Genomic DNA, 57,671 nt, shown 5'->3' with positions numbered 1-57,671 from the left:
ACGTAATGCCACATTGTGAATCAATTCGCGGTCAAGACGTTCACGAATATTACGTGAAGTCACGAATTTACCTTCTTTACCCGCAAATGGTGAGTTGTTCACTTGGAACGTCATCGAAACTGTAGGTTCATCTACAGACAATGGCGGTAACGCTTCAACATTTTTCGGGTCGCAAATCGTGTCAGAAATATTGAGTGCATCAATACCTGTAATACAGATGATATCGCCTGCTGATGCAGATTCAACATCAACACGCTCTAAGCCGTGGTAACCCATAATTTTAAGGATACGACCGTTACGTGTCTTACCTTCTTTATCAATTACAGTCACTTGGGTGTTTAACTTTACAGAACCACGTTGAATACGACCAACGCCGATCACACCTACGAAACTGTTATAGTCAAGTGAAGAAATCTGCATTTGGAACGGACCATCAACATCAACTGCTGGTGGTTCTACGATATCTACAATTGTTTGGAACAATGGTGTCATATCATCAGCAAGTTCCTCTGGTGATGGACCTGCAACACCACGAAGACCTGAAGCATAAACGATTGGGAAATCCAATTGCTCATCAGTTGCACCCAAGTTATCAAATAAATCAAATACCTGATCAATAACCCAATCACAACGAGCACTTGGCTTGTCAACTTTGTTAATAATTACGATTGGCTTCAAACCACGTGCGAACGCTTTTTGCGTTACGAAACGAGTTTGTGGCATTGGACCTTCCTGAGAGTCAACCAGAAGCAATACGCAGTCAACCATCGACATTACACGTTCAACTTCACCACCGAAGTCGGCGTGTCCTGGGGTGTCAACGATGTTGATGCGATATTCAGTGTTGGTACGTGCATCTAACCATTTGATTGCAGTGTTTTTTGCAAGAATGGTAATACCACGTTCAGACTCAAGCGCGTTAGAATCCATAACACGTTCAATCTCGCCTGCGCGATCACCAAGAGCACCTGATTGTTGTAAAAGTTTGTCTACAAGAGTCGTTTTACCATGATCGACGTGCGCAATAATGGCAATGTTACGGAGAGTTTTAATATCTGACATGTAAAATTCGATACGCTTTAAATTTGAGGGCAAATTATACAGAAGAATCCTAAACTTTAGTAGTGACAGTTTATTGACAGAGTACTTTTTTTCTGACGAAACGTTACAGAATCGTTGGTAAAGTAGGCCAACTCTATTAGAATATTCCACTAATGCTTATCGCTTTTTTATACTCCCATGCCAAATTCCCAACCTCAACAACAGCTTGATCTGGTCTATGGACTCAATGATCAACCGAAACCTTTTGTTGCATTTTTAGCCGCGTTACAGCATCTTTTGGCAATCCTAGTGCCTATCGTAACCCCAGGATTATTGATCTGTCTGGCACTTGGCGTGTCCCGCGAAGACACCAACATGATCCTGTCCATGTCATTGATTATTTCAGGGATTGCGACCTTTTTACAGTGCAAAAAAGTTGGACCATTTGGTGCAGGATTGCTGATTGTGCAAGGGACCAGCTTCAATTTTATTGGTCCGATCATTGGGATTGGCAGTGCCATGGTTGCAGCAGGGACATCCGTTGAACAGGTGATGGCAGCTATTTTTGGGGTGGTAATTGCGGGTTCATTCATCGAAATGGGTGTCTCCAGAATTCTACCCTGGGTTAAAAAGCTGATTACTCCACTTGTGACAGGCATTGTGGTTTTGCTGATTGGCTTAACCTTGATTAAAGAGGGTTTGATCAGCATGGGTGGTGGTTATACTGCGATGCAGGACAATACCTTTGCCAATGCAGATAACCTGATCATGTCCTGTACTGTGCTGGGAATTATTATTCTACTCAATCGTATCCGTATAATTTGGGTGAAAAGTTCAGCAATTTTAATTGCTTTGGTGATTGGTTATATCCTTGCTGGATTTATGGGACATTTAAACTTTTCTGTGTTGCAGGATGCGCCACTGATCCAGATTCCCATCCCAATGCACTTTGGATTAAGCTTTTCATGGAGCCTGTTTATTCCAATGGCATTTATCTATTTGGTCACTTCACTGGAAGCGATTGGTGATGTGACCGCCACCAGTAAAATTTCCAATCAGCCTGTTGATGGTCCAATCTGGATGCAACGAATTAAGGGTGGTGTATTGGTCAATGGTGCGAACTCATTTCTGGCGGGTATTTTCAATACATTCCCAAGTTCTGTGTTTGCTCAAAATAATGGTGTCATCCAATTGACAGGTGTGGCAAGCCGTTATGTCGGGATCTGGATTGCCATCCTGCTGGTTATTTTGGGACTATTCCCTGCTGTTGCAGCGGTCATTCAGGCTGTACCCCAAGCTGTGCTCGGTGGTGCGGTAATGGTGATGTTCGGTGCTGTTGCTGCGTCTGGAATCAATATCCTTGCCAGCATCCAGTTAGACCGCCGCGCATTATTGATTGTTGCCATTTCCCTTGCACTGGGTTTAGGCGTGGCGCAGGTTCCCCAGATTCTGGAGCACCTACCTGAACTATTTAAAAACATCTTTAGTTCAGGCGTGGCAACAGGTGGTATTGCCGCTTTGATTTTAAATATTGTTTTACCTGAAACGCACAAATAACCATCTGGCAATCGCACTGCCCAGTTTTACCACTGGGCTTTGTTTTTGATGAGAGATCAAAATGGATCCACGTAGTGAAGTTGTTTTAAGACAACAAGATTATTTAAATGGGCAAGTTTTACTGATTAATGCGCCCAACGACCAACTCGCCAAAAATTTACCTAGTCAAGTACAAGCGTCTGTCTGGACTTGGAATTATGCTGATCATCAAGGTTTTCAAAGCGGTGGTATAAATTCATATTTTTCAGTTGAGTTGCCACAAGCAAGTTTTGATCAGGTTGTTATTTTCGTTCCAAAATCTAAAGAGTTATTGAATTATATTCTTCATGTCGTGGTTAGCCAGTTAACACTCGGTCAAAGCGTATTTTTAGTAGGTGAAAAAAAAGGCGGTGTTGAACGTGCTGCCAAACAATTGCAGCAATACGGTAAAACCCTGAAACTTGACAGCGCACGTCATTGTCAACTTTGGCAGATGATCATCGAAAAAACTGGGCAATTAAAGCCACTTGAACATTGGATTAAAAGCTATAGCATTCAGATTGGAGAAGAGCAGCTAGAAATCACCGCCCTACCTGGTGTATTTAGCCAGAACCATTTAGATGTCGGTACAGCCGTATTATTGCCTTACCTGAATCAAATAAAATCAGGCAAGATTGCCGACTTTGGTTGCGGTGCTGGAATTATTAGTGCCTATTTAGCCAAACTTAATCCAAACCAGCACATTTTTGCACTTGATGTTGATGCATTTGCATTACGCTCCACTGAACTGACATTTCAACGAAACGGTTTAAATTTAGCACAGCTACATCTACAGCCTGTCACAGGTTTTGTTGATGCACCTAAAGATCTAGATGCCATCGTCAGTAATCCACCTTTTCATCAGGGTATTCATACCAATTACCATGCAAGTGAAGAACTCTGCCAACTTGCCAAATCTCACCTGAATAGCTCAGGCGAGCTATGGATTGTCGCCAATCGTTTTCTAAATTATCCACCTCTGATTGAGCAGAGCTTTGGTCAATGTCTTGTGAAAGCAGATCAACAGGGATTCAAGGTGTTATATGCCTGTGCAAACAGGGTCAGCTGATACTTTATCTATGGTTGCGGCAGAGAATATTTTTTAGGCGGTATAAGGCATGGGTGATGAAATTTAGTGATTCTAAATGAATCAGCCATAACGCTATAGCGGCAAAAAATATTCCTGCCCCGAAGGGTTATGGTTGAAATTCCCTCACTCTTCGTTATAAAACTTAGTAATAGAGTCGCTATTACTTTCGTTTCATGCCTTGATTGATGAAATTTCAGCCTATAACGCAACCCATATATAAAGTGTCAACAGACCCTTATACAGTTTAAGGAATTTTTATGAGCGATACATCTGCTCCCCAGCATCTCCAGCGTAAGCTTGGGGCACGCCACCTAAATATGATTGCCATTGGCGGTTCAATTGGCACAGGCTTATTCCTTGCTTCGGGTTCTACCATTGCCACCGCAGGTCCAGGTGGTGCGTTATTGGCATATGCTTTAATTGGTATCATGATTTATTTTCTGATGACCAGTCTGGGAGAACTCGCCACCCATAACCCAAGCTCTGGTGCATTCTTTACCTATGGCAGCCGCTATGTCGAAGAGGGTTTTGGTTTCGCACTGGGTTGGAACTACTGGTATAACTGGGCAATTACTGTTGCTTTTGAATTGGTTGCGGTACAGTTCATTATGAAATTCTGGTTTCCTGAGATTGCAGGTTTTTACTGGAGTGCCATTTTCCTTGCCGTGATTTTTGGCATTAATGCCATGACCGTCAAAGGCTTTGGTGAAAGCGAATTCTGGTTTTCCATGATTAAAGTGGTTGCGATTATCGTCTTTATCATCATTGGGATTGCCATGATTGTAAAAATCATGCTTACACCTGATGTATCGGTATGGAGCAACTGGACCAAGGGGGATGCGCCTTTTGTGGGGGGGCTGCAAGCCCTGGTCGGGGTCGCCATGATTGCGGGATTCTCTTTTCAGGGCACTGAAATGGTGGGCGTTGCCGCAGGTGAATCCAAAGACCCAAAGAAAACCATTCCATTGGCGATTAAACAGATTTTCTGGCGGATTTTGCTGTTCTATATCCTGTGTATTTTTATCATTGGTACATTGGTCAGCTATGATAATCCACTGTTATTACATGCAGCCGAAAGTGAAAATATTGCCCTGTCACCCTTTACCTTACTGTACGAAAAAGCGGGCTTGGCCTTTGCCGCAGGCTTAATGAATGCGGTGATTCTGAGTGCGATTTTATCTGCGGGTAACTCTGGGATGTACTCCTCTACCCGCATGCTGTTTGATATGGCAAAAGAGGGGCGTGCGCCAAAATGGTTTTCCAAACTGGATACTCGTGGCGTTCCCATGAATGCCTTGTATGCAACCACAGCCGTTGCGGCGCTCTGTTTCCTGACCACTTTTATTGGCGAGCAACAGGTTTTTAACTGGTTGTTGAATATGTCAGGCATGTGCGGATTTATCGTCTGGCTCGGCATTGCCATTTAACACTACCGTTTCCGCAAAGGCTATACAGCACAGGGCTATAAAATCATAGACCTTGCCTACCGTGCCAAGTTCTTCCCATTCGCACCTTGGTTTGCATTTATTCTTTGTTCAGTCATTATTTTAGGTCAAAATTATCAGGCAGTTCTGGGTGGCAAAATTGACTGGTTAGGCTTACTTTCAACCTATATCAGCATTCCATTATTCCTGATCATTTGGTTAGGCTATAAATGGAAACATAAAACCAAACTGATTGCCTACAAAGACATGAATGTGAAAGAGGGCGAATAAAAAACCATTTTTTACTTGACCATTATGAAAATTTGAGTAAAATTCACGCTCATATTTTCAACGGCACTATTTTATAGGAGGACAACATCATGCCATTACTACAAGGAATAACTTACTAAGGTTTGGCACGTTGTCGTCTCACGGACAAGTGACAAATCTGCTGATCACTTGTCCGAATGCTTTATTAGACCTGGCATTCGCTAGGTTTTTTTACGCCTATTCGGACAGAAAAATTAAAATGACCGAGATAAGAAAATGGGCATACAAAAAATTCTCAATGCAGAAGCGCATTATGGCGTTCCAGTGAAAATATTCACCAACGACATTGATAGCGACAGTATTGAACAACTCAAGAAAATGGCCCAACTGCAATTTATTTATTCACATATTGCTGTCATGCCAGACGTGCATGTGGGTAAGGGTGCAACCGTTGGCAGCGTGATTCCAACCAAAAACGCGATTATTCCTGCGGCGGTAGGTGTGGATATTGGTTGTGGCATGAATGCAGTTCGACTCAACCTCAAGGCATCCCAATTACCAGACAATCTTGCACCGTTACGGCATGCAATTGAACGCAAGGTGCCTGTCGGCTTTGAATCGCACAAGCAAATCAAAGCCAAGGCTTCCAGCATTATTCCATTGGAAAAACGCTTGCAGCCGATCATTCAAAAACATCCAGGCTTGGTTCGGATGCTGCGAAAGTTTGATGCAACCTGGCAAAAACAACTCGGTACTTTAGGTGGTGGCAACCATTTTATTGAGCTATGTCTGGATGAAAATCAGGATGTCTGGATCATGCTGCATTCAGGTAGTCGCGGCTTGGGTAATGTGATTGGCACCTATTTTATCGAACTGGCAAAGAAAGAAGCACAGCACCGTTTTGGTCATGTCCCTGACAAGGATTTAAGCTACTTTGCTGAGGGTTCAGCCAGTTTCAATGACTATGTGGAAGCAGTGGAATGGGCACAAAACTATGCTTTTGAGAATCGTCGGGAAATGATGCGACTAATTCTGGAAGCCATTCGCCCACTTCTCCCCCCCTTTCAAATGACTAAAGAAGCGATTAATTGCCACCATAACTATGTCAGTCGGGAGAATCACTTTGGCGAAGATTTATTAATTACCCGTAAAGGCGCTATTCGGGCAGGTCAGGATGAACTCGGTATCATCCCAGGTTCAATGGGTGCTCGCTCTTATATTGTTAAGGGCAAGGCAAATCCTGAATCATTCTGTTCATGCTCACATGGTGCGGGACGGAAAATGAGTCGCAACAAGGCAAAACTCTTGTTTAGTCAAGATGATTTGATTCAACAAACCCAAGGGATTGAATGCCGTAAAGATGCAGGGGTGATTGATGAAATTCCAAGTGCATACAAAGACATTGATCAAGTCATGGCAAACCAGTCTGACTTGATTGAAATTGTACATACACTCAAACAAATTTTATGTATTAAAGGCTAATACGATGAAACTTAAAGATATGCCAAAAATTAAGGCTCGCAATCCTGTTGCACTCTCTCCCTTACTTCACAAGGGAGGCATTCATGAAAGCGAAAAACCGAAAGCCCAACATCGTAAGGAACGTAAAGATACCAAAAAGTTCCTGAACAAAACTGCTTGGCTCTAGTAAAAAAGCGGCTCAATTGAGCCGCCCTTTCATATCATCAAGACTCAATTACTGAGCTTGTTGACCTGGTTGTACAACAACAGTACGGCTACCAGTGATCGCAGCGAATACGCGACGGTTCATAGCACGACCTTCTTTAGTCTTGTTGTCTGCAATCGGTTGATCCCAAGCGAAGCCCTGAGTTGTCAAGCGAGTTGCGTTAACATTGTATTCATTCACAAGTGCAGACTTAACAGAGTTGGCACGAGCTAAAGATAAACGTTCGTTCAACTTACGTGGACCCGTGTTGTCTGTGTGACCTTCAATGCGAGCAGTCGCATTCGGATACTCAGACAATTTCTCTGCCACTTTCGCAATTTCAGACTTGTACTGCGGCTTGATGTCTGACTTGTTGGTATCAAAGAAGACACGAAGTTCCATGTTAAGGTCTTCAGTCATCTCTTGTGGCTGCGGCTGAACTGGTACTGGTACTGGTACTGGTACTGGAACAACTTCAACTACTGGTGCAGCAGGCTTCAAATGGCCACCAAGAACAACGTTTAAACCAGCAAGCGCGGTGTAGTTCCAGAAGTCTTCGTCGATATTATAAGTACCACGAGCTTCAGTACGAAGAGATAAAGCATCGTTTAAGCGCCAGAAAGCACCGATACCAGCATTACCTAGAGTACCTTCTTCTTTCAAACCACGACCAACACGACCTAACTCTGCTTCATTAGCATCAGTAAAAGAGTATTTGTAATGACCAGCACCTAACAATACATATGGCTTGATTTTGCTGTCATAGTTTTTAGTGATCAAATCAGAAGTAACATAGAAGTTACCGTTGATTTGTTGTTGCTTATATTCAGAGTTAGCAGCAAGGCTGTCAACATCACCTTTAACTTGGTTATATTCAACTTCGAAACCTAACCAAGGTGTTAATTCAACACCAATAGCAGCACCAACGAATAAATCGTCTTGTAGTTCGCCACCGTTAGTTAAGTGCTTATCACCATTGTTGTGTTTAGTGTCTTGGAATGTGTAACCAAGCAATAATGGAGTGATTGTTACGCCCGCGTTAGCAGCAGCTAAAGGAGCAGCAACAAGCATAGCAAGTGCAATACGACTCAATTTCATGGATATCCTCCAAAGATAAAAATTATTTAAGCTTGCTCTAGTAATTTTTTGAACACTGATGACTTATTCTATCTGTCTCAGTCATTCATTTCACGTTGAATCATACAAACACTTGAGAAATTTTCCAAGCATTTAGCAATATTTAGCCCTCGACTCTCGAAAGATATTATCCCCCACTCAAGATAGCAGCTAAGTAAATTTTCATGCAACGTTGTTCTAGCGCATGAAGTCTATCATTTTTTAATCAAAAATCAAAAACTTTTCAATAAGACTAAACAATTCCAACATTTCTTTCAAATATAGAACAAGACTTTTTCTGCTCGTTTTATTAATGATTCACTTATGTAACGTGAATTCGGTTTAAGCAGATTTTAATTCAATCGGTTTTTTAAAATCTGCTGAATCCCAGACTTATATCCATTTACAAACATCAAAGCATATAATGTTAAAGCAGCAAATATTGTAGTCAGTAGCCCTATTTTTGATCTGTGGCGAGTATGTTCAAGATCAAACTGGCTTTTCATCAGATGAGAGCTTCAATCATTCCTCGTTTTCTTAATACTGCACTATCAAAAGCATCCAGGGATTGGGGTTTCATATTTCTTTTTACTCGTGTGAGGAGTTGAACACCGACTTCCGCAAGACGAGATCTCCAATTCTTACCCACATAGCCACGATCACCAAACAATTTACCTGTGAGTTGTGAATGTTCAATTAGATCGGGCAATACTTTACGATCATCTACGTTACCCGTTGTAATACAATAAGAAATTAAGCGTCCGATATGATCACAAATCAAATGAATCTTAAAACCATAAAACCAGCCGACAGAAGTTTTCCCCCGAGTTGCACTATCGGCAAATACACGATTAATCTTGCCACAAGTGAGCATGTATTGCTCAACCTGCTCTGAAATATCAGTGCAGAAATCATCAATTAGGCAGAAAAGTGTTGTAAGCGGTGTGTCGATAGGCATTTTGAGATCATTGTTTTTTGTCATGGTTAAATTTTGACTTAAATGCCTATCCTTTTACAACTTCCTTATCCCGAATTCACGTTTTTTTAGAAAGTGTGTTGAAGAAACTGGTCCGCTTCAACCACAAAAGTTAATCGACGACTCACTTCAGATTTCAGTATCTAAGCAAGCTAAGCTGCTGAAAGTCTCCCGTGGTTGTTATTACTATCGCCCAAAACCTGCGAGTGCATCAGATCTGAAGCTGATGCGCTGTATGGATGAATTACATATGCAATATCCTTTTGCAGGTAGCCGTATGATGCGTGATTGGTTGAATCGTCAAGGACATCCTATAGGACGACGTCATACACGTACTTTAATGAAGAAAATGGGCATTAATGCGTTATATCGTAAACCAAATCCAAGTCAGGCCAATCAAGCTCAGCGTAAATATCCACATCTGCTCAAAGGATTGAGTATTCAGCGGAGTAATCAAGTGTGGTCTACGGATATAACGTATATCCCTATGGCAAAAGGTTTTGTTTATTTATGTGCTGTGATTGATTGGCATAGCCGCAAGGTACTTGCGCATAGGGTATCGATGAGTATGGAGGTGGATTTTTGTATTTCGGCTTTAAATGAAGCGATTAAAAAATATGGCCGACCTGAAATCTTTAATACAGACCAAGGCAGTTAGTTCACCAGTGATGCATTTATTGAAGCATTGAAATCAAATGACATCCAAATCAGCATGGATGGTAAACTTGCGCAGTATACTGCTCATGGATTGATAATGTGATGGTTGAACGGTTATGGAAAAGCGTTAAATATGAAGAGGTGTATCTCAAAGCCTACAGCAATGTTTTGGATGCGAAGAAGCAATTAAACGCATATTTTGAATTTTATAATTTGAAACGACCTCATTCGAGTCTGGACAAAATGACTCCAGATGAGTTTTCCTATGACCAGCTACCACAACAAAATAAGGTAGCTTAACTAGAGCAAAATATCACTTATAAATAAGCTTTTAGTTGTTCAAACAAGTGGGACCACCTCTGTCTGGTTATTTGTAGTCATAAATTTAAGTCCCCACTTGTTTTTAAGTGGGGACTAAATTAAGGCTTAAAGGACGAATTCATAAGGTGTGTTCAGCGGACGATTACTTTTATGTGCTCAATTTGAGTGTATTTCAAACAGAATTTACAAGAATATTTTGTTTTGAGACATAATCTTTGGAGCTTTAACCCTGATCTGATAACAAGGCCACTTGCTGTACATAGTTGACAAACTTGCGTTTAGAGGCTTCAAGCTCCTCCTCACTGACCTGCTGCTTGATATCCCGATGAATACGCAGTACATGCTGGCGTAGGGTATGACGTTCAGAGGCGTTAAACACCTTGCTGAACTCGTTAATAATTGGATCACCCTGGTCAATCATACGGTCTACCCAACGCATCAGTTGCATTTGTTTCTTCGCGCCCTGCTGCGGTGTTAAATAGGATAAAATGGTGCTTTCATCCTCATTGCGAAGTAACTTGCCCACACGCTGGAACTGGCGACGACGTGCCTCAAATGAGCTGATCTTCTGCACTTCAAGCAATGCGTCAATTAGGCGCTCATCGACAGGAAGTTTTTGAATCTGCTTTGGATTGAGTTGAGCCAGTTGCTCACCCAAGGCTGCCATACGCTGAACCGCCTTTTTTTGCTCGGTTCGACTCGCACGCCCTTCTAATGACTCAAAATCTTCATCGGTATAACGCTGGGGTCCACGTGCCACTATTATTCTGCCTCGTAAAATTTTGCTGCGAACAGCGTTTGAATTTCTTCCAGTGCCTTGTCTTCATCGGCACCGTCAATCACCAGTCTCAGTGTGGTGCCCTTACCCGCACCCAGCATCAACAATGACATAATATTCTTTGCATCAACCAGCTTGTCGCCCTTGCCAATTTGAATGGAGGAACGAAACCTGGTGGTTACCTCGATCAGTTTACCAGATGCACGTGCGTGTAAGCCGAGTTTATTAATTACATCAATTGTTGTGTCTATCATGACCAGTGCTTCATTTCTCTATGTAAGATTTGGACAGTCCATTTTGCCTCAAGGGCCTGCTTGAGTCTATCCACAATATAAACCGAACGGTGCTGCCCACCCGTACATCCCACTGAAATGGTCATGTAATGGCGATGCCCCTCTGCGAAAGCGGGCAACCACTTTTCCAGAAAGCGATTGATATCTTCAAACATCTCGTTGGTTTGCTGACTACCCTCTAAAAAGCGGCGCACAGGTTCATCCAAACCTGAAAAACGGCGCAGTTCCAAATCCCAGTGTGGATTAGGCAGATGACGTACATCAAACACATAATCCGCATCCAGCGGAATGCCATGCTTATAGCCAAATGATTGCAGTATCACGATCAACTTGTCCGACTGACCCAGTTTGGACAGTAGGATATGCTTTAAATCATGGACACTTTTATCGGTGGTATCAATATGCACGGTGGAACGGAACTGGATCGGAATCAGAAGCTGTTTTTCTTCCTTTATGCACTGCAACAGGCTGTTAAAACGGTTTGCCAGCGGATGCGGCCTACGTGAGGCGCTAAAGCGGGAAACCAGATCCTGATCCTGGGTAGTCAGGTAAATGATATCGACCGTACCGTGTTTTTGCAATTGTTCAAAAACATGGTCAAACTCCTGCATATCGGCACGGGTGCTACGGACATCAACGCCCAGAGCCAACTGCTCAAGATTATTCTCGTAATCCAGTTTTGACACAATTTCAGGCAACAACGCCAAAGGTAGGTTATCTATACAGTAATAGCCCAAGTCTTCAAGCACCTGTAATGCAGAGGATTTTCCTGAGCCTGATTGTCCTGTCACGATAAGAATACGCTTCATGACGTTTACCCTTTTTATTTTCTAGTTTTAAGTTTTAAAGTCGACCTGTAGGTTATCAATCAAACGTGTTGTACCCAGTTTTGCCGCAACAAATAAAACCACATTTCGATCAAACTGCGCAATTGGCTGTAAATTTGTTTGACGGGCCTCCACATAATCGACAACAAAGCCTGCCTGTGTCAATTGGTTAGAGATACTTTCCAGTACCTGCGCAAGTGCGTGCCCCTCATGCAGTTGCTGTTCGGCTTGCTTGAGTAGTTGGTAAATCGTGGGTGCAATCGCGCGTTGCTGTTCAGATAAATAACCATTACGGGAACTTAAAGCCAAGCCATCTTCTGCGCGGACAATAGGCACACCAATTACTTCCAGTGGCATGTTCAGGTCCTGCACCAACTGGCGAATGACCGCCAGCTGCTGGTAATCCTTCTGCCCAAAGAACGCGAAATTAGGCTGTACAATGTTGAACAGTTTGGTCACCACAACCGCCACACCGTCAAAATGGCCAGGACGTGACTTACCACACAAGTCATCGGTAATTTGACCGACACTGATATTGGTCAAGCGTGGCTGTGTGCCATACATCTGCTCTACAGAGGGTGCAAAAATAATGTCGCAATCCACATCCGCCAGTAAACGGCTATCCTGCTCCAAAGTACGTGGATAACTGTCGAAGTCTTCACCCGCGCCAAACTGGATCGGATTGACAAAAATGCTGACCACCACCACATCACAGATTTTCTTTGCGGCACGCACCAAGGTCAGGTGACCTTCATGCAGGTTGCCCATGGTTGGTACAAAACCAATCAGCTTTTTTGTGCTGCGTGCAGGAGCAAGTGATGCGGTCAAGCCTTGTATGGTTGTTTCTGTTTTCATGGATTACAGCTCAACTTGAAAAGTATGTTCTTTTGCAGGGAAAGACTGGTCCTGAACAGCGGCATGATAGGCCTTAAAGGAATCCAGAATTGCGGTTTCACCAGACTGTTCTTTCATGAAGTTACGCACAAAGCGTGCAACACGTCCAAAGGTTAAACCTAGCATATCCTGTACCACCAATACCTGACCATCGGTTTCATTGCCCGCGCCAATCCCAATCACAGGGGTATTTGGAAATAACTCGGCAATTTCCTTGCCGAGTTGTGCGGGAACACATTCAAGTAATAAAACAGCAGCACCAGCATCCACCACTGCCTGACAGTCTGCGATCAGTTGATCCGCAGCTTCACGTGTTCTGGCTTGGAGTTTATAGCCACCAAACACATGCACTGATTGAGGTGTTAGACCCAAATGTACACAGACAGGGATTCCGTTACGGGTCAGCACCTGCACCAGCTCGCCTAACCATGCGCCACCTTCGATCTTGACCATTTGTGCGCCAACCTGCATCACCGCCTTGGCGCTTTTCAGGCCATCTTCCAGCGTTGCATAGCTCATAAATGGCAGGTCTGTCATGATCAATGCATGTGAATTACCACGGCGCACAGCCGCTGTATGGTAAGCCATGTCTTCAACTGTCACAGGAAGTGTGGAATCTCTTCCTTGAATCGCCATTCCTAGAGAATCACCAATTAAAATTGTATCAATTTCAGCCAATTCCATCGCTTTAGCCATACTTGCATCGTAACAAGTAAGACATGAGAACTTACGTCCATCAGCTTTAAACTTTCTTAAGTCACTTAGACTAATCATGATGATATCCTCTGCAGGCATTTCCAGAACGAAACAGTCTTAAGCGTTTGCCCAAGATTGATCTGCGATTACAGTTAAGTTTGCTTGCTGCACTAGTTCTAAATCTTTTAATGGATGGCCATTTAACTGTAAATGAGCATCTAAATCTAATAAGGGAAGGATCACAAAATCACGTTCTAAAATACCAATGTGTGGTACAGTCAAACGTTCATTTTGAATCTGCTCTTGACCATAAATCAATAGATCCAAATCAAGCGTGCGCTCTCCCCATCGCCTTAAACGAATACGACCTGCTTCTTGCTCAAATTGTTGTAATTGGTCTAATAAGGCAAGTGCTTCAAGTGTCGTGTCCAATTGAACAACGGCATTTAGATAATTTGGCTGGTCCTGAGGACCCATCGGCGGACTTTGATAAAGTCGGGAAACCTGAACTGGTCCCAAACCTGCCAACCTGGCAACTGCTTCACGCAAAATCTGCTGCGAATCACCCAGATTACTTCCCAACCCAATATACGTACGAATGGTCATTGCGTTGGCCCAAAAACCACTTGGCTTAAATCACGTTTTACCCGTTTGCGCTTGAGAATTGGATGATCAGCACCAACCTGACTGGAATCACCTGAAGCCTTTTCCATAAAACGGGGGGTGGACTCATCCGACCTGACACGTTCTTTTCTGCCACGACGACTTTTCGGCTCAGGCACATTGACCAAAGGCTCAATTTCTGTCACTTTAGGCTCATCAACAACCTCAGTGGCCTTACGACGGCTTTTACTGCGTTGGCGGTTATACTGGCGAATCGCGATTTCTTTTTGGTCAGTGGTCATTTCCTGATAGGATTCCCACCACATGCCCATGCCCTCGGTACTGCTATCACCCGATTTTTCACGCAGCAGCAGGAAGTCAAAGCCTGCACGGAAACGCGCATGTCCAGCCAAGGCTTCGATCTGCTGTGGTTTTGGATTAAGCAAACGGGTTTGCATTTCCCATACTTCACGAATAAAGGTTTCAGCAAACCGCGGAATGATGGTACGGGTTGCCTGACGTTTCAACACATCAAGCCCAGCCTGTGCACGGGCCTCCGCTGGCACCACACCTTTATTTAGATAAAAATCGCAGCGCTCTAAAAATGGCTTCCATAGCAACACCGCATAGAAAAAAGCAGGGTTGATGGTTTTACCAATTTGAATCCGTTGGTCAGTATTTCGTGCCGCACGCTCAATAAAGGCAGTAAGGTTTGGTGGAATTTCAGCAAACAACTGTTTCCAAACACCAAACTCAATCAGCATTGGTAAAACCTGGGTCAGGTGTCCCATGGTAAATAATTTTTGTGACTCGTCATATAAACGGTGCGGTGAAACATCCCGCAGCAACTGCGTCATCTCAACACTGAAAGCATCAAGAATGGATTGATCAATCTGGAAATTCAGTTTTGCGGCAAAACGCAAGGCCCGCAGCATGCGTACAGGGTCTTCCTCAAAGCGCTGGGCAGGCTCCCCCAGAAAACGCAGGGTACGGGTTTTAATATCATCAACCGCATGGCAAAAATCGAGTACGATGCCTTTACGGGGCTGGTAATACAGGGTATTGATCGAAAAATCTCGACGAGCAAAATCCTGCTCAATCGTTCCCCAATTATTGTCACGAAGAATCATTCCAGATGCACTGGTCACCGCTTTTTTCGGAGGTGCACGGAAAGTCGCCACCTCAATCAGCTCACGGCCTGAGTAGACATGCGCCAACTCAAAACGCCGTCCAATAATTCGGCAACGTCGCCCAAAAACTTCTTTCACCTGAGCTGGGGTGGCATTGGTGACTGCGTCAAAATCCTTTGGATTAAGACCTAACATCATATCGCGAACACCGCCACCCACAATATATGCCTCATAGCCAGCTTTGTTCAGGCTATCAATCACATCGAGAATTGAGGGAGGAAGTTGAGCTGTGGACAGACCACATTTTGACGCGCGCAAGGTTTGCAAAAGACAGTGTCTCCTACGTCAGGACGTAAATAACAATTTGTCGCTAATCATAGCTCCAACCCACACAAAGGGCAATTTATTCTGTTGAAGTTTCAACAGATCATGCCTCTTTATTAGCGACACCATTTCAAAATCTCCCTTAAAGCATCAGCCGTGCCTTGTTTTTTTCCAGCAACTTTGGCCCAATCCCTTTCACATTCACCAATTCATCTATGGTTTTAAATCCGCCATTCTTTTGGCGATATTCCACAATGGCCTGAGCCTTTTTCTCGCCTACACCATTCAGGGTCTGTAACTGCTGTACATTCGCCTGATTTAAGCTAATTTTATCACCCTGCTGATTTACAGAAGATGAAACAGGCTTTGAGCTGGTTTGCTGTGTTGGACGTGATAGATAATAATTGTTGTTAGGCTGTTTCGCCAACTGCTGATCCCGTGCCTGCTGCTGGGCTTTCCATTGGCCATAAGACTGGTCAAACTGCTGCGCATGCAGATGAGAAAGGCACCCCACACATAAAAGAATCAATAAAACAGCGTTATATTTGCTGCACGGATGTGGCAAGGTCATTGGTTTTTTCCTCAGGTTTTAATTGTCGTTTTGCTTGCTCCCAGAGTTCATCCATTTCTGCCAAACTCATTTCCTGCAAGTCTTTGTGTTGTCGTTGTGCCTGTTGTTCAATAAAAGCAAAGCGGCTTCTAAATTTATGAATTGTCGCCAACAAGGCGGTCTCACTCGACAGCCCAAGTTTACGTCCTACATTGATTAAAGAAAATAGACAGTCGCCAAATTCTTCTTGTATTTTATCGACTTCCTGCGTTGCAATTACCTCCTGTAATTCTTCCAGTTCTTCATCCAGCTTTGCATAGGCATCTTTTACCGTTTCAAAATCGAATCCAAGCTGGGCTGCTTTGTTCTGAATCTCATGTGCCTGTACCAAGGCAGGTGCATGCTTGACTTCATCCAGAAGTGACTGTGGTTTACCCTGCTTTTCCTGCTGCTTGATCTGTTTCCATAATTCGCTGACCTGCTCAGGGTTTAGGTTATGATAGTGTTCCGACTGAAACACGTGCGGATGACGGCGGATCAGTTTTTCACTAATCGCATCGACCACATCATGAAAATTAAATGCACCCTGCTCAGTGTACATTTGCGACTGGAACACCACCTGTAGCAATAGGTCACCCAGCTCATTGCGGATTTGATCTACATCGCCCTCCCGAATGGCCGCCTCCACCTCATAGGCTTCCTCAATCGCATAACGGGTCAGGCTTTCAGGTGTTTGCTGCTGATCCCATGGACATTTTTGTCTTAACTCCTGCATGATTGCCAATAACTTTTCCATGATGATCTCCAAACTAGGTACAGCGAAATTGTTGCAGCAGCAAACTGCTTATGCGTAATATACACGGATTCAAAAAATATCAAGATAAAGTAAGGGAAAGCAATGCAACAGAGTGTGTTTATTAGTGGGGCTGCACAGGGAATTGGCGCTGAAATCGCGCGTTTATTTCACAACCACGGCTATAAAGTGGGCATATACGATATTAATGAGGTACAGGCACACGCTCTGGCCAAAGAACTGGGCGAAAATGCCAAAGCGGGCTATCTAAACGTCAGCAATTATCGCCAGTGGCAAATGGCACTACAGGAATTTAAAAACTGGGCGGGTGAACTGAATATTTTAGTGAATAATGCGGGAATTCTATATTCTGGTGCATTTGAAAACACCCCCATTCAATCCCATCACAATACCATCGACATTAATGTCAAAGGGGTTTTAAATGGCTGTCATGCTGCATTAAACCATCTACAAAAATCCAGTTTTGCCCGAGTGATTAACCTCTCATCAGCCTCGGCAATATATGGGCAGGCCGATTTAGCCTCCTACTCCGCCAGCAAGTTTGCGGTTCGTGGTTTAACCGAGGCACTAGATGTGGAATGGCAAAAATATAATATCCGTGTGCTGGATGTGATGCCGTTATTTGTACAGACCAATATGGTGAAGAATATGGATGCGGGCAGCATCCAGAACATTGGGGTGGACCTAACCCCTGCCGATGTAGCAAAACAGGTGCTGCACTTGGCCCAGCAGAAGAATCATGCGCTGATTCCAACCCATACGCCAGTGGGGATAAAAACCAAACTGATGTACCAGCTTTCCAGTATCAGCCCCCAGTTTTTAAATCGCCTCACGAATATTTTCCTATCTAAACGCTAATAAAAAGGGGCTTCAACCATGGTTAAAGCCCGTTGCCACCCTTTGATACCGAATTCATCAAATACATGATATGTCTGCTGATCAACCTCCATCACCGCATCTAAATATCACCCTGTGGTTGATATTAACTTTGCGCGGGGTATATCACAGATCATCCTGTCATGAATCTGCCGAAATTAGTTGCCTTGAACCAAACGTCTGGCACTGATAATGCCTGGCTGCTGCTCCAAACGCGCCAACAAACGGGACAATTGCGCCAACCCTTTGACTTCAATCAGCAGTTTCATGTTGGCAATGCCATCCGCCTCAGAAATGGTATTGACCTGACGGATATTGATCTGGTCTGAGAAAATCACCTGGGTTAGGTCCTTAAGCAAGCCACGACGATCATAGGCCTCCACCACGATCTGCACACTCTGACCACGGGTTGGTTGCATTTCCCAGTCCGCCTCAACCGCACGCTCAAGTTCCTGTGTGGTCATACGGATATAATCAGGACAGGCAATCTTGTGGATACTCACCCCACGGTTCAAGGTGATGTAACCACCAATTGACTCACCATGTACAGGCTGGCAACACTGTGCAATATGCAGCTCCACATTGTCCAGACCATCAATCAGGATGCCATGTGCAGACAAGGTATGGCTGGCACGTGGATTCAGGGCAGGTTTCAACACCAGCTCAGGCTCATCCTGATCCAGATGCATCTGACGATTCACTTGATTCATCAAGGCATGCAAACTGATATCACCACTGACTAAAGCAACTAAAATATCATCACCCGCTTTCAGGTTGAAATGAGATGAATAGTCTTTAAGATCGATACTTTTAGGGTGAATTGCTAAGCGTGCTAACTCTTTATTGAGTAACTCACGCCCCACCTCAATATTCTTACTACGATCTTGTTGTCTAAACCAATGCCGCAATTTGTCACGCGCACGAGCAGTTTTAATATAACCTAAAGAGTTCACCAACCAATCACGGTTCGGTTCACGATCTTTTTTGGTTAAAATCTCAACCTGTTCACCCGTTTTCAGCGTATAAGTTAATGGCACATAACGTTGATTGACACGTGCCGCATAACACTTATTACCTACCTCAGTATGTACATGGTAAGCAAAATCTAAAACCGTTGAACCTCGTGGTAATTCCTTAATATCACCATCACGACTAAATACATAAATCTTTTCAAAATTTTCAAAATCTTGAATTTGATCTATGTCATTTGACTCTTCATCTTCGCCATGTGGCGTTGTTTCAGTACGCTCTTGATAATGTTCCAATACCGCACGTAAAGAATGTAGACGATGATTAAATGAATGATCGGTATTTTTTGCACCTTCTTTATAATTAAAATGCGAACAAACGCCCAGTTCAGCTTCGTTATGCATTTCAAAGGTACGAATTTGTACTTCTAAAGATTTATTTTCAGCAATCACTGCTGTGTGTAATGAACGATAACCGTTGGCTTTTGGATTGGTGACATAGTCATCAAACTGGTTCGGGATATGACGCCACAGCTGATGGACAATACCTAAAGCGTGATAACAGTCTGGTACACTTTTTACCAATACACGCACTGCACGAATATCATAAAGCTGATCAAAACTCAGATTTTTACTTTTCATTTTTCGATAAATCGAATAAATGTGCTTCACTCGTCCAGTGATTTCGGCCTGAATATGATGCATACCCAGTTCAGTCTTTAGCTTATCAATCACAAACTGAATATATTGCTCTCGCTCTAAACGCTTTTCATTCAGCAACGACGCAATTTCTTTATAACGCTCAGGCGCCAAGTAACGGAAAGCGAGATCTTCTAATTCCCATTTTAGCTGTGCAATACCTAATCGATGTGCAAGCGGTGAATAGATCGTTAAAATCTCGCGTGCAACGCGTTCTTGACGTTCTTTACTTGCATTGGCTAATTCACGTAAAGCATAAGTACGTTCAGCCAATTTGATCAAAACGACACGTACATCTTCTGTCACCGAAATCAGCATTTTATAAATGCCGTTTAAGTGCTCACGCTGATTGTTATTAAAATGATCTTCTAAACGTTTATTTTTTTCAATCAATTCAGAGAGCTTACCCATCGCAAGCGTGCCTTGTACAAGACCAAGCACCTGTTCGCCAAATTGTTGTTGAATATCTTCTAAAGTAATTAAACCTTCGCGCACACTTCGATACAACACTGCCGCTGACAATGTATCTTCATCAACATGTAAATGCGCCAAAATATCAGCCATACCAATACCTGTACTAAAAGTATTGGTACGATGATGAACCGTGGTTTCTAATTCTTTTGCCAAGGTCAGCTCTGCAACTTTTTGAAGTTGCTTTAGCTCTGCCCCATCCAAAATATCACGCACTCGATCTAGCCAAGAGACCAGACCACTTTGCGCTTCAGCGGCATGTTCTACAGTCGTTTCCTCTGACAACTCATGGAGTCGTCCAGGTAACTGCTCACGTACTGTGACCATACCATTCTCCTCTGGATATGTAACTCATTCTCTAATCGTTTATTTCTTGGGTCTTTTCAAATTGCTCAATTTTTTCAAACAAGGCAATTGATTCAACATGCTCAGTATGGGTAAACATATCCATTACTGCCGCTTTTTTAAGTTGATAACCATATTGTGCCAGTACACCTGCATCCCTTGCCAGTGTTGATGGATTACAGGAAACATAAACGATTCTTTTTGCTCCAAAATTAGGTACATATTGCATAACCTCAAATGCACCTGATCGCGGAGGATCAATTAATAATGCATCAAATCCCTGTTTTGCCCAAGAATGATGCGAAAAGTCTTTTGTTAAATCTTGTGAAAAAAACAGCGCCTGAGACAATTGATTTGCTTTCGCATTTTCAGTTGCCCGTTGTACCATCTCATCACTTGCTTCAACACCAACGACCTGACCTGTCTCACCAACACAACGTGCTAAAGGTAAGGAAAAATTACCCAATCCACAAAATAGGTCGAGCACTCTCTCTCCTTTCTGTAAATCTAGCAATTCACATGCCAAGAGAATCATCTTTGCATTTACACCGCTATTCACCTGAGTAAAGTCTAAAGGTGAAAATGCAAATTTAACCGCAAACTCATCCAGACTGTAGTGCAAACGCATAGGTGCTTGAGTATCATCAACACGATGAACACTTTCCGCACCTTTCGGCTGTAAATACAGTTGCCATCCCCTGAGTAACGTAAATTGACGCAATTGGTTGACATCCGAAATATTTAATTCATCTAAATGACGAATCAGCAATGCAACCTCGCTATCTCCCATCGCCAATTCTATATGACCAATATGGGCCTTGCCTGTTAGACTTTCGAGTAGTTTTCTCAACTCTACTAAACTTTCGGACAAATGCTGATCAAGAACATGACACTGCTGAATCGGTGTTAAATGATTACTGTGATGCTCACGAAAGCCCATCACCAAACGATTTTGTTTAGCAATATAGCGAACGCCGACTCGAGCACGACGACGATAATCTATTTTTTCAGAGCGGATTGGATCTAACCATTGCTCTGGTTGTAAACCAGCAAAATGTTGTAAATGTGACTTTAATACATTCTGTTTTAATAAAATCTGTTCATCTGGATGAATATGTTGCAAGCTACAGCCACCACACACCCCAAAGTGCGGACAAATCGGATCGACTCGTCCCACAGCCGCATCACTTTCTAGCTTAACCATATCCGCTTCTTCTAAACGCGAAGTTTGATTGCTAATCTTGGCTTGTACTGTTTCACCCACGAGAGCATAACGAATAAAAACCTTCTTACCGTGCTTTTCTTTTGGATGATCAGGATGCGTGCCATAATGCGCAATCCCTCGCCCCTCATGAGAAAAAGCTTCGATTTGAAAGATATATGTTGGATATTGAGCTGGGCGCTGTTTCGCTTTATGTTTCAAAAGATCAACCTAATTTTTTGGCGCAAACGTATTTGCGGTGAATACAGTATATTGCGATGTCTGCCGCCATACCTGTAAAAATTCTGTTTGTTGTGTCTGTGTCTGTAAATAATCGGCTGTCGCCTGAATCCATTGCTGGTGCTCCTGTAGATTCAATTGACCCTTTAGTAATAGCCAGCGCAGATAGACCAGCCATGTGTTGAGCACATCACCTTCACAATAACTGGTCAGTTTTAACCATTGTTCAGTATGTACATACTCTGGCACATGATAACCCGTTTCACCACGCTTTCCAGGGAATCCCAACAGACAGGCAATGTCATCCAGCTTCTGGAAATTACGCCCATTAAACATCGCCATCACATCCATCAGATCAACATGGCGATGATGGTAACGGTTCTGGTAATTGTTAAAGCGCTTCTGGTTATCAATTTCACCCTGATCAAACAGGCTTGGCGCAGAAAGTCCATGATACATGGTACGGAACAGAATCACGGGCAAGTCAAACTGCGAGCCATTCCAGCTCACCAGTGTCGGCTGCTTCTTGTCAAAAATGGACAGGAATTTTGTCAGCATTTCAGCTTCTGTACTTTGCTCCTGACTAAATGAAAACAGGCGAAAGCCCTTTTCATCAAGCCATAAACCTGAAATACAGACAATTTCATGCAAGGGCAAACGCTGAAAATCGCTGCCTGATTCCTGACGGCGGATTTTGGTCAATGCCTGTTCCACATCGGTTTCAGGCAAATCAAGATGATAAAGATGAGCACCAGCCTTTAAGTCAGTCAGTGTTTCAATATCAAAAACTAAAATTGGAAAACGCAAGCTCATCATTCAATGTAATCAGTTAGGTCTAATCTTCATCTTGAACTGAAAACAGCCCTGTTGACAAGTAACGATCACCACGGTCACAGATAATGCACACAATCACGGCATCAGGTGTTTCCTCAGCAATTTTGAGTGATGCCCACACTGCCCCACCAGAAGAGGTGCCCGCACTGATGCCTTCCATACGTGCCAGTTTACGCATGGTCTGTTCCGCTGCAAGCTGTGGAATATCAATGATACGGTCCACACGGCTAGGGTCAAAAATGGTCGGCAGATATGCTTCAGGCCAACGGCGAATTCCCGCAATGCTCGCCCCATCTTCGGGTTGTAAACCGACAATCTGAATGTCTGGATTTTGTTCTTTTAAATATTTTGAAACACCCATGATGGTGCCTGTGGTGCCCATTGAGCTGACAAAATGGGTGATTTTTCCAGCTGTCTGTTTCCAGATTTCAGGGCCTGTGGTGAGGTAATGCGCCTCAACATTATCTGGATTGTCAAACTGGTTCAGGACAAAGCCCTTGCCATCCGCCTGCATTTGCGTGGCAAGGTCACGCGCACCTTCCATACCCTGCTGCTGCGTCACCTCAATCAGTTCAGCACCATAGGCCAGCATGGCATCCTTACGTTCCTGACTCATGTTATTTGGCATGATCAGCTTCATTTTATAACCACGCATGGCTGCAACCATGGCTAAAGCAATGCCAGTGTTACCGCTAGTGGCTTCAATTAAAGTATCACCAGGTTGAATTTGTCCACGCTTCTCTGCTTGGACAATCATGTTATAAGCAGGGCGATCCTTGACCGAACCCGCGGGATTATTGCCTTCCAGTTTTGCCAATACCGTAGCCTGTGTATGACACGCCAAACGCTGCAAACGGACTAAAGGGGTTTTACCAACATAATAGTCCAGTAAAAATTCATCTGCTAAAAAATCAGTTTGCGTATTCGTCATGATCGACACCGATATTAAGGTGGCGCCTATTGTATGAAAAAAATGGAACTACTGCACCTTTTCACTATGCTTTTTATTGGCTAGCCCGTACCTCTGTTTGCCACAAAGCATGCTAAGATATTGCACAGAATGATAAATCTGACCGCATTATGTCAAATTTCAATAAAACCCTGTCAAAACGCTTACGGCTCAATCATGCTTATGGACAACTGATTGCCCTCATTCTGGTGCCAATCGCAATTTTGACAGGTGTGGGAATTTTCTGGGTTTTATCTGAAACCACCAATGCGGCCAAACAACAGCAACGCTCCGATGCCTCCGCCATTCTGGCACGCTACCACCAGACCGCAAATGATCTACTGCAACTGGTACAGCAACATCCTGACCAATATGACCGCGCCCAGAACATCATGCAGAAGATGTTTGATGAGCGAAACCTGCAACGGGCGGCCCTGATTGACAACGAGGGGCAGACCTACTTAAGCGTGGGCTACCAGAACAATCGCTTCTGGCCAACTTTCCCTGACAACAGTAATTTCTTTGGCCCGATTCCACACAACCACAACAGTATTTATGGGGCCAAACTGGATAGCAGCAAGCCCGATTCAGTCTGGTTAATGATTGAACTGGACAATCAGCCACTGGAACTGACCCGTTATAAAATCCTGCTTTCACTGGTAGCGACAGGGCTGATCACCCTGATGATTTTACTATTTTGCCTGAATGTTTTTTCACGGCGCTGGCTGGCACCACTATATGAAATCCGTATGCAGATGCAGCGCCTGAATGCCGATACACTGGATCAGCATATTGTGGTGAACAGTACAGGCGAGTTACGCCTGCTCCAGCGAGACATTGCCAATGTGGTTAAACGTCTGCATTTTAGTTTTCTGGAACTTAAAGAACATACCGAACAAACTGAGGAAGACTTACGCCGCACACTGGATACGCTGGAAGTTCAGAACATTACCTATCGTCAAGCACGCGATCAGGCGATTTCATCAAATCAATCCAAGTCCGTCTTTTTAGCGAATATCAGCCATGAACTTAGAACACCTCTCAACAGTATTGACGGTTTTATTCACCTCTTACTTCGTCAGCAAAACTTAACTAATGAACAGAACCTGTATCTTCAAACTATTCGTAAATCTTCAGCTCACCTTTTAGCACTCATTAATGATGTCCTCGATTTTTCTAAAATTGATGCGGGCAAATTAGAGCTCGAAACAGCGCCATTTGATTTGGAAGAAGCTATTTTTGATGTTATGGATATGCTTTCTCCGCTCGCAGCGCAAAAACATATCAATATGGCATTTTACTACGCTGAGAATATTCCACAGCATGTAGTTGGCGATGCCTTACGTTTTAAACAAATTCTGACCAACCTCATTTCCAACGCCATTAAATTCACTCCAGATGGTGAAATCATCGTTCGTGTCCGCATGGAAGATGAGGACATTGGACAATGCCTACTGCACTTTAGTGTACAGGACAGTGGGATTGGTCTCAGTGGTACCGACCGTAAAAAACTATTTGAATCATTCTCTCAAGGCGATGCTTCCGTTACTCGTCAATTTGGTGGTACAGGATTAGGCTTAGCAATTTCCAAACAACTTGTTCATCTGATGCATGGCCAGATTGGCTTTGAGGATAATCAGGAACGTGCCCCGACAGAAAAAGGTTCAACTTTCTGGTTTACCGCCTCATTCAAGCTTGAGGAAGAGGATGAAACCGTAGAGCCTCCTCATTTCGACCAATTGAAAGTCGTCTCTTATCTGGCCCATCCTGCAACCGCGAGTGTGCTTCGTTCATATTTAGAAAACTACCGTGTCTCACATATCGAAACACAATCAATTTTGGATTTATTTAGTCGTCTGAATCATTTAAATCAGCAAGAAAATACGTGGCTCATTGTTGACCATAGCGGTGATACTGAAGCCTTACTCAAGGAAATCCGCCAGCGTTATCATGGCAATCTGGCGGTTTATGGTTACCAGATGAGCCTTGAGCCGAACATGCTGAATGAATACCGTGCCCGTCCACTGTATCAGCCCTTAAGCCGCCGTGAACTGGTGCAGTTGCTGGGCAATCAGCCTGTGTTTGAACAGGAATCTGAGGATTTCAATGGTCAGGGCTTACACGTATTGGCGGTTGATGACCATCTTCCCAACCTGATTGTGCTTGAGGCACTGTTGGGTGAACTGAATGTCACCACCACCAAGGCATTAAGCGGCCAGAAAGCGATTGACATGATTCAGCAGCGGATTGAACAAAAGCTGCCACCCTTTGACCTTGTGTTTATGGATATCCAGATGCCTGTCATGTCTGGAATTGATACCACCCGAGCCATTCGCTCGCTTGAGTCAACGCTGGATATAGGCATGCAACTTCCGATTATTGCACTGACCGCACATGCACTGGCCGATGAAAAACAGAAATTGCTAAAAGTGGGTATGAATGATTATGTGACCAAGCCAATCCAGATGGAACAGATCATTCAAATCCTGACCCATTGGACCAAAAATAACTTCTCTTCTCAGCCTTTCAATACTGAGCAGAAGCACCCGACAGAATCAATTGATCCACAGATTTTAAACTGGCAACAAAGCATTCAACTCGCTGCGAATAAAGAAGAACTGGCACAAGACTTATTAAATATGTTGGTGGATAGTTTTGATACTGAACTCAGCGAAATGCAGCAACTGATTGAACTGGAGGATTTTCCCCAGCTTGAGCATGTGCTACACCGTCTGTATGGTGCAACACGTTACGTTGGCACCCCAGCGTTACAAAAGGTTTCAGGGGAATTTGAGCAATTTGTTTCAACCCTGCGTAAAGAGCGCCGCAAAGCAGATGATGCCTTTATACGGGAAACCAACCATCGTTTTAATGAGTTGAATTTTGCGATTGATCAGGTAAGACAGGCCGCCAGCCTGATTTTACATTCCCACGATACCTAGGGTCTGCTTGCATCTACAAGATGCTGGTCATCACCGCTATTTGTGACTGTGGTGTCATGTTTTAGCTAAAAGACTCATGTTATGCTGCCCATCATTAAACACAATAAGAGTAAGGCAAATGGCACTGTTACGAGTTGAAAAGAACAATGGTATTGCAACGGTTTACCTTAACCGTCCAGAAAAACGCAACGCCATGAGTTTTGCGTTATTAAAAGAGCTGGTGGCAACTGCAAAGAAAATTGAAAAAGACCGTTCGATTCGTTGCGTCATTTTAACGGGTGAGGCACAGGTATTTAGTGCGGGTATTGACCTATCTGACCTGAACAACCCTAAAAATACCGCATTTGCCGCATGGGAACTGATCAAGCCAGGTCAAAGCCTGTTTCAGAAAGCATTCCTGATTTGGCAAAACCTGCCAATTCCAGTGATTGCCGCCATTGAGGGTTATTGCTTTGGGGCGGGCATGCAGCTTGCGCTTGCTGCGGATATCCGTATTGCAACGCCAAACACGCAAATGTCGATTATGGAAAGTCGTTGGGGACTGGTTCCAGACATGGGTCTCACCCGCTCATTAAAAGGACTGATCGGCGTTGATTTAGCCAAGGAACTTACCCTGACCGCACGTGTCTTTGACGCAGAATACGCCAAAGAAATTGGTTTGGTCACACATCTGGACAACAATCCGTTGGCAAAGGCCAATGTGATTGCACAGGAAATGCTACAACGTTCCCCTGATGCCATCATGGCAGCGAAACGGGTACTAGATGCCATGGAACACCAGCCAGAAAAGGCACTACGTTTAGAAAAGTTATGGCAGCTTAAACTTTTGTTGGGTAAAAACAGTAGTCTCGCACGCAAGAAAGACAAGAATCCTGAGATTCAATTCTTACCGCGTCAGTATAAGTAATTACAGTTTGGATAAGTTCACATGCATGTTGATCAACAAACACCCATCGCTTTTTTAGGTATGGGGTTAATGGGAAGTCGAATGACAACCCGATTATTACAAGCGGGTTATACGGTGGCAGTTTGGAACCGTAGTCCTCATGCATGTGAGCCACTTATTCAACAGGGCGCGGCAACTTTAGCGTTGGAAGATATTGGAAATTATCCTGTCATTTTAACCTGTCTGGCTGACGATCAGGCAGTTCAAAGTGTTTTTACCCAAATCCAGCCTTATTTACAAGCCAGGCAAGTCATTGTTGATTTCTCCAGCCTATCCGTTTCAGCAACTCAGCAACTGGCGCAATCTTCCCAGCAGCAAGGTGTCATCTGGATTGATTCCCCTGTTTCAGGTGGAACAATCGGTGCTGAACAAGGAAGTCTGGTTATTTTTGCAGGTGGAGATGCTGAAACGATTCAACAACTCAGTCCAGTTTATCAAGCACTATCGCAGCGTGTGACCCGTATGGGTGAAACAGGGACTGGACAAGCCACCAAAATTTGTAATCAATTAATTGTTGCAGCAAATAGCACGTTGATCGCAGAAGCGGTTGCATTAGCGAGCCAAGCAGGTGTAGATACTAACTTGCTTGCCCCTGCTCTCGCGGGCGGTTTTGCAGATTCTAAACCATTTCAAATTTTAGCTCCTCGTATGGCAACCCATACTTTCGAGCCTGTGCAATGGAAAGTACAGACCTTATCCAAAGACCTTAACAATGCATTAAAACTTGCACATAGTTTTAACTTAAATATACCTGTTGCACAAAAAGCTCTACTACAGTTACAAGCCCACCAAGAAAACGGCTTTGCTGAGAAAGATTTAGCAACTATCATTCAATATATAGAACAATAATAATTGATTGAAGGAGATTGAATATGAGCCATCTTGCAGTCAATTTGTCTATGATTTTTAAGGAAGTCCCTTTGATTGAGCGTTTTGCTTTAGCTCATACACATGGCTTCCAACATATCGAAATTCAGTTTCCATATGAATTAGAAATTTTTGATATTCAAACTCAGCTTGAACAATACGATCTCTCACTTTGCCTCATTAATGTGCCTGCTGGCGATTTAATGCAGGGCGGTAATGGGTTAGCGGGTATCCCAGGACGAGAGGTGGAGTTCCATCATGCACTTGAGCTGGCAATTCACTATGCCACAGCATTGGATGTTCCACGTGTGAATATTTTAGCGGGCAAACAGCCTTTAGACGCTGACCTGCTCCCTTGTTTAAACACCCTATCAAGCAATCTCAAACTGGCCTGCCACATGCTGACAGAGCAAGGGATTGAACCTGTTTTTGAAATGATCAACGGCACCGACATGCCACGCTTTTTGGTGCAGAATATTGCACAGGCACAGGAAATGCTGGAGGCTATCAACCATCCTGCACTGAAAATGCAATATGACTGCTACCATATGGCCATGATGGGTGAAGATGTTTTGACTGGTTTGCAAGAAAATTTGCATCAAATTGGTCATATTCAATTTGCTGATTGTCCAAGCCGAAACGAACCTGACACAGGAAATATTCCCTATAAGCAAATTTTTGACTGGTTACGTCAAAGTGACTATCGAGGTTATATTGGTGCAGAATACCGACCAAAAACTCAATCAGATCAATCTTTTGCATGGAAAGAAAAGTACTTTTCCAATGACGTGAATACATAAACTGTTACTGCTGAAATTTGAATTTTATAGAGAAAAACGCTATATTTGACGATGAGCAATTGTCAGGAAAATATACCCTCTATGAATTTAGAACCATCGCCCAGCGCTTCTAATTCTCACGACCTAAAAATCAAAACAGCAAACAAAGATGTACATGCTTGTTTAAAAGTTGTACATGAAGCCCTTACTGATGTAAAAGCCAAAGATATTCTAGAACTTGATGTAAGTTCTATTAGTAATATTGCCGATGCAATTGTGATTGCAAGTGGCACCTCAACCCGTCATGTTAAAGCCCTTGCGGACAATGTTGCTGATGAAGCACGTAAAGCAGGTTTTCGCCCAATTGGTGTTGAGGGTGAAAGAGACGCTGAATGGATCCTCATTGACCTTGGTTTCGTTGTGGTACACGTGATGTTGCCAACAGCCCGTAAATTCTATGACCTTGAAAGTTTATGGCGCGCACCTGAATCCGTTGCCTAAAGCTTAAGAAAAGCGACCAATAAGGTCGCTTTTTTCATTCCTACAACAACTGGCTTAAGTCGACTGCTGGATAATGCTGTTTTATTTCATGCTTAATCTGTGCATACAGTTGATCCGCCTTGCCTGGACCATAAAAACTACAGTAGATCGCATACAGCGTTGTAATCATAACCGCATAAGCCTCTTTCGGCATTTGCATCAAACACTGTTTCTCTGAACCTGCAATATACCAATATCCAGCAAGTAAACGATGTTTCTTCATCTTGCCCTGAATCTCTTCCACAAAATCCAGATAATCAGGTTGACTGACGCCTTTTAACACGCCCATCACAAAGTCATGGAACACCTGAAACAGGTCCAGTGTTTCGGGACTTGTCTCAGCGGCCATAACTGGTTTATCCGTTTTTACCTTGAGGCGTTCCTGTTTCTCAACCACCGAAATTTCATGCAATACCTGCCGCAACATCTCCTTGCGTTGCAAGCGCAGGTCATCACTGGTACAAATTTCACTGAGAAAACGATTTAATACAAAGGATGGCTGGTGACCATATTCACTTTCCCAGTACTGTAAAACACGTTGCAAAACGGTATCTGGCAAGAACTGTGCAAGCCCCTTTTCCACTGCCAGCCTTTTTTGTTCAATGCTTAATTCAGCCATAACAATCACCTCCCTTAATGGCGATGAGTGATATTTTCGGTTTCAAAAGTGACATCCCTCTGAAACTCTGGGTATGACAATTCAGCATGTTCAGTATAATCCAGCCCCCGTTGTTCATGTTGCGGGGAAACCCTTAAGCCACCAAGAACCTTGTCGAGCACCTTAAACATGATAAACGCAGCACCAAAGCCCCAGACAAATGCGGCCCCCACACCCAAAGTCTGAACTGAGATCACATCAAGGTTAAACGGTTTCTCCAGAAAGAAGATACCTGCGGCAATGGTTCCCCATGCTCCACACACCCCATGTACTGCAACAGCATCCACCACATCATCCAGCCGCATCTTTTCAATCAACAAAGGTACAAAAGTCATCAGCAAACCTGCTATAGCGCCTGTGATAATCGCAAATACGGGGGACATGGTGGCACAACCCGCCGTGATTGAAACCAGACCGCCCAGTGATGCGTTAATAGTATTGCGCATGAGCACCGCCTTGGATTGAAGCAAGGCCAGAACCATATACGTTGCAGCCGCAGCACAGGCAGCCAAATGCGTGTTGAGGGCAATACGTCCAATGCTCACACTTGCAGCAACCGTGGATGCCGCATTAAACCCAAACCACGCAAACCATAGCACAAAGCCACCCAATGCCACCAAGGGCAGATTATGTCCTGCCAAAAAATGACTTTGCCCCTTACGGCCAAAGCGTCCCAAACGTGGTCCCAACACAATAATGCCTGCGAGTGCCACCCATCCACCAATTGAATGCACCACAGTTGAACCAGCAAAATCAATAAACCCCAAAGCTTTCAGCCAGCCATCACCACCGAACAGGCCGCCCCATGCCCAGCTACCAAATACAGGGTAAATGATGCCACTTACAAAAACCGCACTGACCACATAAGCCACAAAATGTATTCGCTCTGCCATGGCACCGCTGGCAATCGTGGTGGCTGTCGCCGCAAACATCATCTGAAAGAACAACAGGTTCCAGTGCCAGTCATCCAGTTGATCTGGCATGAAATGACTGAGTCCGATCCACCCTGTTTGATTCAGGCCAAACATCAGGCCAAAGCCAAACAGCCAAAAAATAAGTCCTCCAATACAGGTATCCATATAGTTCTTCATGAGTACATTCACGGTATTCTTACTACGAACAGATCCGCTTTCGATTAAAGCAAATCCTGCTTGCATAAAGAAAACTAAAATTCCTCCAACGACCACCCACACGCTATCCAGAGAAATACGGATTTCCTGAATATTTGTCGTGGTTTCAGCAGATGCATGGGAGGTGAGAGATAGTAAAAACAGCAATACTAAAATTATACTTTTCATAGAATTCCCCTAAAAAATCATCTAATCCAATGCAAAAAAAATGCCAAAATAAATTATTTTTTCCTTTTAATAATTCATCGATTTATATTTATAGGACTTACGCATTGACGGATTCAAAAAAGTATTAAAATAGTTTATAAAGTATCTGTGATCAGACGAACTAAACATGCTTCTACAGCAACTTGTACATTACCCATTTATATGGGCTTTCTCATGACAGAACCGAACTCTATTAGCTGCACACAACTTGCCGAGACTTATAATATCTCGCATGATAGTGTAAATCGCTTTCTAGAGCGTGAAGACTACACACCTCACGACCTATATCAAGAAGCAATTCAACATATTGATAATAATAAACTTATAGTCAGTATTGATGATACTGTTTTAGATAAACCATATAGTCAACATATGGACTTAGTTAGCTATTTTTGGTCAGGCAAACACCACCGATCCGTCAAGGGTATTAATCTCATTACCTTGTATGCGACAGATCAGAATGGTCAAAATATTCCAATTAATTTCCGAATTTATGACAAATCTGAGGGTAAAACCAAGAATGATTACTTTATGGATATGTTAAGTGAAGTACTTAGTTGGGGTGCAAAGATTCAATTTATTACAGGTGATAGTTGGTATTCATCGACTGCAAATCTAAAAACCATAAGAAAACATGGTATTCGATTTATGTTTGGTATCGACTGTAACCGTAAGGTTTCCCCAGAAAAAGGACAATGGTTTCAACTGCGTTTATTGCCAAATTTCCATCAGGGTCAAGTGGTCTGGCTCAAAGATTTTGGCTTTGTACAATTATTTAAGACTCAGTTAAAAGAACAGCAGAGGTTTTATATTGTGCATCAAGATGAAGATGATTTATTGTCCTTTGAGGGTTTTCATGAATTACATTCAAGTCATTGGAAAATAGAACAATATCACCGAGTGATTAAACAGGTTTGTCATATTGAAAAGTTTCAAGTAAGACGATCTAAACTGATTTTGAATCATATTTTTTCAGCCTTGATGGCCTACGTCGAGATACAAAAGAACCAGTTTGAGGGGATCTTTGAAAATGTATATCATTGGCAGAAGAAATTATTTAGACCAATGATCAAAAACTTCATTGATGACTTTATTCTCGATAAAAATCATCTGCTACCACAGAGAGTCTATAAATAACAGTGCGTAAGTCCTAATTTATTCATCATAAAAAAATGATCTAAACTAAATACTTAATATCCAAACCTTTATACACCTTTTATCAACAACAATCTCTTCTTCCATTTCAAATTTGACATGACAAGTTGTCAAAATTAACGCACTATAGGACCTGCTTTAAAATTCATCAAATAAAAAGCATTATTGGAGTAGATGAAGTGAAAATTCTAATTACAGGTGCAAATACAGGTATTGGTTTTGCCACAGCGGAAGAGTTGGTAAAGCAGGGACAACATGTCATTCTTGCCTGCCGTAATCCGCAAAAAGCGCAAATTGCACAAGATAAATTGCGTGCATTGGGTCAGGGGCAGGTTGATTTGGTTTCCCTCGATTTAAACAGCCTTGAATCAACCCGAAAAGCAGCGGATGAAATTGCAGACCGCTACGGTAGTCTTGATGTCCTGATTAACAACGCAGGACTATTTGCCAAGACCAAGCAGCTGACGCAAGATGGTTTTGAACAACAGTTTGGTGTGAATTATCTAGGCCATTTTCTACTGACACATAAGCTGATTCCTGTCTTGGAACAGGCACCAAAAGCTCGCATCATCCACCTTGCTTCAATTGCACATTGGGCAGGTTCAATCAAACCGAATAAGTTCCGTGCTGAGGGTTTTTATAATCCCCTGTTCTATTATGGTCAATCTAAGTTAGCGAATCTTTTATTCAGTAATGCTTTAGCTGAACGTATGGCGAATAGCACCATTACCAACAACTCACTACATCCAGGGGGTGTTGCCTCTGATATTTATCGCGAACTGCCAAAACCTGTTTATGAAGTGATGAAAATTGGTTTAGTGCCGACCTCAGTTCCTGCAAAGTTGATTACGCAAATGGCGACTGGAGATGATTGGGCAAAGCGTAATGGAGAATATGTCAGTGCACACATGCCAGACTGGAAATCACCACATGCTAAAAACCAGCAACTTGCCCGTGATCTTTATACACAATCCATGAATCTTGTAGAAAAATACCTTTAATAAATATGCGCTAACAAAAAAGCCACCTAACGGTGGCTTCTTCAATCCTGATGAGGTCAGATTAGTGACCACCACCATTGATTGCTTTTGTCATATCTTCAACAACTTTCTTCGCATCACCGAAGATCATCATGGTTTTTTCATTGTAGAACAAATCATTGTCTAAGCCAGCATAACCTGTTGCCATAGAACGCTTGATCACCATAATGGTACGAGCTTTGTGAGCTTCAAGAATCGGCATACCATAGATTGGTGAACTTGGATCATCTTTCGCCGCTGGGTTAACAACGTCATTCGCACCGATTACCAGTACCACGTCAGTTGCTGGGAAGTCAGAGTTGATCTCATCCATTTCCAAGATGTCTTCATACGCGACATCAGCTTCAGCTAACAATACGTTCATGTGACCAGGCATACGACCCGCAACTGGGTGAATCGCAAAGCGAACTTTTACGCCCTGTTCTTTTAAGATTTCACATAATTCTTTAACTGCATTCTGTGCACGACCTTGCGCCATACCATAACCTGGTACAATCACAACACTGTCTGCATTTGACATCAAGAAACCTGCGTCATCTGCTGAACCAGAACGATAGTTACGTTGAACTTGTTCGCCTTTGTCCGCTGTAGCAACTGCTGCACCACCCATTGCACCACCAAACAATACGTTGATGATTGAACGGTTCATCGCCTTACACATAATGTAAGAAAGAATCGCACCAGAAGAACCTACAAGTGAACCCGCAACGATTAACATATTGTTTTCTAGTGTGAAACCAATACCAGCTGCAGCCCAACCAGAGAATGAGTTAAGAAGCGATACCACAACTGGCATATCACCGCCACCAACTGGCGCAATCCAAACCCAACCAAATGCAAGTGCAAGTGCTGTCATCGCCCAGAAAGCAGTCATGTTATTCGTCAAGAAGAACATAATGCCTGCCGCAAGCATTGCAGCAAAGATAAGCGCTTGAACAGGTTTAACCCATGCACCAGAAATCGTTTTTGCCCATTTTTTAGCAGCTAATTTACCGTAAGCAAATACTGATGCTGTAAATGTAATCGCACCAACGAAGCAACCTACAAACAATTCAAATAAATGAACTTTGCTCATATGAGCATGCTGTACGCCAGCAGCAGTCAAAGCAGCTTCATTTTCAGCAAACAATGCTGTTAATTGGTTGTTGTGTAAAATCGCTGCAATCGCAATTAATACCGCAGCCAAACCAACTAATGAGTGCATTAAAGCCACTGTTTCAGGCATTTGTGTCATCGGAACAGTTCGCGCACGAGCGATACCAACCACACCACCCAATACCATCGCACCAACGATCATCCAAACAACTGGATGTTCTGCAACAAAGAATGTTGTCACTACAGCAATCGCCATAGCGATCATGCCGTAACGGTTACCTGCGATTGCAGTTTTAGGACCTGACAAACCACGCAAAGTTAAGATAAAAAGGACGGCACCAATCAGGTAGAACCAATCCGCATAGTCTCGAATAAATTCCATCTATTAGCCCTCTTTTTTCTTTTGCTTCGGCTTGAACATTTCAAGCATACGAGCAGTTACAGCGAAGCCACCAAAAATGTTGATACTTGCCAAGAACACAGCAATCGCACCCAAGATGCTTACAACATTTACGCTTTGGAAAGCTACATTGGCATCAACACCAATCACAGGCATACCCACGGTTTGGATCATTGCCCCAACGATAATGATTGAAGACAATGCGTTCGTTACCGCCATAAGTGGTGTATGTAACGCAGGTGTTACTCCCCAAACTACGTAGTAACCTACGAAGATGGCAAGGACGAAAATTGTAATCGTTTCAACCATGAGAACTCTCCTTAACCGCGCTTGAGCAGTACTTGACCGCCATGAGTCACGAGTAACGCTTTTTGGATTTCATCTTCTTGATTGATCGCAAAGTTTTTGTCTTTGTCGAATAATGTTTCAAGGAAGTTAAAAACGTTACGTGCATACAATGCAGATGCTTCAGTTGCAACTGTGCCTGGAATGTTTGGAATACCCAAAATTTTCACGCCATTTTCAGTAACAACAGTTTCGCCTTCTTTAGAACCTTCAACGTTACCGCCCGTTTCAACTGCCATATCTAAAATAACAGAACCCGGTTTCATCTTGGCAACAGTTTCAGCTTTGATCAGACGCGGAGCATTACGACCTGGAATCAATGCAGTCGTGATTACGATGTCAGCATTTGAGACAGCTTTATCTACAATCGCAGCTTGATCCTTGATGTATTGCTCACCCGGCTGCCAACCATATCCACTTTTCGCAGCTTCAGCAGCACGTTGTTTTTCTTCATCGGACATTGGTACGTCTAACCATTTACCGCCTAAAGACTCAACTTGTTCTTTAGCAGTTGGACGTAAGTCAGTTGCTTCCACAACTGCACCTAAACGTTTTGCAGTCGCAATCGCTTGAAGACCAGCAACACCAACACCCATGATCACGACACGCGCAGGTTTTACGGTACCCGCAGCAGTCATTAACATTGGGAACATACGTTGATATTCAGCCGCAGCTAGCAATACAGATTTATAACCTGCCAAGTTTGCCTGAGAAGAAAGTACATCCATGTTTTGTGCGCGTGAAAGCGTACGAGGAAGTAACTCTAAAGCAAAAGCAGACACTTGCTGAGCAGCAAACTGGTCCAGTTCTGGATTGCGGTAAGGGTCAAACATTGCAACCACAGTCGTATTCGCCGCAAGCTTTTGAATTTCTTCACCCTTAGGGGCACGTACCTTCAAAATAATTTGGCTACCTGTATATGCATCGTCTGTAATGGTTGCGCCAACTTGTTCATAAGCACTGTCAATATAGGCTGCTTTAACACCAGCGCCACGTTGAATGACAATGCTATGACCTGCGTTAATCAACTTCTTAACTGTTTCTGGTGTTGCCGCTACACGACTTTCACCTGCAACAGTTTCGGTTGGGATTCCGATCTGCATGAGCGTTCCTCAAGCTAGTTTTTCTTAAGTAAACATCGCGGATAGCAATGTTTCCCCCAGGAGTATTCTTTGTAGAATTTTGGATTCTAATGGAACTTTTTTAAAATTCCACCCACTATTTATTTAATAAATACCCATATTCTGAACTGATGATTCATATTGATATTGAAACCTTGTATGCTCATGATGTTAAGCTTTTGATAAAGCCAAGCTATTTCACCATGCATATACAATATAAAAATTTCATTCTCTCAGTATCTATCCGTTCATTTATATGCCTTGTGCGTTGTTTTCATTCAATGCCAAAGCGGTATAGATTAAATAACCCCATGTTTTATCGAGCATCATAGATAGAATACACAGCAACTCTTTAAACATTGTTCATATTCAGGCTTGGCTAAAACGGGTCTATGGACTGAAACCGCATCATAATCGTGCAGCTCTGTAGAGAAATTGGCTTACATAAACTTTTATTGGTTTTTTCGGCGACTATTTATTTCGCAAAGTACAAGGCCTATTTCAAGACATCAAAGTAGGTGTTATCAATAAATCTGAATTGTATGAATGTCATCCCTCAGAAAAACTAAAAAGAAATGTAAAAACTTGAATCGGCATTTTTTCAAGTGATATTTATGTAATTTTGTCTGATCAAAATAGATTTATTGCACAATATTGGTGCAAAAATTATTCTATTTTATTCATCATTTTATTTTTCTGATTCAGCAACAGTAAAATTTCCTGAAAATACGCCCCCCATTGATCGTTCTGCCAGACAATCATCAGGATTTCTCAGTGGACATTGTTCCATTGATAGGCAACCACAGTCAATGGTTATAGCCATGTTGTTATTGTGGAACTCAATATGCGTATCATCCATATTGCAGGTCAGAAAGAAGAAAACAAAAATGGTGAACTTTCCATTTTTTGACCAACAGGTACAACAACTCTTTTATAATATTCAACATGCTTTAATCGCCCCTCAGGCACAACTTTCAGATATAGCCGTTTTGCGTATGCTGATTGTTGACCATGATTCTGAAAAACTTCAGGTATTGGCAGGCATCATGCAAAGTTTGTGGAAAAATCATGCATTTCCTGTATGCACATTGATTCCTGTTTCTAGATTGGCATGAGCAGGAATGCTCGTTGAAATTAAAGCAACCGCATATACTGCATAAACCCGTGATAGAGAAAATTATGTCAGCCCCTCAAGATATTAGTCAAAATAAGGCCTTACTCTGGTTTATGGCTGCGGCGTGCGGTCTATGTGCAGGTGCCAACTATTATAGCCAGCCACTGATCCACTCCATTCAGCAGTATTTTGCCGTAACAGAAAGCCAGGCTGCCCTGACCGTCACTTTTGCACAGGTTTCCTATGCCTTGGGTTTGCTATTTATTGTACCAATGGGCGATGTGGTCAATAAGACCAAGTTTATTCCCCTACTCATGACTTTATGCGCTATGGGTCTGTTCCTGAGTGCATTCTCAATGAACCTGCCAATGTTATGGGTTGGAACACTACTGGTTGGGTTATTTTCCGTTTCGGCCCAAGTGCTGATTCCCCTCGCCACCATGACAGTACAGCCTGAAAAAACAGGCGAAGTTGTTGGCTTTCTCATGAGTGGTTTATTGGTGGGTATCTTGCTTTCGACCAGTCTAGCAGGATTGTTCTCCAACCTGTTTCACTGGAAAGTCATTTATGTGGTCAGTGGAGTCTTGATGCTGATATTGGCTTATGCGCTTAAAAGCCGCTTGCCTTACGTCATGCGCATGAAAATGAATTATGGGCAAATCTTTGTTTCGATGGCCCAACTCTTGAAGCAGGAAAAGCGCCTATTATTACGGGCACTTGCAGGTGGATTTGCCTTTGCGGCGGTCAGTATCCTGTATTCCACCATCGCGCTTCTGCTAAGCTCGGCCCATCATTTACCTGACCTAGTGATTGGGATGGTGAGTCTGGTGGGTATTTTTGGTGCCTTATCCACCCAGTATATTGGCCGATATGCTGATCAGGGCTACACCAGGCAACTGACCTGGATGGGCTGTGCCTTATTCATTATCAGCTGGATTTGCTTCTATTACGGGCAAACATTCCTCATCAGCTATATTGTTGGCTTTGCCCTGATCCAGTTGGCTTTGGCATTGGTACACACCAGCAACCAGAGCATTATTTTCCGCTTACGACCTGATGCAAAGTCACGTATCAATGCGATCTATATGACCGCTTATTTTATTGGAGGTGCCTGTGGTTCCGCACTTGGCATTTTTGCATGGAATCATGGCGGTTGGACCATGACCTGTTTGGCAGGCCTATGTCTGGTTCTTGCGTGTATGCTGTTTAGTTTACTGGATAACCTCTGAGAACTCGTGGTTTTCCGCCTGCTGTTACTGATGCAGAAATCATCACTATGCAAATAGTAGGTGAATTTCTTGGTTTAGATACAGACAAAAATATTTGGATGTATTTCAAAAACAATTGGTTAGAGTGGTTTCAAAAATTAGGATCTTATTCACCAGACTTCACTAATTCCTGATAGCGATAAAATGTATCTCTTGACACACCCATCACTTTGCATGCTCTAGATACATTCTGAAGCTCTTCAGCTAAATTGAGCAGACCTACTTTGTGTTTAATAATTTGATTGTTAGTATGCAACATAAGAAAGTTACCTTTGTTTGATTAAGATTTCGACACCTTTATCAAAACGGGTAACTTTCTCTTTTTCAAGAAGAATGTACGATCAAGTCTGAACTAATACAAAACTTTCTTTAATCCTCTTTCCCTCTGAACTCCAATTCAAGTAATGATCATTGGTGAATTAACCTCAAAACTCGTATAATGCTGCCCTTTGCTTGCCTATCCAGATCCGAGAGCCTTTTATGCAATCACTTGAGTCATTAAAGCCACGCATTTCCGTTGCCCCGATGATGGATTGGACAACCAAAGACTACCGTTTTTTTGCCCGCCTATTTAATCCAAATGTCGTTTTATATACCGAGATGGTCACTACAGGTGCGATCATTTATGGTGGCGCCAACCGCCATTTGGATTTCAACAAGGAAGAACATCCCATTGTGTTGCAGCTCGGTGGCTCAAATCCACAGGAACTGGCGACCTGTACCAAAATGGCTGAAGATTGGGGTTATAACGAAGTTAATCTGAATGTCGGATGCCCAAGTGACCGTGTCCAGAACAATAAGATTGGTGCATGTTTAATGGCTGAACCAGACTTGGTGGCTGAATGTATTCATAGTATGCAAAAAGCAGTGTCGATTCCTGTCACCGTGAAACATAGGATCGGAATTGATGACATGCAGTCTTATGAAGAAATGCTGCATTTTGTTGACACTGTTGCGGCAACGGGCTGTACTCACTTTATCGTGCATGCGCGGATTGCCATTTTGCAGGGCCTGTCTCCAAAAGAGAACCGTGAAGTACCACCCTTACGTTATGAAGATGTCTATCGTCTCAAGCAGGAACGTCCTCACCTGACCATTGAAATCAATGGTGGCATCAAAACCTTTACAGAAACGCAGCAACATTTACAGCATGTCGATGGGGTGATGATTGGCCGTGAAGCCTACCACAATCCTTATTTATTAGCTGAAATGGGTCAATTGTGGAATTTGGAAGCACCAAATCGTTTTGACATCATGCAGCAGATGATGCCGTATATTCACCAGAGAGTAGCTGAGGGCGCACCACTTTCAATTATCACACGTCATATTCTGGGATTATTCCAGAACTTGCCAGGTGCACGTAAATGGCGTCAGGCACTGAGTGGTGGCAATGCAAAAACCATTACCGATATTGACAATGCCATTCAGAATATTCAGGCAGCCATGCAACGTACTGAAGACTACATAACAGAACATCAATCCTGATTGATGTTTCACAAAAATGTGACATAAGTCACATCAAGAAATATCATTTTACAAATATTAAGATTCAAATTGATGGAAATATAAGCTATTTAAAATTAAGAAAATCTTCAAAAAGTTTTCTTAAATAATTTATTATAAAAACCCCAAATTGTTATATTATTACATTACATTTTAGTTTTTTTAAAATTTATCGCTTACTATGTGCCGCGTACGGATTCTGGCACACGTTCAGTTTTTTTGAAAATGCGGTAGAGATTTACAATGATTTATGATGTACCTTCAGTTGACCACAGCATAATATATCCACCAGCACATCAACTGGTTATTCCTTATCGGGAGATTCCAAGGCTGCCATCAACGCCAACCATTGATGTAAGCAAGTTTTCTGAAAAGTTAACCACGCGTGCGTCCTATCGTAGCTCATCCCAGTGCGCCAAATTCGTTAGGATCGCCCTGCAATCTGCGGGCGCCAATATTGTTCAGCATCCTGTCGCTGCATCAGACTGGGGCCGTACCTTGCAGCAGATTGGTTATCAAAAAATCACACCTGAGTTTAATAATCCACAACCAGGTGACATTTATATTATTCATCGCACCAAAAAACATCGTTATGGACATATTGCAGGTTTTACAGGTTCGCAATGGGTTTCTGATTTTAAACAAACCAGCTATGACGTGTACAAAGATCCCAATGTCACCTACAGCTATTACCGCCTGGCACCACAATATCCGCAGGCTTAATTTATTGGGCTGTTTAAGCCCTGATTTTATCCAGCTTCTTCATGACTTCAGCCACCGCAACCATTGCAAAGCTTGAAGTCACCACCACCGCCGATCCATAGCCACCACAGCGCAAACCTGCAGTTGCACAAACATCAGCGCTTGAAAACGGATTGTCGATGGAGTAAATGCAGGTAATTCCAAACTTGTCTTTCGGCTTTTTACAAATGCCTTTGGAACGTAGTTGTGTGCGTAGTTTGGCAAGCATTGGGTCCTGTTCTGTTTTGGATAAGTCCGCCACCCGAATCTTGAGGGGATCGAGCTTTCCACCTGCACCACCTGACACAATCAACGGGATTTTGTTAAAACGGCAGTGCAGTATCAAAGCCAACTTAGCTTTGACATCATCAATACAGTCTAAAACGATGGTTGGGACAGGATCCAGAATCTCTTTGACATTCTCAGGTGTGAGATAGTCATCAATCACATTGACTTTCATTCGTGGATTGATTTGACGGCAACGTTCCGCCATCACCTCAATTTTTTCCTGTCCCAGTGTTGAACTCATTGCAGGCAGTTGACGGTTGATGTTGGATGCGGCAACCACATCCATATCCACCAGCGTCAGCTCACCAATGCCTGTACGTGCCAGTGCCTCAACCGCCCAGCTTCCCACACCGCCAATACCAATCACCATGACATGGCTTTGCTCATAGTGTGCAAATGCATTTTCTCCATAAATTTTGGCTACGCCAGCGAAACGGCGGTCATATTCATCATTTTGGAGATCGGTCATAACAGTCGTGGTCTATCTTTTCAGTCAAAGCAGTATTTTAGCGTGTTTAGCTTCTTTTAGGTTAGCCCGATGAAACTTTCCTTGGTGATTGACCTTGGCGACTTAAAACCAGCAACAGAATAAAAACCATGAAGCTCATGGATAAGGCTAAAAGGTTTGCATTGATCCAACCCAGACTACTCAAAATTGGGGCAGGTAAAAACGCTCCTAAAGTTGCAAACAAGGCAATTCCTGTCTCATTGATACCTTGTACTCGATGTTTTTGCTGCTCATTTAAACCAGCCAATAAAGTGGATGCACCTGAATAAGCGAAATTCCAGCCCACACCGAGGATAATCAGCGCAACATTAATATAAATTCCAACCTGTCCACTCATTGGAATCAATGACGATAACATCAGCAAAGCAAAGCCCACATAAATCGTGGTGTGTGTGCCCCATCGTCGAATCAGTTTAGATACAAAGAATGACGGAATAAACATTGCCAATACATGCAACTGAATGGAAATCGAGGCATAGTGAAATGAATGATGTTCCTTTAAATGCAAAGAAGACATAATCATCATCACATTCATAATATAGTAGGCAAACGCACAGCTCATCACGGCGGCGATAATCAAGCTGCTCGGCAATTTGGCGCGCTGAATTGGTTCAACCGTTATCTGCTGTGTCTGTTGACGTTGGAATTTTTTATTCCATCCATACAGGATTGGAGAGAGTAACAAGGCCAAGAGACTAAAAATGAAATAGATTGCAGTGAAATCGGGTAAACCCTGCACCTGCTGAAACTGAATCGCCAATATGGGGGCAATCATTGCAGCAATCACACCACCTGAGATCACCATGGCTGTTGCTTTCGGAATGAGTTCTGTTGCAAGACGATCCGAGGCCGCAAAGCGATAAAAATTCGCAGTCGAGATAAATAAACCCAGTGAAAAATGGCTGAGACACAATAGATAGAACTGTTGCTGCTGTAATGCCAGATAGCCTAGAACACCCGCTAGGAATAGGCAGATGCAGCCAAATTGAAACACCAGATGACGTCCAAACTTTTTCATTAGAAAAGAAAAAATAAAGGTGGTCAGTAACATCGCTAAAAACTGCAAACCATAAGGAACTGTGGCTAGGGCCTGCGTAGGTGCAAGCTTTAAGCCGACAATCGCCGCCACGGTCACCGATAAGACCGCCGCAATTAAGTTCAGTGCCTGTGCAGCCAAGAGATAATAAACATAGCGTGGTAATTGATTCAAAGCCTTTATCCAGTTTCATCGGGCCTGACTACCTTAACGCTGAATGCTTGAAATTCAAATAAAAAAGATGAAAGACCAGCTTTCATCTTTGCTTGAGGAGGTGTCCTAACACTTTATGCAGCAATCAGATTGCGCAGTACATAATGTAAAATGCCACCTGCCTTAAAGTATTCCACCTCATTCAGGGTATCAATTCGGCATAACACCTTAAACTGCTCCTGACTACCATCCTCACGTACCACCTCAATATCAAGGATTTGATGCGGTTGGATATTATCTGACAATCCATAAATGGATAGCACTTCGCGACCTGTCAGGTTCAGGGACTGTCGGGTTTGCCCATCAATAAACTGCAAGGGCAATACGCCCATTCCCACCAGATTGGAACGGTGAATCCGCTCAAAGCTTTCCGCAATCACCGCCTTAATACCCAGTAGGTTGGTTCCCTTTGCGGCCCAGTCCCGTGATGAACCCGTTCCATATTCCTTGCCCGCCACTATCAACAAAGGAACTTTTTGCTGTTGATAACGCATGGCAGCATCATAAATTGCCAGTTTCTCACCTGTCGGGATGTAAATGGTGTTGCCACCCTCCTCTCCATCCAGCATTTCATTTTTAATGCGAATATTGGCAAAAGTGCCACGCATCATCACTTCATGGTTACCGCGCCGAGAACCATAAGAGTTGAAATCTTTGGGTTCCACCCCCTGATCCTGCAAATAACGCCCCGCTGGACTGTCCTTTTTAATATTCCCTGCTGGAGAAATATGGTCTGTGGTGACCGAATCTCCCAACACGGCCAGGATACGCGCCTGCTCAATATTGGTAATGGCTTTAGGCGGATGGTTGATCTCCTCAAAAAATGGTGGATGGCGAATATAGGTCGAGTTGTTTTGCCATGCATAGGTTTGACTTTGCGGAATCTGAATTGCCTGCCATGTCGCATCGCCATCAAATACTGCTGCATATTCCTTATGAAACATGGCAGTATTCACTTGCTGCAAGGCTTGATCAATTTCCGCCTGACTCGGCCAAATATCTTTTAGATAGACCTCCTGCCCCTCCTTGCCTACACCAATCGGCTGGGTGGTTAAATCGGTACGGATATTACCTGCCAGACCATACGCAACCACCAACGGCGGTGAGGCAAGCCAATTGGTTTTGACCAGCGGATGGACACGGCCTTCAAAGTTACGGTTCCCCGAAAGCACAGATGCAACATTTAAATCATGGCATTGGACTGCTTCTTCAATCGGTTCTGGTAAGGGTCCAGAGTTACCAATACAGGTGGTACAGCCATACCCGACAAGGTTATAACCCAGTTGATCCAGATAAGGGGTTAGTCCTGCGGCAGCAAGATAGTCTGTCACCACTTTGGAACCAGGGGCGAGGGAACTTTTCACCCACGGCTTACGCTGCAAACCTTTTTCAATGGCTTTCTTGGCAAGCAGGCCCGCAGCCAGCATCACACTCGGGTTAGATGTATTGGTACATGAAGTAATGGCTGAAATCACCACATCACCATGATTTAGAGGATAGCTTTGTCCATCCAGCGTACAGGATGGATTTTCATGGGGCAGGTTTGCGGCTTTGGCTTCCACGGCAGTGCCACCGCCACCCTCATTTTCCAAACGTTCCTTTGCTTCCTTGGCAGGTTTTAGGGTCAGTTCCATCAAGGTATTAAAGGTTTTGGGTACATCTGAAAGCAGCACCCGATCCTGTGGACGTTTTGGTCCAGCCAGACTGGCCTCAACCGTTCCCATATCCAGACTCAGTACATCAGTAAAAATTGGTTCATCACCCACATTGCGCCATAAACCCTGTGCTTTACTATAAGCCTCCACCAGATCAATACGGTCCTCTTGACGGCCTGTCAGGGCCAAATAGCCCAAAGTCACGTCATCAATCGGGAAGAAACCACAGGTCGCGCCATATTCAGGTGCCATATTGGCAATGGTGGCGCGATCAGCCAACGGCAAATCCGCCAAGCCATCTCCATAAAATTCAACAAACTTACCCACAACACCCTTTTGGCGCAACATCTGGGTAATGGTCAGAACCAGATCGGTGGCGGTGATTCCCTCACTTAACTTTCCAGTCAGCTTAAAGCCAATCACTTCAGGAATCAGCATGGAGACAGGCTGTCCCAGCATGGCCGCTTCTGCCTCAATACCACCAACACCCCAACCCAACACACCCAATCCATTGATCATGGTGGTATGTGAATCTGTTCCCACCAAGGTGTCTGGAAAGGCAAAAGTCAGACCCTCATCTTCCCCAAGCCAGACCGCTTGGGCCAGATATTCCAGATTGACCTGATGGCAAATTCCTGTCCCAGGCGGCACTACACTAAAGTTATTAAAGGCAGACTGGCCCCAGCGCAGAAACTGGTAACGCTCACCATTACGCTGCATTTCAATTTCAACATTTTCGGCAAAGGCATTCTGGTTAGCAAAATGGTCCACCATGACGGAATGGTCAATCACCAAATCCACGGGAGACAGTGGATTGATACGGTTTGGGTCACCACCTGCCTGTGCCATGGCCGCACGCATGGCGGCAAGGTCAACCACCGCAGGTACACCTGTAAAATCCTGCATCAACACTCGGGCTGGGCGGTATTGAATTTCCTGATCCGAACTTCTGGTTTTTTGCCAGTCCACCAAGGCCTGAATATGCTCAACTTTTACACTTTTTTGATCTTCAAAGCGCAGTAAATTTTCCAGTAAAACTTTTAATGATTTTGGGAGCTGATCAATATTACCCAGACGCTGTGCTGCCTGAGCCAAGCTAAAAATTTGATATTGCCTTGAACCGACACTGAGTGTTTGTAATGAATTAAAGCTATTGATTTTGCTATATCTGGCCATCGGGTTACCCTCCCAGTTTGGCGATTTCATTTGTTTGTTATGAAGTGCTTTATTCATTCTAAGCCAGTTTAGGAAATGATGTGTTCCCTTTTAGTTATCTTATTTTTAATGGGATTATTGTTATTATTGTAAATGCAAGGCTGCCAATGAGTTTTGCCATAATTGCTCGGCAAGCTGGTCTTGTGGTTGCCCAAGGGTTTGCGCCAAACTGTCTAAAATATAAGGCAGATTCACAGGCGTATTTCTCGTACGGTGCTCAGTTGAGGTCTGGCAACATAAAGGTGTCATATCAGGGCAATCGGTTTCAATCACCAGACGTTCAGCGCCAATCGCCTGTACCACCTGATGCAACTTTTTGGCATTTGGATTGGTGATTTGCCCCGTCACACCGATTTTAAAACCCAGTTTGACTAAGGCTTTAGCTTCCTCCACACCACCACTAAAGGCATGCGCAATACCACCAAGCTTGAATTTCTGCGCCTTTAAAATGGCAAGCGCTTCGGCATGGGCCTTACGAATATGCAGTAGTACAGGTTTTTGATAATGCGTTGCCAATTCAAGTTGGGCATTAAAATAATGCTGTTGTTTGGCAAATGCGTCTGGCCGTTTATGTTGCTTTAAAAAGGTATCCAACCCAATCTCGCCCACGGCCACACAATCATGCTGCTTTAACACCTGCTCCAGTCGTTGTAGATGTGCCTGTTGATGTTGCTCAATATAAAAAGGATGTAAACCAGGTGCGAGATAGGATTGCGGGACATTTTCCCAGTCTTGTAACTGTTGGTGGGTCTGAATGAGTTCATCAAAGCGGGATTCAATAAAACCGATGAGAACCAAAGCCTCTACCCCAACCTGTTTCGCCTGTACAGCCAAATGTTGCCGATCATGGTCAAAATCGGCAACATCAAAATGGGTATGGGTATCAAATAGTTGCATCATTTTATTAAAAATCCCACTTTATAAAAGAGGGATTTAAGGAGATTTATTTGCCACAGGCGTAGATGCTGCTAGTGCTTCCACCTTTGGCAAATATTCAGGTTTTAACACACCCTGTAATTTGTTAAATGGAATCACCAGACGTGGCAGACCGACCACATAAGGACCAATTTCATATTCAGCATATTGCAGAATTAAGCCCTGCTCTCCCAACAGGAAGTTGTCAGTGACCTTAAACGGCCAGGCCTGCTCATATTCTTCAGGGTTATTGGCAAGTTTGGTGTCTACAATCCAGACCTTGAATGCATCATGCGCCAGCTTGTCCAACGTTGCCTTTTGTTTTGGCAAGAGCAGGTCGTTCAATTGCACCTGTTTTTGATTGATCAGGTCAAAATTGTAGTAACGTTGCGAGGTTGAGCCATGTGCACCACCTAAATAACTGCTGCTATTCAGTACAACCGTTGCCAGTGTGCCCTTAGACTGTAAAATCTTTGGTTTAATCATCAAACTGATTTGATGACTGCTGCTCAATGCTTTCAGTTCTTCATCAATCTTGATAAATAAATTGGCATACAACTGGGCCTGCGCGTCCAGATTTTGCTTTTGCTCAGCGGTCTGTACGCTAGAGGCGGCGGTATCCTGATCGACAATTTCAAGCATCTTACTGAGTTGGTTCAGTATTTCCTGATCAAGTAACTGATCAATAAACGGAAAGTTACTCTGCAAGCGTTCAACGCTAAAATCTGGACAGGTATTGCCCTTACACTCAGGCAAACTTACCTGCACCTTGACCGTTTCACCACGCAAGGTCGGCTCAGTCTGTGTCTGCACAACAGGCTGCTCTTGTGGGTTGTCCTCTGGCTGCTTAGGTTCTGATTTTGGCTGGCATGCGGCAAGTAGAATTGCACACGCCAGAACGCTAGATTTATAAAATGTTTTCATCGAAGAACCTGCAAGCATTGTGATTACACAAGATTTTTAAATGCTAGCGGACTTCACCGCAAACCGCTAGTGATACATGCAATTCCTATACGCTTGTTACAAAGATTAGAACATTTGTTGATAAATATCAGGCTGTAGCATCTGTTTACTCTGTTCGGTGCTTAAATAAATATCCAGTTGTGGTGCATCCTTACTAATTTCATTGGCACGGTAATGCACACCAATGCCCTCACCATCGAAGAACCAGTCGGCCTGTCCCCAATACAGTTTTTTCGGCACCTGTTTTTTGACTTCTGGGGATTGTTTTTCAATCCATTGTTGATAGTGCGCCTGAATAATGTCATTCAGTGCATTTTGCTGATTTTTCTGAATCACATCCAACACGCTGAGGCTTTTTTGTAGTTTACGGTCTGCAACAAAGAAATAGAAACGGTCCTTGACCGCAATATCTTCTTGCTGGGCATTTACCCCCACTTGCAGCAACACATACTGATTTCGCTGTGATGCAATACGGGTATTCAAATGCAGCTCGTAGGCCTTGTTTTTTGAATATTTATCCTGCCATTCATCTGACTTTTTCACATAGGCGTTGATAGCTTGTTGCAGGGTCAGATTTTTATTCTGCTCAATCTGTTGCTGGATCACGTTGGCCTGATTTTTTGCAATCCATGCGTTCAACCATTGATCCTGAGTCTTAATGGTTTGAATATCGACATCAATACAATTTTTCTTTTCACAAAATGGCAAGGCATAATCCGCCTTGACCTCCTGCATATTGAGATAGGGTAAAACCTCAGCTTTCTCAACTGCTGCAGTATGCTGTTCAGTTGCCTGTGCTGAATCAGTTTCATTTTTCTTTGGATGATCACATGCCGTTAAAGCCATCATTCCAATCATTAAACTGACAGCAAAAAGTGGTTTTAAAGTGTGCATCTCACCATCCCTTATTTTTAGTTTGTTCAATTAAAAACAGCCTCTAATTAGAAGCTGTTTTTATATATTTTAGTGTTCCCGTGTGTTACGGAACTGAATATCTGGCCAACGTTCCTGCATCAACTGCAAGTTGACACGGCTTGGCGCCAAATAAGTAAGGTGCCCACCACCATCAACCGAGAGTTGATCATGGGCTTTTTTCTTAAATTCATTCAGAATCTTTTCATCATCACAATGAATCCATCGCACGGTATGTACATTTACAGGCTCATAAATACAGTCCACCTTATATTCTTCTTTTAGACGATACGCAACCACATCAAACTGTAACACACCCACCGCACCCACAATCAGGTCATTGTTGATTTGTGGCATAAACACCTGTGTTGCACCCTCTTCCGACAGCTCTTTCAGGCCTTTCTGCAATTGCTTGGACTTTAACGGATCACGTAAACGCACACGGCGGAACATTTCAGGGGCGAAGTGTGGAATCCCCGTAAAATGCAGGTTTTCACCACTGGTAAAGGTATCGCCAATCTGAATCGTGCCGTGGTTATGTAGACCAATAATGTCCCCAGGCCAGGCTTCTTCCAAATGCTCACGCTCACCCGCCAGGAATGTCAGGGCATCACTGATACGCACATCTTTACCGATACGCACATGATTCATTTTCAAGCCTTTTTCATATTTACCTGAGCAAATACGCATAAAGGCAATACGGTCACGGTGTTTCGGGTCCATGTTGGCCTGAATTTTAAACACGAAGCCCGTAAAACCCTCTTCATTGGCATCGACAGTACGTTCCTGAGTTGGATGCGCCTTAGGTTCTGGTGCCCAGTTGATAAAGGCATCCAGCACATGGTCAACCGCAAAGTTACCCAATGCCGTACCGAACAGCACAGGGGTTTGCTTGCCTTGCAGAAACAGCTCGCGATCTAATGGTTCATTTGCCATCTGTACCAGCTCAAGTGACTCCTCAAAAGAGGCCCAGGCCAATTCGCCGACTTTTTCACGAATATCCGCATGGTCATAACCATCACGCACTTCAATATCAGTAATGGTTGAACCAAAACCTGCTTTATACACATAAAACTTTTCTTCGATCAGGTTAAACACCCCAGCGAAGTCACGACCTGTACCAAGCGGCCAAGTGATCGGCACACATTTGATTTTGAGAACGTTTTCAATTTCATCCAACAGCTCTAAAGGCTCACGGATTTCACGGTCCATTTTGTTGACGAATGAAATGATGGGTGTGTCACGCATGCGACACACTTCCATCAGTTTAATGGTACGTTCCTCAACCCCTTTTGCACCATCAATCACCATTAAGGCAGAATCCACGGCAGTTAAGGTACGGTAGGTATCTTCCGAGAAGTCTTCGTGTCCTGGGGTATCCAGCAGGTTGATGGTGTGCTTTTTATAGGGAAACTGCATCACCGAGGTGGTAATCGAAATACCACGTTCCTTTTCCATTTCCATCCAGTCGGATGTTGCGGAACGGTCAGACTTACGGCTTTTCACCATTCCCGCAACCTGAATGGCCTTACCCCATAACAGCAGTTTCTCGGTCATGGTCGTCTTACCCGCATCGGGGTGGGAAATAATCGCAAAGGTGCGTCGCTGGGCAACCTGTGCCGCTAGTTCATCTTTAAAACTCATGAGAAAAATCTACAATATGTACACAGTTATGTACACATTTCTAAATATGTACTAAAACTGAAAAAGTGGGAATTCAAAATTGGCGTAATTGTAGCAGATTTAGAGTTATATAGGCATAGTGGGTCATCCAGTCGCTCATATGGGTTTGAGCCATCTAGTTTTATACACTCAATCTATATCTTTGCTTTGGACTTTTTGGTTTGTCTGAAATTGTACGTTCAACCAGTCCTGCCCCTATTGCTGGATTAAGGTAATCCTGTTGGATAGTGGGATAAGCCCAGTAAAGACATTACTTCTATCAAACTATACTCTTCTTGCCCCATAACTGAAACAAAGCATTGAACATGATCACCAGCTTGTACGGTAGCTTGATCGGTATCATGTACGGTGACTTGATCGGTTGCTGATGAATTCTAAAATGACATCAAAAATTATTTTTCAATCCAAGCCCTTAATAAGGAGCAGAACAACCTAATCCTTAACCTTATATCAACTTGTCCAAGCATTAGATAACATTTCAGCCTGCTTCATGACTAACTCAATCGCCTCTGCCGCTTTATCTGGTGGATACTTCCATCGCTGTAAAGTACGACGTACCAAGATTTTAAGCTGGGCACGTACACTATCTCGAACTTGCCAATCCACAGTCGTTGATTTGCGCAACTTCTCGGTAATCTCTCGGGCAATTTGCTTGAGCGTATCATCACCCAATTCACGCACCGCACTTTCATTATTTGCTAAAGCATCATAGAAAGCGATTTCATCAGGGTTCAAACCTAGCGACGCTTCACGTTCCATTTCAGCTTGAAAGTCTTTCGCCATTTGTATCAGTTCTTCAATGACTTGAGAGGTTTCAATCGCACGGTTATTATATTTCCTTAGAGTTTCCTGCAAACGGTCAGAGAAGCGTTTCTCCTGCACAAGGTTATTACGCGTTTTTGCCTTGATACCATCATTCAATAATTTTTCTAATAATTCGACAGCCAAGTTACGATATGGCATCTGCCGAACATCTTCTAAAAACTCATCCGACAGTAAGCCAATATTAGGTTTATCTAAACCACAAAGTGCAAATACATCTGCTACACCATCAGCAAGGACAGCATTATCCAAAATTTGTTTAAGCGTACTATCCTTTTCTGCTTGCGATAATTTACGATCCACAGAAGTATGTTTACTGATCACGGCCTTAATGGCTGAATAAAATGCAATTTCCTTATGTAATGTCTTGGCTTCATCCAAAGTACCACACAATGAAAAGGCTTTATTGACTGTAAGTACTAAATCCAAGAAGCGTTTTTTGCCATCTTTCAAACTCAGCACATAGTTGGCTGCTGGAATAATCAGTCGATGTGCTTGTGTTTCATAACTGCTTAAATCCAACCCAGCTTGGTCATTGGTCTTGGCAAACATCCCACGAATGGCATCCATTTTCTCAGCAAGCACGGCATAGGCTTCTTCCGCACGTAAAGTCGGTTCACCTTTACCCTTTGCATCGGTATAGGTTTTTAATGCCTGCTTTAACTCATTGGCAATCCCAATATAATCAACAACCAAACCACCTTGCTTGTCTTTAAAGACACGGTTGACTCGTGCAATGGCCTGCATGAGGTTATGACCTTTCATTGGTTTGTCGATATACATGGTATGGGTACAGGGTGCATCAAAACCTGTCAGCCACATATCACGCACAATCACTAACTGCAAAGGGTCATTCACATCCTTAAAACGTTTCTCTAAGCTTTTCTTCACTTGCTTATTGTAAATATGGGGCTGTAGCAATGGCTTATCCGATGCTGAACCCGTCATCACAATTTTAATTTTTCCTTTTTTCGGGTCATCATCATGCCAATCTGGGCGCAGAGCAATAATTTCATTATACAAATGCACGCAGATTTCACGGCTCATGGTCACAATCATACCTTTGCCTGCTGTGGCTTCAGTACGGGCTTCAAAGTGCGTCACCAAATCCGCAGCAACCTGTTTCAGGCGCGAGGTCGCACCAACCAACTTCTCTAATCGACTCCATTCCCCTTTGGTCTTTTCACGACTACCGACATCTTCCTCATCTTCTACCACTTCATCAACTTGATCAGAGAGTTCCTCGATTTCAGCCTTATTAATATCCAATTTTGCCAAGCGAGATTCATAATAGATCGGCACAGTTGCACCGTCCTCTACCGCATCTTGAATATCATAAATCGAAACATAATCACCAAAGACAGCTCGGGTGTCTTTGTCTTCACTGGAAATTGGCGTACCCGTAAAACCAATAAAAGCTGCATTCTTTAAAGCATCACGCATGTGCTTGGCATAGCCAAATTTATAAGTCCCATCATTAGACAGTTTGGCTTTGAGTCCATATTGGCTACGGTGCGCTTCATCAGACATCACCACAATATTGTGCCGACCATTCAGCAATGGATGCTCAGCTTCACCATCGAGCAAAGCAAACTTTTGTACCGTGGTAAAAATAATTCCGCCTGATTCACGTTCAGCCAAAAGCTGTCTTAGCTCATCACGGTTATTGGCTTGTACTGGCGTTTGTTTTAATAATTCCTGTGCCTGACTAAAGGTTTCAAATAGTTGTCCATCCAGGTCATTACGATCAGTCACAATCAATAAAGTAGGATTCTGCATAGCTGGTTGTTGAAGCAGCTTACCTGCATAGCAACACATCGAGATACTTTTGCCTGAACCTTGGGTATGCCAAACCACCCCTGCTTTTTTATCCCCTGTAGGATTAGCTGCGGCAATAGTCGACTGAACAGCTTCACGCACTGCATGGAACTGGTGATAACCCGCAATTTTTTTAATGGTAGCGCCTGCGGCTTGTTGAGATCCACCATCAGTTTCAAATAGCACAAAGAAACGGATGTAATCGAGGAATAACCCACGATCAAAAAAGCCTCGAATAACGGTTTCAAGCTCCCACTCCAACTGCGGCTTATCATCTTCATTTTTAATGGTACGCCACGGCAAGAAACGTTCTTGACTTGCTGTTAATGAACCGACCCGAGCTGTAATGCCATCACTTACCACCAATGCTTCATTAAATACAAACAGATCAGAAACTTCTTCTTTATAGGTTTGTAGTTGATTAAACGCATCCCAAATATCTGCATTTTCATCGGTGGGGCTTTTTAGTTCTAGTACAGCGAAAGGTATGCCATTAATAAAGCAGATAATGTCAGGCCGTCTTGGCTGCTTTGTACCTTGGATGGTAAATTGATTAATGGCAACAAAACGGTTTTGCTGAACATGGTTAAAATCAACCAAAAACGCATGATCATTCACCCAATCATCTTCTTTTTTATAACTGACGGGTACACCTTCCAGTAACATGTGGTGAAAAGCACGGTTATTGGTGATTAAATCCAGACTTTCAGGCTTACTGAGTTTCTGTAAAACCTGCTCAAAACAGCTCACTGGCAAATGTGGATTTAAGCGTTCAAATGCAGTTTGTAAATCTGCTTCAATTAAAATCTGTTTATAGTCTTTGCGCAAAGAATTGTTACTGTCAGGTGCAATATCGACACCATGAACGACTTCCCAGCCATTTTCAGCGAACCAGTCTAAGCAGAGGTTTTCGAGTTGGGTTTCGTTCATGGGTTCAGTCCTTGTACCTGTAACATTTTACCTTGCGCAGTTAAACGATATTGTTGCAAACGGCTATTGGGTTTCTCTGGAATAGTCATTTCTATTAAACCAGCCTGTAATGCAGGTTGTAAATATCTATTCTTAAATGACTTTCTATCTTTTAAATCTAATTTTTGCTGAATTTGCTCTCGACTCATTTCCCCAATCATACACTGTAATAAAGCCTCGACTTGGGGGCTGACTTGAGGTGTGACTTGGGGGCTAACCTGATGATAAACCGCCTGTTGAATCATGGATAACATAAACTGGATAAATGGGGCAATATCTGTTTGCTGTGTACTCTCTTGAATGGCTTGATAATACTGCTGTTGATGTTGATGAATCAGGCTTTCCACAGGGATATAACGGAAAATCGGCTGCCATTCCGACAAAATCAGCGTTTGCCATAATCGCCCCATACGCCCATTACCATCGGCAAAAGGGTGAATAAATTCAAATTCATAATGGAATACACAGCTTTTAATTAATGGATGATCGGGACTATGTTTCAACCAATGTAATAAATCATTCATTAGACGTGGCACTTGAGATGCAGGTGGTGCAATATGAATCACTTGTTCGCCTGACATCACCCCAACACCGCCTTGTCGATATTGTCCAACTTCGGTGATTAATCCTATCATTAAGGTGTGATGTGCCTGTAATAAATCGTGTTCAGTATCACTTTTCCAGTTCGGCAACTGCTCGTAAGTTTGTAAGGCGTTATGGGCTTCCTGTATTTCTCTTGGTGGCGCAAGCACTCGTTTACCATCTGAAATTGCTGTGATTTGTGCTTCGTCTAAAGTGTTTCCCTCAATCGCAAGTGAACCCGTAATGGTACGAATACGGTTAATTCGTCTTAATCGTAAATCCTGTTGTTGGGTTTGTGCCGTTATCCGCCCGATTTGTTCACTAATATAAGCAACTTCATTTAAAATTGGTGTGGTTAACGTATAGGGCGGTTGGTATGGCATGATTAGTCCTTTAAGGTTATATAAAGGTTTTGGGTTGAGTTTCCGTTCACAGTATAGTCTCTTGCTCCCCAACACTAATTAATAAGCCTTGAAATTGTTCAGCATCACATCTCAATCTTTCAATAATTCTTTTAGCAGCCAATTGCATTTCAGGAACTTCAACTGGTGATAAAAGGATACTAAGATATGTCATCAAAATTGGTGAAATAACATATACAATATATGATAAATATTCAGACACTCCTTGCCACAAAACATACTTTTCTTTAATCAGAAAAATTATCAACAATAATGATGTCGAATTTAAAGTGAGTAGGAATCTGAATATTATATTCATAATTAATCCCCCTCACTCTGCAAATCCGACACATCCATTTCACCCGACAATAATTTAGGTAATAAATTATCCCTAACTCCGATCAATTTATTATTTTCAGTCTCATTCATCACTTTTTTATCAAAAAAAGGACTCAAAACTTTTCGCGTAAATATATCAATTAAAGCATTGTTATTTGGTTTCAAATATTCTACTTTTGACAACACATCAAAAGTAATTTGTGGAAAAGTCCCCGACCGTGACTCTGCCATTACTTGTAAAAAATCAATTGTACTTTGTCTAGAAAGAATAAAATACACAAAGTGAGATGGTATCGTTGATTTTTTCCTTAATACCATTAGCTTAGTTGATACAACATAATCTTCTGCATCAAAATAAACATAAGCAAAACGTTTATTCTGAGGTCTTATTTCACTGTATAAAATGTCATCTTTTTGAATAGATTTTTTAGCCTGTCCAGGCAAACTTTCCGTGCGTGATTTATTCGCATGCAAAAACTTTCCTTCAAGAATATCACCCGTATTTAAAAATATTACTTCTTCAACTTGTTTTAACGGGTAAGTTTTTGAAACCGTATTAACCTCATCTCCAATGCAACCAACCTCCCACCCCCTCGGCACTTCCCCCAACTCACTCTCAACCAACTCATCAGGAAACAGTACAGCAGTGGCTTGCAATTCTGCAAAATCATCCGATGCCATTTGCTTAAGCTCAACTTCACTTTTACCGCTAATCGCACACATAGCAGCAAGTTCAGGGTCTTTACCCTCTTGCTTCGCTGCAATTTTGGCACGTACAGGTTCAAAGTCGATAAACCAGCATTTAAAAATGGCTTGAGCGATAGATTCTAAAGTTTGGTTGATTTGATTATTGAGATGGATTTTATTATCAATTAAATCCACGATATTACTTATATATTGTGCTTCATTTTTAGATAGAACTTGTACCTTAAAATTTAATAGCAAATCTCGTCCAACATTAGGAAAAGTTGAACCAGTTGCAGCAGCTAAAAGTTTAGCTAAATTTTGCTCAACAATTACCCTGATATAAGAAGTTGGATAACCATTTTTCCCACGAATTGCTGCTAAACCTCGACCAATCGCATAAGGTCTATCTGCATAATTCATTCGACCAGTAGTTGAACCACGAACACAAAATAATATATCACCCTTTTGGGATATTTTTTTTGCAGATTCTGTAAATTGAATAGGAATAGGATACCTAGATGTAAATTCTGTCGGTCCATTTAACAAAGGTAAACCAATTCTATTACTATTCACGTTATTACTTGTAGGGGATTGTCCCATTTCAATTTCTGCTATTTCCTTTAAAAGTACATAAAAACTCACACCTCACCCCCAAATTCTTTTTTAACCATCCAATAGCCGCGAGTTCCACCTACACGCTCAAGCCAGCTAGCATCTTTTAGTTGCCCCCAAGGAATTTGCCCTAGTTGCGCAACAACCTGTTGCGCAATTGACATATCTTTCGACCAAAACAAATACCAACGCCTGATATATTCCAAATTTCGTTTAGAAAATCCTTTCATCTCAGGAAATTCCATCATCAAATCATGGCTAAGTTGCTTTAAGAACCCATCGCCCCATGCGTAGTTTTGCTGCTGCTCTACAATCTGCTCACCCAACTGCCATTGACATCCTCCCCGACCTAAAGGACGGGGATTCCTACTACTAGACGCTCATGTCCGAGCGCAAGAATATTCAGTGCGGAATTTACATCCCGATCATGGAGCGTACCGCACTCCATACACTGCCATTCTCTTATTCCTAAGCCTGCTCTACCTTTCGGACTACTACAGCGTGAGCCACAGCACGAACACGTTTGGGTGGTATACGCTTCATTGACTTCTTCATACCATACCCCTGCGTTCTC

General features: G+C 43.0%; 47 protein-coding genes and 9 pseudogenes (1 of these 56 cut by a window edge). 19 read left to right on the top strand and 37 right to left on the bottom strand.

Going from position 1 to position 57,671, the window contains the following annotated elements; all coding sequences use genetic code 11:
• Nucleotides 1–1,062, bottom strand: the 5' portion of a protein-coding gene (typA, locus tag F967_RS03725) for a translational GTPase TypA (RefSeq protein ID WP_004681681.1). It extends 774 nt beyond the left edge of the window; only the first 1,062 of its 1,836 coding nucleotides appear in the window; its start codon is at nucleotides 1,060–1,062; the stop codon falls past the left edge of the window.
• 177 nt (nucleotides 1,063–1,239) lie between these two features.
• Here typA and F967_RS03720 point away from each other — a divergent pair, with 177 nt between their 5' ends.
• The 5 genes and pseudogenes from F967_RS03720 (at nucleotide 1,240) to F967_RS14280 (ending at nucleotide 7,048) form a co-directional block, all read left to right on the top strand.
• Entirely contained in the window at nucleotides 1,240–2,598 is a 1,359-nt protein-coding gene (locus F967_RS03720) for a uracil-xanthine permease family protein (protein ID WP_004798291.1), read from the top strand.
• 61 nt (nucleotides 2,599–2,659) lie between these two features.
• On the top strand, nucleotides 2,660–3,685 hold the full coding sequence (locus F967_RS03715; protein WP_004798289.1) for a methyltransferase: 1,026 nt from the start codon (nucleotides 2,660–2,662) through the stop codon (nucleotides 3,683–3,685).
• 278 nt (nucleotides 3,686–3,963) lie between these two features.
• Nucleotides 3,964–5,421, top strand: a pseudogene (locus tag F967_RS03710) (amino acid permease).
• Nucleotides 5,422–5,676: 255 nt separating this feature from the next.
• Nucleotides 5,677–6,882, top strand: a complete 1,206-nt coding sequence (locus F967_RS03705) for an RtcB family protein (protein WP_004798284.1) — start codon at nucleotides 5,677–5,679, stop codon at nucleotides 6,880–6,882.
• A 4-nt stretch (nucleotides 6,883–6,886) separates the two neighbouring features.
• Nucleotides 6,887–7,048 (top strand): hypothetical protein, encoded by a 162-nt coding sequence (locus F967_RS14280; RefSeq protein WP_004678308.1) that lies wholly within the window; start codon nucleotides 6,887–6,889, stop codon nucleotides 7,046–7,048.
• A 48-nt stretch (nucleotides 7,049–7,096) separates the two neighbouring features.
• Here F967_RS14280 and omp38 read toward each other — a convergent pair whose 3' ends face one another.
• Nucleotides 7,097–8,164, bottom strand: a complete 1,068-nt coding sequence (omp38, locus tag F967_RS03700) for an outer membrane protein Omp38 (RefSeq protein WP_004681691.1) — start codon at nucleotides 8,162–8,164, stop codon at nucleotides 7,097–7,099.
• Nucleotides 8,165–8,524: 360 nt separating this feature from the next.
• Nucleotides 8,525–9,140 (bottom strand): annotated as a pseudogene (locus tag F967_RS03695) (IS982 family transposase).
• An 82-nt stretch (nucleotides 9,141–9,222) separates the two neighbouring features.
• On the opposite strand from F967_RS03695, the pseudogene F967_RS14050 reads away from it, so the two are divergent.
• Nucleotides 9,223–10,115 (top strand): annotated as a pseudogene (locus tag F967_RS14050) (IS3 family transposase); the annotation flags it as partial.
• Nucleotides 10,116–10,359: 244 nt separating this feature from the next.
• On the opposite strand, the gene yjgA reads toward F967_RS14050, so the two are convergent.
• The 9 genes from yjgA to mazG form a co-directional block, all read right to left on the bottom strand.
• On the bottom strand, nucleotides 10,360–10,896 hold the full coding sequence (gene yjgA / locus F967_RS03685) for a ribosome biogenesis factor YjgA (protein ID WP_004681698.1): 537 nt from the start codon (nucleotides 10,894–10,896) through the stop codon (nucleotides 10,360–10,362).
• Nucleotides 10,897–10,898: 2 nt separating this feature from the next.
• Nucleotides 10,899–11,168, bottom strand: coding sequence for an HPr family phosphocarrier protein (locus tag F967_RS03680; RefSeq protein WP_004678316.1), 270 nt, complete (start codon nucleotides 11,166–11,168; stop codon nucleotides 10,899–10,901).
• On the bottom strand, nucleotides 11,165–12,016 hold the full coding sequence (rapZ, locus tag F967_RS03675; protein WP_004798280.1) for an RNase adapter RapZ: 852 nt from the start codon (nucleotides 12,014–12,016) through the stop codon (nucleotides 11,165–11,167). The genes F967_RS03680 and rapZ overlap by 4 nt, the downstream gene beginning before the upstream one ends.
• A 27-nt stretch (nucleotides 12,017–12,043) precedes the next feature.
• Nucleotides 12,044–12,889 (bottom strand): pantoate--beta-alanine ligase, encoded by an 846-nt coding sequence (gene panC / locus F967_RS03670; protein ID WP_004798277.1) that lies wholly within the window; start codon nucleotides 12,887–12,889, stop codon nucleotides 12,044–12,046.
• Between the two features lie 3 nt (nucleotides 12,890–12,892).
• Nucleotides 12,893–13,702 carry a 3-methyl-2-oxobutanoate hydroxymethyltransferase gene (gene panB / locus F967_RS03665; protein ID WP_004798275.1) on the bottom strand — a complete coding sequence of 270 codons (810 nt, stop codon included), beginning with the start codon at nucleotides 13,700–13,702 and terminating at the stop codon, nucleotides 12,893–12,895.
• Between the two features lie 39 nt (nucleotides 13,703–13,741).
• Nucleotides 13,742–14,230 carry a 2-amino-4-hydroxy-6-hydroxymethyldihydropteridine diphosphokinase gene (folK, locus tag F967_RS03660; protein ID WP_004798274.1) on the bottom strand — a complete coding sequence of 163 codons (489 nt, stop codon included), beginning with the start codon at nucleotides 14,228–14,230 and terminating at the stop codon, nucleotides 13,742–13,744.
• Nucleotides 14,227–15,684 (bottom strand): polynucleotide adenylyltransferase PcnB, encoded by a 1,458-nt coding sequence (pcnB, locus tag F967_RS03655; protein ID WP_004798271.1) that lies wholly within the window; start codon nucleotides 15,682–15,684, stop codon nucleotides 14,227–14,229. The genes folK and pcnB overlap by 4 nt, the downstream gene beginning before the upstream one ends.
• A gap of 139 nt (nucleotides 15,685–15,823) precedes the next feature.
• Entirely contained in the window at nucleotides 15,824–16,252 is a 429-nt protein-coding gene (locus F967_RS03650; protein WP_004760823.1) for a ComEA family DNA-binding protein, read from the bottom strand.
• Nucleotides 16,221–17,027 carry a nucleoside triphosphate pyrophosphohydrolase gene (gene mazG, locus F967_RS03645; RefSeq protein WP_004798269.1) on the bottom strand — a complete coding sequence of 269 codons (807 nt, stop codon included), beginning with the start codon at nucleotides 17,025–17,027 and terminating at the stop codon, nucleotides 16,221–16,223. Before mazG ends, F967_RS03650 begins: the two co-directional genes overlap by 32 nt.
• Before the next feature lie 102 nt (nucleotides 17,028–17,129).
• Here mazG and F967_RS03640 point away from each other — a divergent pair, with 102 nt between their 5' ends.
• A complete protein-coding gene (locus F967_RS03640) occupies nucleotides 17,130–17,903 on the top strand; it encodes an SDR family oxidoreductase (protein ID WP_004798266.1) in 774 nt (257 codons plus the stop codon).
• Nucleotides 17,904–18,079: 176 nt separating this feature from the next.
• Here F967_RS03640 and F967_RS03635 read toward each other — a convergent pair whose 3' ends face one another.
• Genes F967_RS03635 through cysM form a run of 4 tightly spaced genes read right to left on the bottom strand, consistent with a single transcriptional unit; the run spans nucleotide 18,080 to nucleotide 23,610 of the window.
• Complete coding sequence (locus F967_RS03635) at nucleotides 18,080–20,386, bottom strand: RelA/SpoT family protein (protein ID WP_004798265.1); 2,307 nt, start codon at nucleotides 20,384–20,386, stop codon at nucleotides 18,080–18,082.
• A gap of 31 nt (nucleotides 20,387–20,417) precedes the next feature.
• Nucleotides 20,418–21,827: a 23S rRNA (uracil(1939)-C(5))-methyltransferase RlmD gene (gene rlmD / locus F967_RS03630; RefSeq protein WP_004798263.1), complete on the bottom strand. Its 1,410-nt coding sequence runs from the start codon at nucleotides 21,825–21,827 to the stop codon at nucleotides 20,418–20,420.
• A 9-nt stretch (nucleotides 21,828–21,836) separates the two neighbouring features.
• Nucleotides 21,837–22,652 (bottom strand): 3'-5' exonuclease, encoded by an 816-nt coding sequence (locus tag F967_RS03625; protein ID WP_171063079.1) that lies wholly within the window; start codon nucleotides 22,650–22,652, stop codon nucleotides 21,837–21,839.
• A 28-nt stretch (nucleotides 22,653–22,680) separates the two neighbouring features.
• Nucleotides 22,681–23,610 (bottom strand): cysteine synthase CysM, encoded by a 930-nt coding sequence (cysM, locus tag F967_RS03620; protein ID WP_004798261.1) that lies wholly within the window; start codon nucleotides 23,608–23,610, stop codon nucleotides 22,681–22,683.
• Between the two features lie 149 nt (nucleotides 23,611–23,759).
• Here cysM and F967_RS03615 point away from each other — a divergent pair, with 149 nt between their 5' ends.
• From F967_RS03615 to rsfS, 5 genes are all read left to right on the top strand, one after another.
• A complete protein-coding gene (locus F967_RS03615) occupies nucleotides 23,760–26,570 on the top strand; it encodes a GacS-like sensor histidine kinase (protein ID WP_004798258.1) in 2,811 nt (936 codons plus the stop codon).
• Between the two features lie 118 nt (nucleotides 26,571–26,688).
• The gene (locus F967_RS03610; RefSeq protein ID WP_004760809.1) at nucleotides 26,689–27,477 is read left to right on the top strand and encodes a crotonase/enoyl-CoA hydratase family protein; all 789 of its coding nucleotides are present in this window, start codon (nucleotides 26,689–26,691) and stop codon (nucleotides 27,475–27,477) included.
• Between the two features lie 21 nt (nucleotides 27,478–27,498).
• A complete protein-coding gene (locus F967_RS03605; RefSeq protein WP_004798254.1) occupies nucleotides 27,499–28,365 on the top strand; it encodes an NAD(P)-dependent oxidoreductase in 867 nt (288 codons plus the stop codon).
• 23 nt (nucleotides 28,366–28,388) lie between these two features.
• Nucleotides 28,389–29,183, top strand: coding sequence for a hydroxypyruvate isomerase family protein (locus tag F967_RS03600; RefSeq protein ID WP_004798253.1), 795 nt, complete (start codon nucleotides 28,389–28,391; stop codon nucleotides 29,181–29,183).
• 81 nt (nucleotides 29,184–29,264) lie between these two features.
• Nucleotides 29,265–29,663 carry a ribosome silencing factor gene (gene rsfS / locus F967_RS03595; protein ID WP_004760805.1) on the top strand — a complete coding sequence of 133 codons (399 nt, stop codon included), beginning with the start codon at nucleotides 29,265–29,267 and terminating at the stop codon, nucleotides 29,661–29,663.
• Nucleotides 29,664–29,703: 40 nt separating this feature from the next.
• Here rsfS and F967_RS03590 read toward each other — a convergent pair whose 3' ends face one another.
• Together F967_RS03590 and F967_RS03585 are read right to left on the bottom strand one after the other, a co-directional pair.
• Entirely contained in the window at nucleotides 29,704–30,321 is a 618-nt protein-coding gene (locus F967_RS03590; RefSeq protein WP_004798252.1) for a hypothetical protein, read from the bottom strand.
• A gap of 14 nt (nucleotides 30,322–30,335) precedes the next feature.
• Entirely contained in the window at nucleotides 30,336–31,658 is a 1,323-nt protein-coding gene (locus F967_RS03585) for an ammonium transporter (RefSeq protein ID WP_004798251.1), read from the bottom strand.
• 147 nt (nucleotides 31,659–31,805) lie between these two features.
• Between F967_RS03585 and F967_RS03580 the strand changes: the two genes are divergently transcribed.
• Nucleotides 31,806–32,834 carry an IS701 family transposase gene (locus tag F967_RS03580; protein WP_081399068.1) on the top strand — a complete coding sequence of 343 codons (1,029 nt, stop codon included), beginning with the start codon at nucleotides 31,806–31,808 and terminating at the stop codon, nucleotides 32,832–32,834.
• A 197-nt stretch (nucleotides 32,835–33,031) separates the two neighbouring features.
• The gene (locus F967_RS03575) at nucleotides 33,032–33,853 is read left to right on the top strand and encodes an SDR family NAD(P)-dependent oxidoreductase (RefSeq protein WP_004681726.1); all 822 of its coding nucleotides are present in this window, start codon (nucleotides 33,032–33,034) and stop codon (nucleotides 33,851–33,853) included.
• 61 nt (nucleotides 33,854–33,914) lie between these two features.
• On the opposite strand, the gene F967_RS03570 is transcribed toward F967_RS03575, so the two are convergent.
• The 4 genes and pseudogenes from F967_RS03570 to F967_RS13570 form a co-directional block, all read right to left on the bottom strand.
• Complete coding sequence (locus tag F967_RS03570) at nucleotides 33,915–35,369, bottom strand: NAD(P)(+) transhydrogenase (Re/Si-specific) subunit beta (RefSeq protein ID WP_004678361.1); 1,455 nt, start codon at nucleotides 35,367–35,369, stop codon at nucleotides 33,915–33,917.
• Nucleotides 35,370–35,372: 3 nt separating this feature from the next.
• A complete protein-coding gene (locus F967_RS03565) occupies nucleotides 35,373–35,696 on the bottom strand; it encodes a proton-translocating transhydrogenase family protein (RefSeq protein ID WP_004678363.1) in 324 nt (107 codons plus the stop codon).
• 11 nt (nucleotides 35,697–35,707) lie between these two features.
• Nucleotides 35,708–36,835 (bottom strand): Re/Si-specific NAD(P)(+) transhydrogenase subunit alpha, encoded by a 1,128-nt coding sequence (locus tag F967_RS03560; RefSeq protein WP_004756075.1) that lies wholly within the window; start codon nucleotides 36,833–36,835, stop codon nucleotides 35,708–35,710.
• A gap of 684 nt (nucleotides 36,836–37,519) precedes the next feature.
• A pseudogene (locus F967_RS13570) lies at nucleotides 37,520–37,664 on the bottom strand (redox-sensitive transcriptional activator SoxR); the annotation flags it as partial.
• Here F967_RS13570 and F967_RS03555 point away from each other — a divergent pair.
• From F967_RS03555 to F967_RS13565, 3 genes and pseudogenes are all read left to right on the top strand, one after another.
• Nucleotides 37,662–37,968: pseudogene (locus tag F967_RS03555) on the top strand (Rid family hydrolase); the annotation flags it as partial. The pseudogenes F967_RS13570 and F967_RS03555 sit on opposite strands and share 3 nt — an antisense overlap.
• A 64-nt stretch (nucleotides 37,969–38,032) precedes the next feature.
• On the top strand, nucleotides 38,033–39,196 hold the full coding sequence (locus tag F967_RS03550; protein ID WP_004681734.1) for an MFS transporter: 1,164 nt from the start codon (nucleotides 38,033–38,035) through the stop codon (nucleotides 39,194–39,196).
• A pseudogene (locus F967_RS13565) lies at nucleotides 39,190–39,357 on the top strand (IS982 family transposase); the annotation flags it as partial. The gene F967_RS03550 and the pseudogene F967_RS13565, both read left to right, overlap by 7 nt.
• On the opposite strand, the pseudogene F967_RS13560 reads toward F967_RS13565, so the two are convergent.
• A pseudogene (locus F967_RS13560) lies at nucleotides 39,348–39,494 on the bottom strand (helix-turn-helix domain-containing protein); the annotation flags it as partial. The pseudogenes F967_RS13565 and F967_RS13560 sit on opposite strands and share 10 nt — an antisense overlap.
• Before the next feature lie 221 nt (nucleotides 39,495–39,715).
• Between F967_RS13560 and dusA the strand changes: the two are divergent.
• Together dusA and F967_RS03540 are read left to right on the top strand one after the other, a co-directional pair.
• On the top strand, nucleotides 39,716–40,720 hold the full coding sequence (gene dusA / locus F967_RS03545) for a tRNA dihydrouridine(20/20a) synthase DusA (RefSeq protein ID WP_004798243.1): 1,005 nt from the start codon (nucleotides 39,716–39,718) through the stop codon (nucleotides 40,718–40,720).
• 261 nt (nucleotides 40,721–40,981) lie between these two features.
• Nucleotides 40,982–41,461 (top strand): CHAP domain-containing protein, encoded by a 480-nt coding sequence (locus F967_RS03540; protein ID WP_004760795.1) that lies wholly within the window; start codon nucleotides 40,982–40,984, stop codon nucleotides 41,459–41,461.
• A gap of 13 nt (nucleotides 41,462–41,474) precedes the next feature.
• On the opposite strand, the gene F967_RS03535 is transcribed toward F967_RS03540, so the two are convergent.
• The 14 genes and pseudogenes from F967_RS03535 to F967_RS13550 form a co-directional block, all read right to left on the bottom strand.
• Nucleotides 41,475–42,236 (bottom strand): tRNA threonylcarbamoyladenosine dehydratase, encoded by a 762-nt coding sequence (locus tag F967_RS03535; protein WP_004798240.1) that lies wholly within the window; start codon nucleotides 42,234–42,236, stop codon nucleotides 41,475–41,477.
• Between the two features lie 61 nt (nucleotides 42,237–42,297).
• The gene (locus F967_RS03530) at nucleotides 42,298–43,485 is read right to left on the bottom strand and encodes an MFS transporter (protein ID WP_004760791.1); all 1,188 of its coding nucleotides are present in this window, start codon (nucleotides 43,483–43,485) and stop codon (nucleotides 42,298–42,300) included.
• Between the two features lie 113 nt (nucleotides 43,486–43,598).
• A complete protein-coding gene (gene acnA, locus F967_RS03525) occupies nucleotides 43,599–46,355 on the bottom strand; it encodes an aconitate hydratase AcnA (RefSeq protein ID WP_004760789.1) in 2,757 nt (918 codons plus the stop codon).
• Nucleotides 46,356–46,478: 123 nt separating this feature from the next.
• Nucleotides 46,479–47,291 (bottom strand): TatD family hydrolase, encoded by an 813-nt coding sequence (locus F967_RS03520; RefSeq protein WP_034431175.1) that lies wholly within the window; start codon nucleotides 47,289–47,291, stop codon nucleotides 46,479–46,481.
• A gap of 36 nt (nucleotides 47,292–47,327) precedes the next feature.
• A complete protein-coding gene (locus tag F967_RS03515) occupies nucleotides 47,328–48,233 on the bottom strand; it encodes an RsiV family protein (protein WP_004798237.1) in 906 nt (301 codons plus the stop codon).
• A gap of 105 nt (nucleotides 48,234–48,338) precedes the next feature.
• Complete coding sequence (locus tag F967_RS03510) at nucleotides 48,339–49,166, bottom strand: hypothetical protein (protein ID WP_034431027.1); 828 nt, start codon at nucleotides 49,164–49,166, stop codon at nucleotides 48,339–48,341.
• Nucleotides 49,167–49,235: 69 nt separating this feature from the next.
• Nucleotides 49,236–50,828, bottom strand: coding sequence for a peptide chain release factor 3 (locus F967_RS03505; RefSeq protein ID WP_004681760.1), 1,593 nt, complete (start codon nucleotides 50,826–50,828; stop codon nucleotides 49,236–49,238).
• Nucleotides 50,829–50,988: 160 nt separating this feature from the next.
• Nucleotides 50,989–51,217 (bottom strand): annotated as a pseudogene (locus F967_RS14705) (Fic family protein); the annotation flags it as partial.
• Nucleotides 51,218–51,317: 100 nt separating this feature from the next.
• Entirely contained in the window at nucleotides 51,318–54,437 is a 3,120-nt protein-coding gene (locus F967_RS03500) for a type I restriction endonuclease subunit R (protein WP_004798233.1), read from the bottom strand.
• On the bottom strand, nucleotides 54,434–55,441 hold the full coding sequence (locus F967_RS03495) for a Fic family protein (protein WP_004798229.1): 1,008 nt from the start codon (nucleotides 55,439–55,441) through the stop codon (nucleotides 54,434–54,436). The genes F967_RS03500 and F967_RS03495 overlap by 4 nt, the downstream gene beginning before the upstream one ends.
• 46 nt (nucleotides 55,442–55,487) lie before the next feature.
• Nucleotides 55,488–55,778: a hypothetical protein gene (locus tag F967_RS03490; RefSeq protein ID WP_004760782.1), complete on the bottom strand. Its 291-nt coding sequence runs from the start codon at nucleotides 55,776–55,778 to the stop codon at nucleotides 55,488–55,490.
• 2 nt (nucleotides 55,779–55,780) lie between these two features.
• Nucleotides 55,781–57,127, bottom strand: coding sequence for a restriction endonuclease subunit S (locus F967_RS03485; protein ID WP_004760780.1), 1,347 nt, complete (start codon nucleotides 57,125–57,127; stop codon nucleotides 55,781–55,783).
• An 89-nt stretch (nucleotides 57,128–57,216) separates the two neighbouring features.
• Nucleotides 57,217–57,423: pseudogene (locus tag F967_RS03480) on the bottom strand (DUF1016 N-terminal domain-containing protein); the annotation flags it as partial.
• A gap of 23 nt (nucleotides 57,424–57,446) precedes the next feature.
• Nucleotides 57,447–57,671 (bottom strand): zinc ribbon domain-containing protein (locus F967_RS13550; protein WP_081399067.1); only part of this gene is annotated, 225 nt, incomplete at its 5' end.

Source organism: Acinetobacter sp. CIP 102637 (assembly GCF_000368425.1).
Taxonomy (GTDB): Bacteria; Pseudomonadota; Gammaproteobacteria; order Pseudomonadales; family Moraxellaceae; genus Acinetobacter; species Acinetobacter parvus.
Note: the sequence above shows the minus strand (reverse complement) of the source record. Positions and strands in the feature narration are given on the sequence as shown.

What these genes read in the sequence shown, in the direction of transcription:
- F967_RS03540 (WP_004760795.1), top strand. Translation starts at nt 40,982, where the DNA reads ATGATTTATGATGTACCTTCAGTTGACCACAGCATAATATATCCACCA.
- omp38 (WP_004681691.1), bottom strand. Translation starts at nt 8,164, where the DNA reads ATGAAATTGAGTCGTATTGCACTTGCTATGCTTGTTGCTGCTCCTTTA.
- F967_RS03510 (WP_034431027.1), bottom strand. Translation starts at nt 49,166, where the DNA reads ATGCACACTTTAAAACCACTTTTTGCTGTCAGTTTAATGATTGGAATG.
- folK (WP_004798274.1), bottom strand. Translation starts at nt 14,230, where the DNA reads ATGACCATTCGTACGTATATTGGGTTGGGAAGTAATCTGGGTGATTCG.
- F967_RS03515 (WP_004798237.1), bottom strand. Translation starts at nt 48,233, where the DNA reads ATGAAAACATTTTATAAATCTAGCGTTCTGGCGTGTGCAATTCTACTT.
- F967_RS03565 (WP_004678363.1), bottom strand. Translation starts at nt 35,696, where the DNA reads ATGGTTGAAACGATTACAATTTTCGTCCTTGCCATCTTCGTAGGTTAC.
- rapZ (WP_004798280.1), bottom strand. Translation starts at nt 12,016, where the DNA reads ATGAAGCGTATTCTTATCGTGACAGGACAATCAGGCTCAGGAAAATCC.
- F967_RS03680 (WP_004678316.1), bottom strand. Translation starts at nt 11,168, where the DNA reads ATGATAGACACAACAATTGATGTAATTAATAAACTCGGCTTACACGCA.
- F967_RS03590 (WP_004798252.1), bottom strand. Translation starts at nt 30,321, where the DNA reads ATGGCTGAATTAAGCATTGAACAAAAAAGGCTGGCAGTGGAAAAGGGG.
- panC (WP_004798277.1), bottom strand. Translation starts at nt 12,889, where the DNA reads ATGAAAACAGAAACAACCATACAAGGCTTGACCGCATCACTTGCTCCT.
- F967_RS03570 (WP_004678361.1), bottom strand. Translation starts at nt 35,369, where the DNA reads ATGGAATTTATTCGAGACTATGCGGATTGGTTCTACCTGATTGGTGCC.
- F967_RS03715 (WP_004798289.1), top strand. Translation starts at nt 2,660, where the DNA reads ATGGATCCACGTAGTGAAGTTGTTTTAAGACAACAAGATTATTTAAAT.
- F967_RS03490 (WP_004760782.1), bottom strand. Translation starts at nt 55,778, where the DNA reads ATGAATATAATATTCAGATTCCTACTCACTTTAAATTCGACATCATTA.
- F967_RS03705 (WP_004798284.1), top strand. Translation starts at nt 5,677, where the DNA reads ATGGGCATACAAAAAATTCTCAATGCAGAAGCGCATTATGGCGTTCCA.
- F967_RS03550 (WP_004681734.1), top strand. Translation starts at nt 38,033, where the DNA reads ATGTCAGCCCCTCAAGATATTAGTCAAAATAAGGCCTTACTCTGGTTT.
- F967_RS03650 (WP_004760823.1), bottom strand. Translation starts at nt 16,252, where the DNA reads ATGACCTTGCCACATCCGTGCAGCAAATATAACGCTGTTTTATTGATT.
- F967_RS03720 (WP_004798291.1), top strand. Translation starts at nt 1,240, where the DNA reads ATGCCAAATTCCCAACCTCAACAACAGCTTGATCTGGTCTATGGACTC.
- rsfS (WP_004760805.1), top strand. Translation starts at nt 29,265, where the DNA reads ATGAATTTAGAACCATCGCCCAGCGCTTCTAATTCTCACGACCTAAAA.
- F967_RS03605 (WP_004798254.1), top strand. Translation starts at nt 27,499, where the DNA reads ATGCATGTTGATCAACAAACACCCATCGCTTTTTTAGGTATGGGGTTA.
- F967_RS03635 (WP_004798265.1), bottom strand. Translation starts at nt 20,386, where the DNA reads ATGGTCACAGTACGTGAGCAGTTACCTGGACGACTCCATGAGTTGTCA.
- cysM (WP_004798261.1), bottom strand. Translation starts at nt 23,610, where the DNA reads ATGACGAATACGCAAACTGATTTTTTAGCAGATGAATTTTTACTGGAC.
- dusA (WP_004798243.1), top strand. Translation starts at nt 39,716, where the DNA reads ATGCAATCACTTGAGTCATTAAAGCCACGCATTTCCGTTGCCCCGATG.
- F967_RS03585 (WP_004798251.1), bottom strand. Translation starts at nt 31,658, where the DNA reads ATGAAAAGTATAATTTTAGTATTGCTGTTTTTACTATCTCTCACCTCC.
- F967_RS14280 (WP_004678308.1), top strand. Translation starts at nt 6,887, where the DNA reads ATGAAACTTAAAGATATGCCAAAAATTAAGGCTCGCAATCCTGTTGCA.
- F967_RS03600 (WP_004798253.1), top strand. Translation starts at nt 28,389, where the DNA reads ATGAGCCATCTTGCAGTCAATTTGTCTATGATTTTTAAGGAAGTCCCT.
- acnA (WP_004760789.1), bottom strand. Translation starts at nt 46,355, where the DNA reads ATGGCCAGATATAGCAAAATCAATAGCTTTAATTCATTACAAACACTC.
- F967_RS03495 (WP_004798229.1), bottom strand. Translation starts at nt 55,441, where the DNA reads ATGCCATACCAACCGCCCTATACGTTAACCACACCAATTTTAAATGAA.
- F967_RS03505 (WP_004681760.1), bottom strand. Translation starts at nt 50,828, where the DNA reads ATGAGTTTTAAAGATGAACTAGCGGCACAGGTTGCCCAGCGACGCACC.
- F967_RS03610 (WP_004760809.1), top strand. Translation starts at nt 26,689, where the DNA reads ATGGCACTGTTACGAGTTGAAAAGAACAATGGTATTGCAACGGTTTAC.
- F967_RS03520 (WP_034431175.1), bottom strand. Translation starts at nt 47,291, where the DNA reads ATGCAACTATTTGATACCCATACCCATTTTGATGTTGCCGATTTTGAC.
- mazG (WP_004798269.1), bottom strand. Translation starts at nt 17,027, where the DNA reads ATGGAAAAGTTATTGGCAATCATGCAGGAGTTAAGACAAAAATGTCCA.
- F967_RS03640 (WP_004798266.1), top strand. Translation starts at nt 17,130, where the DNA reads ATGCAACAGAGTGTGTTTATTAGTGGGGCTGCACAGGGAATTGGCGCT.
- F967_RS03500 (WP_004798233.1), bottom strand. Translation starts at nt 54,437, where the DNA reads ATGAACGAAACCCAACTCGAAAACCTCTGCTTAGACTGGTTCGCTGAA.
- F967_RS03615 (WP_004798258.1), top strand. Translation starts at nt 23,760, where the DNA reads ATGTCAAATTTCAATAAAACCCTGTCAAAACGCTTACGGCTCAATCAT.
- F967_RS03560 (WP_004756075.1), bottom strand. Translation starts at nt 36,835, where the DNA reads ATGCAGATCGGAATCCCAACCGAAACTGTTGCAGGTGAAAGTCGTGTA.
- F967_RS03535 (WP_004798240.1), bottom strand. Translation starts at nt 42,236, where the DNA reads ATGACCGATCTCCAAAATGATGAATATGACCGCCGTTTCGCTGGCGTA.
- panB (WP_004798275.1), bottom strand. Translation starts at nt 13,702, where the DNA reads ATGATTAGTCTAAGTGACTTAAGAAAGTTTAAAGCTGATGGACGTAAG.